Genomic DNA, 57,671 nt, shown 5'->3' on the forward strand with positions numbered 1-57,671 from the left:
TCCCGCCCGTCCAAAAAGGACGGGCGGGACGCCCATCCCACTTTCAAGAGTGGAAGTTATTTAATTCTCATTCCTAAACATCCTACCTTTAAAGTTGTTTTATTTTCCGTCTTGGCTAATAGGTTGCTTCGGCCAAGTAAACCGAAAAGTTGCTCCCTCACCTTCGGCAGATTCTAGGGAAATAGTGCCCCCTTGACCTTCGACAATTTTTTTCACCAGCGACAAACCAATCCCAGTATTTTCAACTTTATCACGAGCTTCCAAGGTCTGAAAAATCACAAAAACTTTATCGTGATATTGAGGATCAATTCCCGGCCCGTCATCCTCTACAGAAAACTCGTAAAAATCATCTAACTCTTTAACCGATATGTTTACGTGACCCGATTCAGCTCGGTTGTGCTTAATTGCGTTGCTAATTAAATTAGAAAAAACCTGCTGCAACAGCAATCTTTCTGCCACAAAAGTTGGCATTTCCGGTTCAACTTTCACCTCAAATCCAGACGGCGGCGCCAACGAATCAATAATTTCGGCTAATAAATTCTCAACTTTTACCATTTCCGAAGGCACTTGAATCCGTCCGACGCGGGAATATTGCAGCAGTCCCTCAATCAAACCTTCCATGCGGTAAACTCTGCCCCGCAGCAGGTTCATTTGGTGCAGAGTATCCTCTGTCATCGACTCGCTGAGGTCTTCTTCTATCCAACTGCTGAGATTGGCGATCGCCCTGAGTGGCGCTTTCAAATCGTGAGAAACTACATAAGCAAACTGGTCTAATTCTTGATTCCGCTTTCTTAAAACATTCGTCGTTTGAGCCAGATTTTGGGCTGTTAACCTCAATTCTTGAGCGCGCAACCGCAGCGATTCCTGCGCTTGTTTGCGATCCCTAATATCTTCAACCACACTCATCAAAAATTGAGTGCCATTTTCTTCTCGCAGCAGCGAAACCGTCAAGTTTGCCCACACCAACTCTCCGTCTTTGCGGATGTAGCGCTTTTCCAGAGAGAAATTTTCAATTTCTCCTGCTAACAATTGGCGCACAAGTTCCAGTTCACTTGCCAAATCTCCAGGCCAAGTAATCTCCTGAAATCTTTTCTCAACCAATTCTTGCCTGCTGTAGCCCAAAATATCGCAAAGTTTTTGATTGACTAACAGAAATTTGCCTTCCACACTCGCTTGCACCATGCCGACTGCCGCCTGCTCAAAAGTAGCGCGAAACCGCTGGGCGCTTTGGGCTAAAGCAATTTCTGAGCGTTTGCGATCGCTAATATCGTTGCTGATTTCCAAAATAGCAACCGGTTGATCTTGATCGTCGTACTGCAAAGTCCATCGGCTTGCCACCGTTATTTTTGTCCCGTCTTTCTTAGTTCGCACCAGTTCTCCTTGCCAAGAACCCTTCTCGAAAAATACTTTTTGAATTACCTCAAAAGGTTGAGCCCATTCTGTTTGTAAAAGCTTGTGAATATTTTTTCCTACTGCTTGCGACTTCCGCCATCCGTAGAGCCACTTCGCCCCCAAATTCCAATAAGAAATCGTCCCATTCAAGTCTAGTACCGCGATCGTATCGTTGGCCAAATCCAGCATTTGCGCTTGCTTTCGCAGAGTTTCCTCGGCTTGTTTCCGTCCTCTGGCATCGCGGCAAATCGCAATAAACAAGTGTTGATTTGCCAGACGCATTTCGCTGATAGCTAACTCCATCGGAAACTTAGTTCCGTCGTGGTGAATTCCAACTGTTTCTTGTTGGTAAGTCTTCAGCGTAGTATCTGGATGTAACACAAAATATTCTACCGAATAATCCCCCACGCTTTGGTACGGCTGGGGTTGAGCGATCAGTCGCCGCAGGTTAGAGCCAATTATTCGATCGGCTTTCTCGCCAAAAATCTTTTCTGCTGCCCTATTAAAAGACTCAATATTTCCCCGTGCGTCCAAAGTGATAATCCCGTCAGCCGCATTGTCTACCACAGCTTGAATGCGACTTTTACTTTCTTCCAAGCCTGCTTCCCGCTTCCTTAATTCCTTCTCTAAACCATCAAATAAATACCAGGAAGCCCCGGCGCCAAAACAGCCGCAAAGCAAACCAGCAACTTGCACAAAATTAGTGAAATCTATCAAACCCCGTCTTTGCTGATCTAGAGCTTTCTGGTAGGCTTCGCCGGCATTAGCAAACACATTAATTTTTGCACGCAGGTTATCCCTCCTCGCTTTGCCTTGAGTGAACACCTCAATTATTTCCGGCGACTGCACGCTTGTTGCCGAACTGTCGAGCTTATTCAAAGTGTTTTGCAAGAAATTTATATGCTGTTCGGTACTTTTTTTTATATCTTCAAATCGCTGAGCTTGCAGTTTGTTTTCTTGAACCATAACCTTGAGTTTAGCCAGCAGCGGCGGCAAACTCTTCTTGGCTTCTAAGTAGGATGAGAGAAATGCGGGGCGCTTCGTCAACCCGTAACCTCGAATGCCCGTTTCCGCATCCACCACGAGGGTTAACAAGCGGTTAGTTTCCTGAAGTATTGCCCTATTAGTATCTCCTCGCTCTCTTATCTGTATGGTAATCTCTCGGAGGGCTGCAATTGCTAGCAGCGAAGCAAACAGAAAAATAATGGGGATAGCAACGATGATTGTTCCCCGTTGGCGAATTGGTCGGTCTGTCCATACAAAGTGGAGGCAGCGATCGAGCAAATACTTCACGAATATTGAAGGAGAAAGTTTGCTGCCAGTATATCGCTTTTTGGCAGTTTAGGCTATGGATAAGTTTGTTTTGTTTAGTTGGACTATGGCCGGGGACTAACCGTGGAAACTAGATTAGACCCCTGCTATAGCTACCTGCTGACACTAACAGCAGATTTTTTGGCACGGTGTTTAAACGGAGGCAGGGAGAAAGAAAGGACTTTTTTCGACACCGAGACAGCAGGCGAAGCAGAAAGGATCGTTTCTGCTTTACCTTCGTTTTCGCCTTCGGCTTCTGCTTTTAAACTAGAGTCTGTTTCGCCAGTGTTTGGAACACTTGTAACTACAGTAGTCCACCTGCCTGTAGCCGGATCGCGATAACAAGTAAAAGGGTTTATTTTTAGCGGTTGACTGCAAGGTTTAATCATGTAGATGCACTCCTTTGATTCTGAGAAATTGTGCATTGCTTTCAGCAGCAATGCTATCTCGCCCGTAGAAGCAGTATGAAGGCAAAAAGCAGAATTGTGTTTCTGCGTCCAGAGACTTTTGAAACTTCCTGATTTCCTGTTAAATTTTGCCTTCTACTGCTTCGCGACCATAGCATTACTTTTACCAAATTGCCTTTCTGGAAGCAACCCCCCACCGCCTTAATTAGGTTGAGGTGGGACTTGTGAATGCAGCGAGGCCCCCGATCGTGCCTGCAGGACAATCTTGGAATAATATAGGTATTCTAGGCTGAAAAAAAATGCTACTGTGTGATCGACAACAGAGGTCGATCGCGATCGGTGTCACAATTAAAAAGGGAATGGGTAATTGGTAATGGGTAATTGGTAATTGGAAAATTGGTAATGGGGAAATTATTCCATCTTTTTCCATCTTTTGCCATCCGTTAAATCCGGTACACAATTCCGGGAAAAATTCCCACCCGTTAAATCCCTTAAATCCCCTACATTGCTAGTTGCCCAACTTGTTTCTAACTAATATCAACTTTTGCATTTAAATGAACCGTAAAAGTAGAGCCAACATCCAACTCACTCTCAACAGTAATATCGCCGCCCATCATCTGGCAAAACAAGCGACTAATGGCCAATCCTAAACCGGTGCCGCCGTACTTGCGAGTAGTCGAAGCGTCCCCTTGAATAAAAGGTTGAAACAAACCCTGCTGCTGTTCTGCCGACATTCCAATCCCCGTATCAGATACCTGCAAATACACCCAATCGCTGTCACCTGCTGGTTCGCGAGTCGCGCTCAACAGCACCGTTCCACCTTCGGTAAACTTCAGGGCATTCGAGAGCAAATTGAACAGAATTTGCCGGACTTTAGTCAAATCTGCATACATCACTCCCAAATTTTCAGAGCAAGAAACTTGCAATTGATTGTGATTTTTTTCGACCAAAGGGTGCAAAGTTGCAACGACTTCTTCTATTAAATTACAGAGGTCAAATTTTTCTAAATAAAGCTCCATCCGACCGGCTTCTATCTTAGAAAGGTCGAGAATATCGTTAATTAAAGTCAGCAAGTGTTTGCCGGCGTTATAAATTTTTTGGGTATCGGGAATGATTTCTTCGAGTCCCGATTCCCGTGCTTCTTCTTGTAGCATTTCGCTGTAACCGATAATCGCGTTGAGCGGTGTCCGCAGCTCGTGGCTCATATTGGCTAAAAAAGTGCTTTTAGCTCTCGAAGCTGCTTCAGCTTTGTGTAAGGCTTCTTGCAAGGCTATTTCGGCTCTTTTGCGCTCGGCAATTTCGATGCGGAGCAGTTTATTGGCGGTGGTGAGTTGAGCGGTGCGCTGATCGACGGTCATTTCTAGCTGTGCTTTGGCTTTGGAAAGGGCTTCCTGAGCCCGCTGGCGCTCAAATCCTTCGATCGCCAGTGCTACCAAATTTGCCAAAGAATCAGCGAAGGTGCGCTCCTCCAGAGCCCACTGGCGGGGCGCGCCGATATGTTCGAGAGAGAGAATGCCCACGATCTGGCCACCGAGCCTAATTGCTACATTTAATATGGATGAATTCGGCTTGCTGGCATTTGGCAGCACACCGGAATGTTCGGCGAGGGAAGATGAGTGGGACAAATTTGTTTGTAGAGAGTTTTGAGTCTTTGTCGTAGGTTCTAAACCATTGTCCGATCGCAAATTTTCGCGCGGTGCGTCGCCTTCAACATCTAAAATTGATAAATTTAAATCGCTTGCCGATATGCACTCCCGGCTCAAATGATTCTCCTGGGTGCGATCGTACACGTCGAGACAAACTAATTTGAGGTTGGGGATTTTAAACTTAGAATGATTAACTCCCTCGTGTTGCTCTGGGGCAGCGGTATCTGTCTCGATTGCCTCTGTTTGGTTGTGGGCGAGTAATCTCTCAGTAAAATTTAGCTGGGGATCGCTGGGGTAGCGATTTCCAAATCTTCCATGGTTGTAAAGCCAGACGCTGACTTTTTCGACATCCAAAGTCCGGGCGGCAGCCTCGGTAATTTCGCGAATTCCCACATTCAGTGCACCGCTGTTGAGAGTCCTCTGCCTACCTAGCTGCAACAAAGCCAAACTCTGGCGGCGGAGGCGCTTTTCGCTCTCTTGGAGGGTTTGTTCTGCTTCCTTGCGCTGGGTGAGGTCGTACAAGGCGCACAATGCCGTCGGCTGCCCGTTAAACACCAGCGACTGAACCGAGATCATGGCCCAGAAAGCGGTGCCGTCTGATTTTTTGCAGTGGAGTTCGTAGTTTTGCAGGTATCCCTCTTTAGCAAGTGCCTCAAGTACCTTTGGGCGATCGGCGGGGTTGAAGTAAAAGTCTGGAGTGCTGCAGCCGATCAATTTTTCTAGAGGTATGCTCAGGAGAGAAGCCAATTGAGCGTTCGCATACATAATTAAGCCGTCACAGAGGCGAGAAACTAATATCGGCACGGGAGTTGCCGAGGCGATCGCCCGAAACTGCTCTTCGCTTGAACGCAGCGCCAACTGAGCTTTGCTCAGCAAGTGAGCTTCCATCGTATCTGAATGTTCGGTGGTTGTCTCCAGCAAAAGTTCTAGGTCAACCTTTTCGCGCTTCAAGTTTTCAAGTTCCGCACTCAGCCGCTGAACGTCGAAAAGTAGCTGTTCTGTCGATGGTTCTTCCTGCATAGCAATTGAAAATTGGTAAATTTTAGTCGGTTCTGAAGTTTTTTATGGTTTTGTGCTAGTTTAACTATGACTTATTCCGATTAACTTCAGCCACCCTGATCCTGGTTCGCGGACTTAGCCGGAGATTTATCTTTACCTTTTTCGTTATTATTCCAATTCTAAGTGCAAGGAAGGCATCAGCCGCTGCAAGTTTTTCAGGGATTTCATCTGCCAGGGGATCTGTTTAGAACCTTTGATGGCGATTTGAATATTTTTTTGCTGGCGCACTTTGATCACAAATTTTGAGACAATATTAATTCCAGAACTATTTAAAAATTCTAGCTTTCGCAAGTCTAGAGTCACCGTGTTTGGGCAGGAGTCAGCCACTTCGTTGAGCAGATCGACGATCGGTGCGTATTCTTCCACCTGGCTGAGTCGGAACGATCCGCTACAGATGACTGTTTGCGTAGTGCGATCGTACTGGATCGTGTAATCTTTGGTCTGAATCTCCATACTTTTGTCAGTTGCCGATTTTGAGTGGTAAAGGCGCTTTGGCTGCGTGAGTGAGGATTGAGCTTCAGGCTAGCACGATCAAAATTCAGCCGTTTGCCGAATGCCGAATGCCTTTGCGTGTGTAACTTTTATTACATATACTGCCAACTGTACCATTGCCACAGGGCAGTTATGAGTTATTTTAGGATTTATCAGTTGTGTCAGTTGTGATACCAGTTGGCAAAAAGAGTGCAACTGTTGACTAGCTCTCAACCCTGGTAGTCATCAGTCATTGCCAATCTAACATCTCAAATCTCAAATCTCAAATTGTATGAGTTGTGGGGGTTAAGGAGACCAACTTTTGCTGAAGTTCCGAGCTATCAATTCGATTTATTTTCTCAAATTGGTATTGACAAAATCGCCAAAGTGTGAGAAATATTGCACATCTGACACTGAAGTGAAGGGGAGAATATTTAATGGCAATTTCAGGAATTACAGAAAAGCTTTTGGCCGCTAAAAAAGCTAAGGGAATTAGTTTTGCAGATTTGGAAAAACTTTTGGGGCGCGACGAAGTTTGGATTGCCGCGGTTATTTACCGTCAAGCTACCGCATCAGCAGATGAAGCCGAGAAAATTGTCTCGGCTTTGGGACTAGATAGCGAGACGGCTGCGGTTCTCTGTGAACCTCCGTTAAAAGGTTCTTTGGAGGCCTCGGTTCCGGTTGACCCGCTGATTTATCGTTTCTATGAAATTATGCAGGTTTACGGGATGCCACTCAAAGCAGTGATTCACGAAAAATTTGGTGACGGGATTATGAGCGCGATCGACTTTACTTTGGATGTCGAGAAAGAAGCAGACCCAAAAGGCGATCGAGTGAAAATAATTATGTCGGGAAAATTTTTGGAATACAAAAAATGGTAAGCCCGTGCGGCTTTATTTTCAAGTGAAAATGAAAAATTAAAATTGGCTCCCATGACTCATGACTAATCACTAAAGCCTCAAAAGTGTTAACTTAGAAACAGAGATCGCGAAGCTTGACTGCGCCAAAAAACCGAGACAAGCCCCCGACTTAAGTCGTGCAGAGCCCCAAATTTTAGACCCTAGTTCAGCTCCAAAATTCATCTGTGGAGTAAATCTCAAATCTAAAATCTAAAATCTAAAATCGACTGACTGGCTTGGGTGTCCGATCGGGAAACCCTTCTAGGGCACAGCTAAGGTAACTCCCGCGGCAACTTCCCCAGTCGAAACAAGCAACCGCAACCGTAAAGTAAGAGGCAAATATGTCAAAATATGACTCCCATCTCAGATGCTCCTTTTGCGGCAAGTCGCAAGAGTACGTCCGCAAGTTAATAGCTGGGCCCGGCGTCTACATTTGCGATGAATGCGTGGAACTGTGCAATGAAATTTTAGAGGAGGAGTTCTTTGACTCCAGTAAAACAATTGGCCAACAGATTCCCCAATCAGAGGTGCGAGAGTCTCAGGGACAAGGAACCAGGCGCCCAGGTCGATCGAATAAATCGAAAATTGTTTTAGCTCAAATTCCGAAACCAACAGAGATTAAGCAGCATTTAGACAACCACGTCATCGGCCAGCACTCAGCAAAAAAAGTCCTTTCTGTAGCAGTTTATAACCACTACAAGCGCTTGAGCGTTGACCAAGTAAAAGATAGCGACAAGTCTTCCCCTGACAGCGATGTAGAATTGCAAAAATCCAACATCCTGCTAGTCGGGCCCACAGGTTGCGGTAAAACTTTGTTAGCACAAAGTTTAGCGCAAATGCTCGAAGTCCCGTTTGCGGTAGCGGATGCGACGACACTGACAGAAGCTGGATATGTCGGCGACGATGTAGAAAATATCTTGCTGCGGCTGTTGCAAATGTCCGATTTTGATGTGGAAGCGGCGCAGCGGGGCATTATTTATATTGATGAAATTGACAAGATTGCTCGCAAAAGCGAAAACACTTCGATCACCAGGGATGTATCGGGTGAAGGAGTGCAGCAAGCGCTGCTAAAAATGTTGGAAGGAACAGTGGTTAACGTGCCCCCGCAAGGCGGCCGCAAACATCCTTACCAAGATTTTATTCAAGTTGACACTAGCAAAATTCTATTTATTTGTGGCGGTGCTTTTGTCGGTTTGGAAAAAATAGTTGAACAGCGTTTGGGTAAAAAATCCTTGGGCTTTATTCAGCCAACAGAAACCGACAGCAACTCAACTTTGCCGGCGAAAGACAAGCGGGCCGCTGATATTTTGCAGCAGGTACAGCCGGACGATTTAGTCAAGTTTGGTTTGATTCCTGAGTTTGTGGGGCGGATTCCGGTGGTGACGGTGATTTCGCCGCTGGATGAGGCGGCTTTGATGCAGATATTGACCGAGCCCCGGAATGCGCTGGTGAAGCAGTATCAAAAGCTGTTGAAGATGGACAGCGTGGAGTTGGAATTCCAGCCGGAAGCGCTACGGGCGATCGCCCAGGAGGCCTATCGTCGCAAAACTGGCGCCAGAGCTCTCCGCAGCATTTTAGAGGAGTTAATGCTGGATGTGATGTACGAGTTGCCTTCTCGCAAGGATGTGGCTAATTGTATGATTACTCCTGAAATGGTCGAGAAGCGATCGACTGCTGAATTGCTGTGGCATCCCGCATGGCGGCAGCACGAAACTGCATAATTGGTAATCTGTAGGGTGCTTGTGGCGCACCCTACAAATTTGCTACCTTTAATTCCCTTGGCGAACCCGCCTCTACAAGCCGAACACTACAAACTTTTTTCAAGGTCGATCGAGCGAATGCAATCTTAAGGTAAGACCTTAAGGAGTAAACTTATAACTGTAAAAATAACTGTCGAAAAAATGCCAAGAAATGCAGCTAAAGCAAGTAAACAACCCAGAGTTAAAATACCAAGTTTCCTAGACGGAATTCCCGGAGTGTCAATGGCAATTCAGTGCGGTTTGGTAGCCAGCCTAATGTTGTGTTGGTACGATTTCAAATACAACACGACAGTATTCTTAATTCCGCGATCGGCAGTAGCAGAAAAAGAAATTTTACTCATCAATCAAAGGCAGCAAGCTTACTATGCAGAAAATAATCAATTTAGTTCTTCCCTAAAAGGATTAGGTCTAGAAAGTGAAAAAGAAACCTACGATCATTATTATAAATACAGAACTCGGTTATCAATGGGTCCGGTTCAAACTTTACACAATCAAAGCAAAGCAGCACCATTTGAAATGACACTCGCATTCGCCCAACCTCGCGATCGTAGCATCAAGAGGTGGTATATGGGTGCAGTAGTTGCTTTCAAAGAAAATGGTAGCAATCTACTAACAACTATGGCAGCAGTTTGTGAGAGCGATGCCCGTCCTCAAACAATCAGGAGTCTGCCAACTTTTGACGGCAAAGAAATTCACTGCCCCTCCGGGACAAATATGTTAAGGTAAGACCTTGAAACTATTTTGCGCCACTCTTCGATTGTTTAAGTAAAATTCAAAGTACCAATTGCCAGGTTGGTCATCTTTTTGAAAATTGTACCAGCACCAAGTATTTAATCTACCTCCTGTCGTTTTTAAATTCGATGCACCCCGCTGTACTAAATTTCCTTGAGGGTTAAACACCTCACAATCTCCTCTATATTCTCCCTCTGGCAAGTTCGCAGCACTTACGGTCAAATAGACTTTCTTTTGTTGTTTCAAAGACCAGACATCTGTAGTTTTTGTAGCTTCTAGCTCGTCAGTCAACCTCGCTTGAGTTAAAGCTTTTAAATTTTGTTTGTTAGTTATTGGTGGGGAGTCAACTACTGCTTGAGGTTGGGGATAAGTTAGTAACAACGGACTAAAAATAGCAGCGACGACGGGGCTAAGCATAGCAGCAATTGGAGCAATTACTGTTAACAACCCAGTTACTGTTGATAATCCGACTAATATCAGCGCAAGTTTTGAGTTGTGGCGCTGCTGGACTACTTCGAGGGGAATCAAAGCATTGAGGGCCGCATCTGCCGAAGAATAGCGGTGTTTGAAATTAGGTTCCACCATTTTTTGCAGCCAGTCAAGAAATTCTGGAGTTAGCAGCTGCAAGCGATTTTTTAAATTAATCTGCCTTTTAAAATTAATCCGTCCCGTCTCGTCCATCAAGCTGCCAATTTCGAGAGAACTTATCCTAATTAGCAAGCAAATTAGCGTCGCGCCGAGACTGTATAAATCCGATGCCACAGTTAGCTGCCGATTGAACATTTGTTCTGGCGGCATAAAGCCCAAAGTACCTTTAACAACGCTGCTGGCGGCCACTTCTCCCCCGCCGAGTCTAGCAAATCCAAAATCGACAAGGCTGACATTCAGGCGATCGTCCACCAAGATATTCTCCGGTTTTAAATCTCGGTGAATTACTGGCGGAACGCGGTTTTGCAAGTATTTAAGAATTTCTAAAACAGAGATAGCAATTTGCTTGATTTGCTGTGGCGTTAGCTTGCGGAGAGTTGCGAGGGAATTGGCATTTTTGTATTCCTGTACCATGCAGAAACCCGATGCTGTTTGGAAGGAATCTAAATACCGAGGAATGCTGGGGTGATCCAGTTCTCGCAAAATCTGAATTTCTTTTTCGTAAGCTTGATACTCCGACCACTTAGCGCCTGTTTTGGCAAATTGAAATTGTTTGATAGCTACGGCACGTTGGGTATTAATTTCGGTAGCGAGATAGGTAACTCTACCGCCGGCGCGATTGTGTCCGAGTTCGCGAGTTATTTGATAGCCGTAGTTAGAAAAGTCAGGAAAAGCATTCATAGTTAAACAGTTGACAGTTGACAGTTGACAGTTGACAGTTGACCAATTACCAAGCTGCGATGTACCTCATATTACAGGCTACATTGTTTACGGTTTAATTAAATTGGCTTCAGATTTGCGATAGTTGGAAATAATTCTTTTTGGGTTAAAAACGAGCGTGTCAACTAACGCAATTGCAATCACGACTAGAGGGAGCAGTGTCACTCCTCCTGTGGCTATTATTTCGATTGGTTCAACCCATTCCAACTGATTACCCAATTTTAAAAACAATCGAAAAGTTGCTCCCAAGAGCGTACAAAATGCGACAGTAAGAAAAGATATTTTAGTAGCATCTGCTTTGAATTTTTTTCTACTTGCTTGCTCGCCAACTAGATTGTTAACGCTGGTATCTATCATTATTGCACTTAAATATCTTGCTAACACCACCATTAATACGATTCCCCCACATGAAGAAATTATAGCAAAAGTTATATTAATTATTAGATTAATTATTATAGGTAGTTTTTTAATACCCGCGCTTAAAAAAAGCATCGGGGTAAAAATAATGATAACTACACTTAAACCGAGAATCACTTTCAATATTTGCTTAAAAACTTGCCTAAAATCTAACCATTTAACATTAATATCTTTGAGTTTGTTTGGATTTACGGTCAGGAATGTAATGGTATTTTCAGCGGAATTAAATCCCAACAATACGGCCAATGGTATCCACCACGAAAAAGTATGGAGCAAAACGTTGTTGGAGTTGATGAGGTTAGTTAATAACTCCGAAATCATAAAACCTGCTAAGGTAAAACAGCACATAAAAGCCAGCCTGCGCGCAGACAAAGAAGTATTTTTTTTCGGTACGTGCAAGGCAGATGTGGTGACTTGCAATTCTATTGTATGAGTTTCCGGCTCGGAATTGGCGTGTAAGATGATTTGGCGGTTGTAAGTTTGACTTGCCAGCAATTTTTGAGTATCAACTCGAATTTGGCATTCAATATTATTGCTTTCAAAAGACTGCGGTACAAAGGAAATCCAAGAATGGTCGTAAGGCGTGTGTGGCGGGTCATTCGGATGTGGCGCGACTTCCCATCTGCCGCCAAGCATTGTATCGGGAATTGGGTTGCTAATGGCGATATTTTGCGCTAAAATTTCTCCATATTCTGTAGCGGTAAGTTCCAGCAGATTGAGAGCGAGCCTAACTTTTGGCAATTGTTTAACATCCAAAGATTCTAGGGCAGCTAAAGCATCAGCCGCTGACTGATATCTATCTTGAATTCTCGGCGCTACCATTTTCTCCAACCAATTCATCCAAGTTTGCTGCAACGGCGGTACTAAATGCCGAAAATGAATGCCATAATTAGCATCAATCAAATTGCCAACATCTGCAGATTTTGTACCAGTTAACAAACAAATGAGGGTGATTCCCAAACCGTAAAGATCCGAGGCTTTAGTTAATTCTCTGTTGAACATTTGCTCCGGCGGCATGAATCCCATCGTACCTTTGACAACGCTGCTGGCTGCAATATAGCCGCCTCCAATTCGTGCAAAGCCGAAGTCTACTAAGTAAACATTTAATTGGTTGTCAATTAATAAGTTTTCTGGTTTGATATCGCGGTGAATTACAGGCAGTTTATGAGATTGCAGGTAAGCTAAAATTTCTAAAGTGGCGATCGCAATTTTTTTGAGATCAGGCAGCGAAAAAGTGCGATCGCCCGCCGATTGGGCCTTGATATATTCCTGAACAATGCAAAAACCGCTATCTGTTTGAAAATCGTCAAGATAGCGTGGAATTCCGGGGTGATCGAGCTTTTTCAGCACTTGGGTTTCCTGTTGGCTAGCGGAGTATTTCGCCCAGCTAGACCCTTGCGCGAATTGAAATTGCTTAATAACAACTGATTTATTGGTGTTAGTTTCTGTAGCTAGATACGTGACGCGGCCGCCCAGACTGTTGTATCCGAGTTCGCGAGTGATTTGATAGCCATGTGTGGAGAAGTCGGGAAAAGTTGTCATAGGTAGTTCTTCTGGTTTAATTTATCTGGGAATATATTAAAAATTGCTATTACCAAGATAACTTTTTTCAAAAAAGGCGTCAACTGTGATAAGATTTGATTTCGCGATCGGTTCTAGCGGGGAGCAGCCGTTAGAGGAAACGGGGAAAGTTCGGTGCAAGTCCGGCGCTGTCCCGCAACTGTAATGAAACCCTTGGGGTTTCTCAAGTCAGAATGCCCGCCGATATATAACTCACTTTTGAACGCATCTGCGAGGTACGGATGATGGATGGAATTAACACGGCTGTACGCACAAAGCACAGTCTATTTGTTTGCACTGCTTGCGCTAGTGTTTGGAAAAACGGCAAGCGCGAAGGTAAAAGCGGCGGTCAACAATTTATGGAAAATTTGTCGCAACTCGCTAAAGATTGGGAGTTTTCTGATAAGTTTGAGATTCAAGAGGTTGAGTGCATGAGTGCTTGCAGTCACTCTTGTGCGGTGTCTTTTGCTGCTGTTGGAAAGTACACTTATCTGTTTGGTGATTTACCAGCCAATGAGTCGGAAAGCGTCGAGGCTGTACTCGAATGCGCGGGTCAATACTATGCTAAACCGGACGGTTTGTTGCCTTGGTCTGAGCGTCCTCAAGCTCTGAAAAAAGGTGTTTTAGCAAAGATTCCTCCGCTGGTAAATTAGAGTTTTTCTCCTTACCATGCTCGGCCCATTGGTGACAACTTAACGTCAAACCGATCGTCTCTCTTGTTTTTATCGAAATCTAGATCCCCCCTAACCCCCCTTAATAAGGGGGGGACAAGAAATATTCTCTTTCGTCCCCCTTCTTAAGGGGGATTTAGGGGGATCTAAACTTCGCCTAAAAGCGACTTTTATTGTAGGTTTCAGTATTAAGTTGTCACCTACGATCACGGCCTGGTAACGCATACGCAGAGGCTCGGCCTCGTATTAAAAGCGCTCCTTTATTCCAGCGAGGCCGAGCCTCTAGATTAGCATTCCCAGGCAGCGCCTGGAAGATATCCCATCACCAAATAAGCACAAAATTATCAATGCACAAAATTCCTGTTACTGTCATCACTGGTTTTCTCGGTAGCGGCAAAACTACCCTAATTCGCCACTTATTGCAAAATAATCAAGGTCGCCGCATTGCTGTTCTGGTTAACGAATTTGGCGAAATCGGAATTGATGGAGAACTGCTGCGCGATTGCCAAGTTTGCGACGAAGAAGAAAATGTCAGCAGCAATATTGTAGAACTAACAAATGGTTGTCTTTGCTGCACTGTTCAAGAGGAATTCTTGCCGACTATGCAGGAATTGTTGAAGCGCAGAGAGCAAATTGATTGTATCTTAATTGAGACTTCGGGCCTCGCACTTCCTAAACCTTTGATTCAAGCTTTTCGCTGGCCGGAAATTCGCACGGGTGCTACTGTGGATGGTGTTGTTGCTGTTGTCGATTGCGAAGCTATTGCTAGCGGTTCTTTTGTCGGTGATATCGATGCTTTGATGGCACAGCGGCAGGCTGATGATAGTTTAGATCACGAAACTCCGATCGAGGAATTGTTTGAAGACCAGTTAGCCTGTGCCGATATGGTACTTTTAACGAAGGTCGATCGCGTAGATGTGGAAACTCACAAGAAAGTCCAAAGCTGGTTGCAGCAAGAGTTACGTCCGAGTGTGAAAATTGTGCCTTGCAAAGGTGGCGAAATTAACCCCGATGTGTTAATGGGATTTAATGCGGCGGTTGAGGATGATTTGGAGTCTCGCCCAAGTCACCACGACACTGAGGAGGAACACGAGCACGATGATGATATTAACTCGACTTTCTTTATTGCCGATCGCGAATTTGAACCTGAAGCTTTGGTGAAAAAACTGCAATCCTTGATGCAGCAGGAGGAAATCTATCGGATTAAAGGGTTTGTGGCGGTTCCCAAGAAACCGATGAGGATGGTGTTGCAAGGTGTCGGTTCGCGGATAGAATATTTTTACGATCGCCCTTGGCAACCTTCCGAGATCCGTCAAACCAAATTAGTGCTGATTGGTCGAGAGTTAGAGCGCGATCGAATTGCAGCTATGATTAACAATTAATTGTCATCAGTCATTAGCCACACACGCTGACCTCAGAAACCGGGTTTCTTCCTATATTTCTCGTTCTTCCAAAACTCGTAGAAACCCGGTTTCTAGCCCTATGGGTAAGCCCTGAACCAAAGACTGCGTATTCCTGTAGTTAAAAACTCTTAACATTTTTTAATAAACTTGCTACTGCCAGCAAGTTTGGTGTAGAATAACGATAATGGTTATCATTGTACACTAATCGAGGTCAAGTATGGTGAGTGCTGGGGCGATCGAATCAGTTCCTGTTACCGTTCTCACAGGCTATCTGGGTGCAGGCAAAACTACGCTACTGAACCGAATTTTAACAGAGGAACACGGCAAAAAAGTTGCAGTCATCGTCAATGAGTTCGGCGAAGTAGGCATCGACAACCAACTGATAATTGATGCCGACGAAGAAATTTTCGAGATGAACAACGGCTGCATTTGCTGTACAGTCCGAGGCGATTTAATTCGGATTATCGGCAACTTAATGAAGCGGCGAGACAAATTTGACCACATAGTCATCGAAACCACAGGTTTAGCCGACCCCGCACCAGTAATTCAAACCTTTTTTGTAGACGAAGATATGCGGGACACATTACTGCTAGATGCAGTTGTCACCGTAGTCGATGCCAAGCACATCTGGCAGCACTGGGAGTCAGACGAAGCTCAAGAACAAATTGCATTCGCCGATGTAGTTTTGCTCAACAAAACTGATTTAGTGACTGACGAAGAATTGGCAGAATTAGAAAAGCGAATTCGCGCCATGAATGCAATGGCAAAAATTCACCGTACTCACAACGCTGAATTACAAATGGATGCTTTGTTGGGTGTCAAAGCATTTGATTTAAACCGCGCATTAGAAATCGAACCCGACTTTTTGGGCGAACATACTCACGAACACGACGAAACAGTTACCTCGGTAGCAATAGTCGAATCTGGTGCTATTGATGGCAACAAATTTAGCGATTGGATTGAGGAATTGTTGCGAACTCAAGGCACAAATATCTTTCGGACAAAAGGCATTTTGAATATGGCTGGAGAAAACAACAGATTTGTGTTTCAAGGAGTGCATATGTTGTTCGATGGCAGACCGGATCGACCTTGGAAAGATACAGAAATTCCGAAAAATGAGCTTGTATTTATCGGTCGGAATTTAAACGAAAATCAATTGCGAGAGGATTTTCGTAAATGTCTGGTTTAACTGACATATTGAAGCATTTTCAATAAGCCTTTTAGGAACAGGCAAGATGCCTGTTCCACAAGAAGAGAATTCATCTTTTGTGGAAGGGAACAGGCAAGATGCCTGTTCCACAAGAAGAGAATTCATCTCTTGTGGAAGGGAACAGGCAAGATGCCTGTTCCACAAGATGAAAATTCATCTTTTGTGGAAGGGAACAGGCAAGATGCCTGTTCCACAAAAAGACAATTCATCTTTTGTGGAACGGGCATCTTGCCCGTTCTTAAGAATAGTACAATATGTCAGATTCAATAAATATGGGTAACAAAAAGACAAATAAAAGTGAACTAACCCTGCAATTTCACGCTAAAAAAATGCTGTCTGACTACGTAACTGCTGTTACTTGGTCGCCGGATGGCAAAACTTTAGCAGTCTGTTCCGCTGCGGGCGAAGTGATGTTAGGGACTGTAGGGGCAATGAATGAATTGTCCTTGCAACCGCTACAAACTGCTACGGGTAAATCAGCCGATTGCTTGTCTTTTTCACGCGACAGTCAATTCCTAGCTGCTGGCGGACAAGATGGAAAAGTGCGAATTTGGCGCGTTAATTCTGGGGAATTAATTGCTAATTTGGACAACCAGCGCGTCTGGGTGGACAAGTTAGTTTGGAGTCCGAACTGCAATCAGTTAGCTTTCAGTATGGGCCGCTGCGTTCAAGTTTGGAATGCTGATGATGATGTTGTTGAAGTAACGCTGAATTTCGACTCATCATCTATCCTCGATTTAGCATGGCATCCTGTTGTTAAATATCTGGCAGTTAGCGGCTATCAAGGTGTCAAAGTTTGGGACGGCGAAGACTGGGACGAAGACCCGCACGTCTTGTCAGTACCGTCTGCAACAGGTGCAATTTCTTGGGATACGTCAGGGAAATATTTAGCTTGCGGTAATATTGACAACACCCTAATTGTTAATGAATGGGGCAGTTCTCAACCGTGGATAATGCAGGGTTTTCCGGGGAAAGTTCGGCAGTTAGCTTGGTCGGATAAAACTAATTCTTTGGGTGCACCTTTGTTAGCTGCTTCGAGTTCTCAAGGCATTTCTGTCTGGGAAAGAGACGCTGATGAAAGAGTCGGTTGGGAAGGTTGGGCGTTAGAAGTGCATGAAAAAGTTGTAAATGCGATCGCCTTTCAACCTACCACATTTTTATTAGCTTCTGCAGCCGCAGATGGTCAAGTTTGTTTGTGGTATGAAGCAGAACAATTGCTGCAAATTCTCAAAGGTGCAGAGGGCGGTTTTTCCTGTCTCGCATGGCATCCCGAAGGCCAGTTTCTCGTGGCTGGCGGCTGTGGAGGCGAATTGCTGGTTTGGTCAAAGTCTATGCGTGGCAAAGGCTTCGGGGGGCGCTAAGTTCGCATAGGCACCGGTTTGACCAAAACATAAACAATTGAAAACTTTAGGACTTACCCACGGGTATCCAGAAACCGGGTTTTTCGAGCGTCTACTTCGTTGCATACCGCATCGAGTAAAAAACCCGGTTTCTAAGCGTCGAAGTGCGTCCTGGAGTGTTATCCTCTCTTTCTTGTCAAAATCCCTTGACTGGGACTGAACAGCAAAGCTACTAAAAATAACCCAAAAACAACTAATACAATTGCGGCACCAGAAGGCATATTCCAATAATAGCTGAGATACATACCAGTCACGCTAGCTATAATCCCAATAATAGCTCCTAATCCCATCATTAAATGTAGCTCTTTTACCAACAAATACGCCGTCATTCCCGGCCCGATTAACAGCGAAATTACTAACAGCGCTCCCACGGTTTGCAAACTCGCAACAATCGTCAGCGTAATCGCCGAAATCATCCCGAAATAAATCCAGTTTACAGGCAAACCGCACGCTTGCGCCCCCAGAGGGTCAAAAGTATAGAATAGCAGTTCTTTGTAAAATATTTTAACCGTCGCCAAAATAATCAAAGTTATCACAAAAGTCTGCTGCACGTCAGCAGGTGCAACTGACAATATATTCCCAAACAAAAACCCATCAAGGTCTAATTTGGTTGTCCGCAACAGGCTAATTAAGGTGACGCTAATTGCTAAAAATGTCGATAAAATTAATGCCATGACTGCATCAATTTTTAGGCGCGATTGGGATTGAATCCACGCCATAATCACGGCGCTGATAATTCCCGATATAAACGCGCCGATCGAAATATTGAAACCTAACGAAAAAGCCACAGGCAATCCTGCTAATACTGAATGGGCAATCATGTCAACCATCATTCCCATTTGCTGTACAATTAGGTATGAACCGACAACGGCGCAGAGAATTCCTAGCAAAATGCCGACGGCGATCGCATTTCGCATGAACTCGAATTGTAGCGGCTCAATTAGTAGGTTTAACATTGAATTAGGTTAATAATAGGTTTTTTTTAACTACAATCAATTGCACAGGCGGGACGCTCGTGCCACAATCAATTGCACAGGCGGGACGCTTGTGCCACAATCAATTGCACAGGCGGGACGCTTGTGCCACAATCTACTTCACAGGCGGGACGCTTGTGCCACAATCAATTGCACAGGCGGGACGCTTGTGCCACAATCAATTGCACAGGCGGGACGCCTGTGCCACAATCTACTTCACAGGCGGGACGCCTGTGCCACAATCAATTTTAAAGATAAATCTTTTTTGGCTTACGCTGACACTAAACTTAAATCGTATCCATAGGCTTTTTGAATATTGGCTGCGGTGAGCACTTCCTGGCAGGAACCGCTCGCAATTAACTGCTTGTTGAGCAATAATAAATTGTCGTACTGTTTTAACGTTTCGCCTAAATCGTGGCTGATTACTAGCAATGTTTTATTTTCTGCTTTTAGTTCGGCAAAAATATCGAAAATAATTTCTTCGGTTGCTTTGTCGATCGCGTTAAAAGGTTCGTCGAAGAAGAATAAATCGGCTTGTTGGGCGATCGACCTTGCTAAGAAAATCCGCTGCTGCTGTCCGCCGGAAAGTTCGCCAATTTGCCGATCGCGCAAATCCCACATTCCCACCCTCCGTAAAGCAGCTTTCACCAATTCTTGCGACTGCTTCGAGGGGCTGCGAAACCAGCCAGTCTTAACGGTTCGCGCCATCATCACCGCATTCCACACCGTAATCGGATAATCCCAGTCAATTTGCGATCGCTGGGGCACATAAGCCACCCGCGATAACTGCTGCTTCAACAACCGCCCCTGATATTTCACCAAACCGCGACAAGCCGGGATCAATCCCAGCATCGCTTTCACCATCGTGCTTTTCCCCGCGCCGTTGGGGCCGAACACACCCGTTAATTGTCCGGGATCTAACTGGAAATTCACGCTGTTGAGGGCTGCAATTCCGCGATAATTGACAGCCAAGTCTTGCACTTCTAGCATAATTAGAGATTTTGAGAACGATTCTTGTTCGTAACTACTACAATAGGATAACTCGAAAAAGCAATAATGATTATCGTTCCAAAGGTGAAAATGTTAAAGAACTTGCCTGGAAAAACCCGCAGATTGTGCGGTGCCACTGTTTTGGCAATTGGCTGCGGGCTGGTTGGCTGCAGTGGAGGACAGAACGCAACCAATCCGGTGTCAGAGAGTCCCGCCGCAACTCAAACTCCAGCCAGTCCCGCCGCCAACTTGCCAAAAGTCGTGGCCACGACTGGCGTTATCTGCGACATAACTAAAGAAATCGCTCAAAGTTCGATCGACACCACCTGTCTAATCAAGCCGGGAGACGACCCCCACGCCTATCAAACTAAGCCGGAAGACCGCAAAGCGATTGAAACCGCAAATCTGATTTTATACGGCGGCTACAACCACGAACCCAGCATCATTAAGTTAATTGAATCTAGCAGTAATTCCGCACCCAAAATCGCCGTACACGAACTCGCAGTTCCCAAACCGCTGATAGGCGAACACGAGCACGAACACGGCGAAGAGAAAGCGGAAAATGAAGCCCATGCAGAAGGCGAAAAAGTCCCTGATCCTCACGTTTGGCATAACCCTCAAAATGGCATCCGTATGGTAGAAACAATTCGCGACCAATTGATCAAAGTTTCTCCCACCAATGCTCAACTTTATACAAAAAATGCAGCCACCTTAACAGATGAGTTGCAAAAAGTAGATACTTGGATCAAAGCTCAAATTGCGACTATTCCAGCCCAAAAACGCAAGTTAGTAACAACTCACGATGCTCTGAGTTACTATGCCGATGCTTACGGTTTGGAGATGGCTGGAGCTTTACAGGGTGTGACGACTGAGGAACAGCCCACCGCCGCAAGAATTGCCGAATTATCCTCAGAAATTAAGAGTACAGGAGTGCCGACCATTTTTGCCGAAACCACAACTAATCCGAAGTTGATGGAGACTGTGGCGAGGGAGGCAAATGTCAAAATTTGGGACAAGGAACTTTACAGCGACGAGTTGGGCGGCCCCGGCACCGGTGCTGATACTTATCAGGGAATGCTGAAAACTAATACTTGCACGATTATTTCTGGCCTCGGTGGCAATTGTACTTCCTTTGCAGGAGAAACTGCACCAAATCCCAAACCATAGACTTTCTAAAGTTCGCCTAGCAAGCACCTTACCTTTGCTGGATACGCAGCAAAACGCAGCGTTTGCAATCGCAGGGGTTTTCGATTGCAAACGCTGCGTTGGCTGCGATGACTTTAAGGTGAATTTTGCTCCTCGGTAGTGGGGGGGTTTTGGCCAATTCCCAATTGCTTCTTAGAGGATTTTAAGTCTTTCCAAAGCATCTTAATATCTTTATAGGCTTTCTCAGCACTAATTTTCCCCCCTGTTTCCAGCGAGCAAATATAAGTTATTTTTTGAGCAAACTCCTGCAAATTGGCATTAAACGCCAAGTTTTCTGGCGTGAAATCACCGTAGTAGCGATTGCGAGGATGTAAAAAATCTTCCCGCTCTTTCATTGCCCCCTCCTAATTTAACTTTTGGTATTCAACTTTTGGTTCGGTCTCTGCTGTTAATAGCACTATTTGTACTCTGTATCGCGGCGCCAACTTGCTTCTATTGTATTGCGTAAGTAGCAATTGTGCTTTTTCGCTCTGTATTTAGTCTATTAATGCAGTCTTAACCTTAAGTTAGCTTTATTTTAACTTTTCTTTAACCTAAAAGCAAAAAAATTGGGAAATGCGCGGTTCGCATCTCCCTTTAGAGATATTTGGCAGTGGGTGATTAACCTTTTCTGAAGCCGAATATTTATTTGTTGCACTCGCAGCCTGTGTGGCCGCAGCCTTGGCCGTTGGGGTGTCCGTTAGCGCAAGCACTGGAACAGTATGTTTTGCCGTCTTTTTCAATGGCTTCGCTGGGGCTGACAACGCACGAACATGAAGGGCAGGCACATTTTGTTTGGGTGGCGGTAGTCATTTGAGCTTCTCCTGGTGGGGTTGTTTGTCTATACTTATATATGAACACATATTCAGATATAAGTCAAGGGAATGTAAAAGTTTTGTTACAAAAGGTTTGCCGATCGCACTAAAATGAAAATGAGAACTAAAACCAGCCTGGAAAAGATGTCACCAAACTCTGCTGTTAACGGAGCGATAAGTCAGCCTCTTGCACAAAACGATACACCAATGTGCGATCGACCGCACCTAGTTGACAGTGTACGGGCCGGGGACATCCAAACACAAGTGCTCAACACCGCAAAAGCTCAGCGGATGGCTGAGTTTTTCAGTCTTTTGGGAGATGCGAATCGCCTGCGGCTACTGTCGGTTTTGGCAAAACAAGAACTGTGCGTGTGTGACTTAGCTGCGGCGTTGAGTATGAGTGAGTCAGCAGTATCGCACCAGTTGCGGGCATTGCGGGCGATGCGGTTGGTAAGTTACCGCAAGGTTGGGAGACAAGTTTTTTATAGTTTACTCGATCGCCACGTTTTTGAACTTTACCAAGCAGTCGCCGAACACTTAGACGAAGCAGATTAAGCTTTTGGGCATTGGGCATTGGGCATTGGGCATTGATAATGGATTTAAAACTCTGTAGGGGCGGTTTTTACGAATAATCTCGACCTAAGACCAATAATCTTGTAAACCCGCCCCCACCCAACTAGATATTAATCTTGGACGGTGTGGCCCGTAGCAACAACCGCCTGTGTAATTGACTCTTCAGAAGCTTGAGCCTCAACCGTAACAGTCTTAGCTGCGACATCCACATTGACAGTAGCTTCGGAGTCAACAGTTTTGATGGCTTTGGTAATTGTATCACCGCAGCCAGAGCAGACGATCGAGGGAACGTTAAGTAGTATTGCCATAATTAAGCAAATTTTCGTAGATGACAGTATTATTTTTTATTTTAATCTAAATTCGTGAAACACGCGCTTTCCCCGATTCCGGCAGGGGTTTAAACCCCTGCCTCAAAGCTCAATTCGGTTAAAACTGATATGTTGCACCATTCTCAATTAACCTTTTATGAACAGGCTTTCCGGCCTGTTCCACAAAAGATAAATTTTATTGTGGAACAGGCCGGAAAGCCTGTTGCTGACAATGGTGCAAGATATCAGTGAAAACCGACTGTAGAGTTTGACGTTAAAAGTTATAGATTATTTCCTACCAATATCACTTCCAACTTAATACCTCTGAAGGCACATTAATCTCCGGTATGCACCGGCCAACGGCGGCGGCTACAGGCCGTAAACTCGCAACTAAATCTACCATATCTGGTAAAGAAAGAGCTTGCCGCGCGTCAGAAACCGATTTTTCTGGTTGCGGGTGACATTCAATAATTAATCCGTCTGCACCGCAAGCAACCGCTGCTTTGGCGAGTGGTGCGACTAATTCTCGCTTGCCGACGGCGTGAGAAGGGTCTACAATTACTGGCAAATGAGTTAACTGTTTCAGTGCTACGACTGCACCTAAATCTAATACATTCCGGGTGTAATTGTCGAAGCTGCGGATGCCTCTTTCGCAGAGAACTACATGAGGATTTCCGTGACTGACAATGTATTCGGCGGCCATCACAAATTCTTCGATTGTGGCTGACAAGCCGCGTTTTAGCAAAACTGGTTTTCCGGCTTGACCGATCGCCTTTAGTAACTCGAAGTTTTGCATATTCCGACTGCCTAATTGCAGCATATCAGCATAGGTGACAACTGGCTCAATTTGGGCGATCGACATTACCTCTGTCACCACGGGCAAACCGTAACGCCGGCTGACATCGGCTAAAATTTCCAGTCCCTCAATTCCCATCCCTTGGAAAGAATAGGGAGAAGTGCGGGGTTTGTAGACTCCGCCTCGCAAAGCTGGCACGGATGCGGCGGATAGTTGGCGGGCAACTGTTTCCATTTGTGCGGAACTTTCTACGGTACAGGGGCCACCGATGATTAATAATTCTGTGCCGCCGACTGAGACTGTTTCTGAAAGTTTGACAATTGTTTGGTGTTCGGGATGAGATTTGGTTACGAGTTTGGCTTCTAACATGAGGATATTTTCCAGGGAAATTAAGTGGGTGGTTGACAACAAAAAACCCGGAACTTTTAGGAGTTCCGGGTTGGTGCGAAAAGACAGCGCGACAATTTACCCAGAACTCTTGTTGGGCCAAAAATAAAAGCTGTAGTACCAGTTACTGAATAATGTCATTGCTGTTTTCGCTTGTACTCGATTGGTTGTTGGGAAAACAAGTAGAAAAAACAAAACCGCAGGTGTTAATCTGCGGTTCGCCCGGATGTTCACAGTGAATTGCAAATTCACTCCGGGCGAACTTGGCTGTACCAAAAATAAAAATAGCTGTTGGCTGTGAACTTGGCTGTGAACATAGGTTGAAGTGCTGCGATTTGTGGATCAAACACAATACTATTCGACAAGCTAGCACAGGGAGACTGGGATGTCAAGATATTTTTAGCAAAAGATTTGTAGATGCCGCGGCGGTTGGAAACCGCGGCGACAAAGACGAAACCTGCGGAGGTGGACTTTGTTTGTGTAGTAGCGGTTTCTAACCGCTGAGAATTAATGTCGAAAATTAACTACTTATGGTTGAATGAAAATACCGATCGCATTATGAACTCTAGCAGCAGTTGACGGAGGTCGATCGAGCAAACTACCTCCCAAATACAAACTCGTCGAACTTCCCCCATCCAAATTTAAAGCATCCACAGCACCCATTTGCTGCAAAATCTGCGCCAGTTCTGCGAAATTTGGCCCCGCCCCGCCCGCGCGATTGTGCACCGCTACAATCAGCAAATTCCCCGCAGCATTTCGCCCGATCGCACTTCTAATTGCTGTCTGTCTAACAAACGCATCGCTAAACCCTTCCGCCTTAGCATCCAGCACAACTTGACTGTTTTGTACCAATACTGGCCCGCCGCCGAGAATGTACGGAAAACGGTTGAAATCAGCAGGAAAAGTGTTAGTTTCTAAACGCAATAAAGTGCCGATAGAGAGTTCAGATGCAGGGAACAAATCGGCACGCAAAGCCAAAATATAACCGTTAGCTGGAATGGGAAAAGTTGTTGTTCCCGCCGCACCTCCGGGGGATTGGCTGACAACCCTATCGCCAGCAACTGTCACAACTATTTCATTGCCAGACAACGGAGTATAAGTTGTTCCCCAATCAGAATTGTAGCGACCGATTCCCGGTTGTACGTAGGCACTATTTAGATGAGAAACAGGCAAAAGTTGATTTGCCGGAGTTATCACAGTTTCTTGCAAAGTCAAACGATCGATCGCAAATTCTCCCCGATCGTTCCACGCGATCGCCCCCCGGTTCAATATCGGCCCGGAAAGCCATTTATTGTCGCGCCGAATTGCGCCTAAAGCTAAGCGATTAATTCGATTGAAAAACCCTGCATTAATCGCCGCAGCAGCACCCGACACTTCTGCTGTTTGCAATAAAGGTGCAGTGCCTTGATCTGTCGGCGGATTGCTAAGAATTGGTCGAATTTTCACACCCGCTTGACGCGGATTAACTTCTAACCAAACTACCGGAAAACGATCGGTTCCTAAATTTTGATACTGCTGTCGCCACAGCACACCGTGAGCCCAAACAATGTTTTTTTCGAGTAACGAATCAGGCCGAATGTCGATAACTAATCGATTGGGATTTCCCAGGCTGAAAACTTGCGGCCGCCAACCTAAAGGAATCTTCACTTTGACTTTGGTTTGAGCGCCGTCAGGTTCGACTTTTAGTGATAGCAATTGTTGGCTGGTTTGAAAAGTTTCCTGAAGTAACGCCGGATCGACTTTGGCATCGATCGCGATCGACCATTCTTGACCGGCGATCGGCGCTGCGGGCGTTATTGGCAGCGGGAGAGCGGGTTTGGTAGGGTCGTCTGGTGTTTCGAGGTTTGGCGCTGTGCGGAGGCTTGGCAGTGGGATAGCGGGCTTTGTGGGGTCGTCCGGGGGGTTGGGTGTTGGTGTCGGCGACGGGATTGGTTTATTGACAAAGTTGACTTGCCAGGGGGCGGGGCGATCGATATCTACTACAATGCGATCGCCCGATTCTATTTCTGCTTGCCGAATTCCGGTAACACTTGCAGTTTGAGACGTAATTTTGAGAATATTCCCATCAGCAGATATCTCCCAGCCCGCAAGTCTAGCAAAATCCGTAACATCTAAGTAACGATACGGGCCTGTTGCCCGCGCTGCTAAGCTTTGAACCCCCGTTAAAGATACCGAAAACCACTGCACAGGTTGTTTGGTACTGTCGGCGCTGCTAAGCAAATCCACTCCCGCACCTTGCATCAATCCAACATCAGCAATCCAAGTTCGGAAATCCGCAGAAGTGCTGTTTGCCGGCTGCTGAGTCCAAGCTAGGGGCAGAATGCGGCCGTTTAGAGACACTTGGCGGCCTTGTTTGATTCTGGAATCTGGCGGTAGGGATTGAGTCAAAAACTTATATTCCGACAGGGAATGAATTCCCTGTCTCATAGCTGAAGTCCTCTCAAGAGGACTATCGGTCAATATTTCAGTCGGTTTTAACTGAGATGTTGCACCATTCTCCAGAACAGGCAAGATGCCTGTTCCACAATAAAATTCATCTCTTGTGGAACAGGCATCTTGCCTGTTCATAAAAAGCTTATTGACAATGGTGCAAGATGTGACTTTCAACCGACTTTCGCTATCAGCCAGGGAATTCATTCCCTGGCGGGAGCTCGAAGCATCAATCAGCCCACCCATCTCCCCCGGTTGTGCTCTTCCGGGTTGATTCCAGAGCAAAGACGGGACGATCGCCAGTACGGGTAAAATCGAAACTGACAATATTAGACGCCCATAGAAAAAATTACGTTTCACAGCTTACCACTCACAATTTCACTTCTAAACGCATGGGGATTTAGAAACCCGGAAAATCCGTATGTTTCTTTTTACTAAACGGGGCTAATTACCCTCAAGCCCTACTACAAACTGCTCACCCCGGAATAGAAATCACAAACTCCGAACCCTGCCCAAGAGAAGAATTCACGAGTAACGTACCTCCATGTTTTTCCACAACAATTTGGTATGCTATAGACAATCCTAATCCGGTTCCTTGACCCACAGCCTTGGTTGTAAATAAGTGGTTAAAGATGTTTTCCTTGACTTCGGCTGACATCCCCACTCCATTATCCTTAATGTGAATCAAAACCTGATTGTTGTCTTCGCTCAGAGCAGTTTGAACCGTGATTTGATTAGGTAGGGCTTTAATTTCAGTAAAACTCCGCCCCTTATTTGACTCCTCCAGAGCGTCAATAGCATTAGCCAGCACATTCATAAATACCTGGTTCAACTGTCCGGGAAAGCATTTCACTAGGGGCAAGTTACCATACTCTTTCACAACTTCAATGGCAGGGCGGAACTCGCTCGCTTTTAAACGGTGCTTGAGAATTAGCAGAGTGCTTTCAAGTCCATCATGAATATTGCAAAAAACTGGTCGATCGCTATCTGCCCTGGAAAACGTTCTCAGACTCGTACTGATATTGCGGATGCGCTCGACTCCCTCCTGCATTGAACCAATCAATTTTGGCAAATCTTCTCGCAAATACTCCAAGTCCATATCTTCAATTTCTGCTTCAATTTCTCCTCCCGGATTAGGAAATTTTTCTTGATACAAATCAATCAAATTGAATAAATCCCCCACGTATTCTTGAGCAGGTTGCAAGTTGCCGGCGATAAAGCCTACGGGATTGTTAATTTCGTGGGCTACCCCTGCGACTAAATTTCCCAAAGCAGACATCTTTTCACCCTGTACCAACTGCAACTGCATCTGTTTGAGATCCTGGATAGACTGCTCTAGTTTTTGGGCATAATCCTGAGATTGTTGATAAAGTTGTTGAGATTGCTGATACAAGCGGGCGTTTTCCAGCGAGATGGCAGCTTGGGAGCAGAGGATGTTGAGGAGGGCGACGCGATCGCCAGTGAATGCCCCTGTCGTCAGATTATTTTCCAAATACAGGATTGCCATCATTTTGCCTTGATGGATAATCGGAGTACATAGGATGCTCTTAGGTTGGTGCTGCTTGATATAGGGGTCAGAACTAAATATTAATTCAGTCTTGACATCATCGAAAACTAGGGTTTTATTGCTACGTTTAACGTAATTAATCACAGTCTGCGGAATTGATTGGCTCTCCTCAATCCCAATAGTTTCTTGCAGAAGACAGCCTTGGCGATCGCTACAGTGGACGGCGATTTTCCAATTCTCCTCTTCTTTCAAAATTAATACTCCTGTTTGAGCCCCTGCATTCTGAATCGCCACTTCCATCAGGGTAGTGAGCAATTGTTCCAGCTTAATTTCGCTAGACAAAGCTTGATAACCTTTGATAACCGTTGGTAAATCTATTACTGTGGTACTCGTACTTCCAGTAATTGTTTGGTTTTTGCTAGAAGATGAGGTGTCATGGGAGGTAGTCACCGCCTCGAACAAACGAACTTGATTATGTTGCAAAATAGGAGCAAGCAATTGAGAATAGCGTTGTTCTATGTCGTCAATCTTCGCTTTAGCTCCCCAACGAGAGTAGGCATAGTAGGCATCAATTAGATAAAGTTGAGCAATTTTTTCTTTACCCCATTGTAAATAAAACTTTGCAGCCAGCTCATTTGCCAAAGCTTCTTCATTGAGGTATTTGTTTTCTTTAGCCAGAGCGATCGCGCGATCGTAAAAATCCATCGCCTCAACTTGCTGTCCTAAAACGCGATATCGCTCTGCCTCGACCAAATAGAACTTATGCAAGTGATTCATAGGGGCATACTCCGCCCATCGCTTGCTTTTTGCCTGATTTACTGCTACTTTTTCTAGGAGTGCAGCTTGTTTTTCCGCATCAGCCTCTGCATACACCGCTAAGTACGTTAGAGACCCATAGAAATAAATCAGCGAATACTGAAGCCCTGCGGTTAGAGCATCCGAATATTGCTCTGCTAGCACGGCATTTTCCAGCGCTTGTTGATAGTTTTCAAACAAATAACCGAGAATCAACTTGTTGAGATAAACGCTGCAAATCGCATACTGCACGTTATTAGCTTGATGCTGCGGTATCATGATGTCTTCATCATAAGCTTCCCCAACCAAACGGCAGGGGTTATCGGTTTTGCCTCGCAAGTTCAAAACAGCCTGCCGAAAAATTTTCACGAAACTGAGTGCGTTTCCCTGACGAATCTGATGAATAGCGCGATCGAAGGTTTCTGTCTCCCGCTCCATTTCCGCCAAGTCTCGGCCCATAGAGAAAGAAAGCGCCGTATAATTGTAAAGTCCATAGGCAGCATATTCTAATTCTCCTGCTTCTAGGGCAATTTGATGGGCTTCTAATAAAAATGGCAAAGAATCTTGAGGATAGCGTTTCCAATGCCGGACATAGCCATAAACAAGGTTGTAGGTTTTGGTTTTTAACTCTTTGCTTTTCAGATTATCTAGCAGACCTAAAGCTACCTCACCAGATTGATAGCCGATATCAATATCCCCTCCTGTTCCTGCATGAATTAAACCATACCAAGCATAACTAAAAGCAGATGTAGGTGCATTTCCATAAGTGAGAGATAGTTCTATTGGCTTGCAAACAATCAGCGGGAATAATTTAGATGCCGACTGATAAGAAGCCGACACAACCGTGCCTAAAATTCGCAGCGCTGCCAGATAATAGGAGTCGGTCATCTCTGGAAGATTAATCAATTCTTCCAACGTGTGGCGGGCGAACTTGCGTTTTGTTTCATCCTGGGTTTGCTGAACCTTTTCCGGGCTGGGATTATCGGGAAATTCCACGCCCAGTTGTTTGAGAACAATCAGCGCAGTCTGTTCTGCTAAGGGTAAATTATTCTGAGCGATGTAACTTTGAATTCGCACTGTATAAACTTTCACAGTATCCAGAGAAGTTCGGGCTTGCTGCAACACGATTTGCACCCATCGATCCATTTGTTCAAATTCACCGCTCAGAAATGCCGCTTCAACTGCTTCCTCGTATAGATTTAAGGTGAGTTGGTACTGGCTGTCCCAACAATCCGTTGCTAATAATTCAATTCCGTTACTCAAGCACTCAAAGGCTGCAGCATACGCTGTTGCGGCTTTTGCTTTTCGTCCAGCTACTAGATTTAACTGGGCATATTCTTGCCGTTCCACCCGATCGCTAACCAGCTTAATCGCCATATTCAAGTGGTTGACCATTTCAAAAATTCTTTCTTCTCGCTCGACTTCCGATGTTTCCTTAAACAGCAGTTGCCCTATCTTTAAATGGGTCGAGCGTTTTTGGTCTTCGGGAATGAGAGAATAGGCAGCCTGTTGTACGCGGTCATGCAAAAACTTGTATTTCGCTAATTGTTCATTGCTAGTTAATAAATCAGCGGTGTCTTCCCGCCCCGCTGGTTCACCTAAGTCTTTACTACATTGTTGATAAAATTTATAAACATCGCTAACTGGTAAAATCAACCCTTCTTGCAATGCTTTCCACAAAGCGGTTGCTGTTTCTGTTTGCGAATTTTCATCAACAATTGCTAACGTCGCCAAATCGAACTGATTGCCAATACAAGCAGCTAACTTTAAAACTTCCTGTGTCCTGATTGGCAACTTTCGCAACTGAACTGCCATGAATTCTACTACATCATCCGTTAGTGCCAATGTTCGCACTCTAGCGATATCGCACTGCCAATACCGAGCTTCAAAATTAAATTCAATTATCCCATCTTCCTGCAAAGATTTGAGGAATTGTGTGCTAAAAAAGGGATTGCCTTGGGTTTTCTGATAAACGAGTTCTGTCAAAGGCAGAGCCAATGCTCTAGAACAAACTAAGGTATCGGCAATCAGAAAATTCAACTCCGAGCGATCGAGCGGCGCGAGGGTAATGGTGTTGACTGTGGCTCCGGTTTGTTGAATGTCGGATAATGTCAACACCAAAGGGTGTACGGGACTGACTTCGTTATCTCGATACGCTCCAATTAACAAAAGATAGCGCCGTGAGCGATCGCTCGTCAAAAGTTGAATCAACTTTAATGACGCTGAGTCGGCCCATTGCAAGTCATCTAAGAAGATGACGAGGGGATGTTCTTTGGTTGTGAAGAGTTGAATGAAGTTCTCTAATAACCGATTGAAGCGATTTTGGGCAGCACTGCCCGAAAGTTCTGGTGCGGGTGGTTGCTCTCCGATAATCCGTTCTAGTTCGGGAATTACCTCAACTATTACCTGAGCATTCTCGCCCAACGCTGTCAGAATTTGAGTCTTCCACTGTTCAACTTTCGCATCTGTTTCGCTCAGCAATTGCTTCATTAAATCGCGAAAAGCTTGTACAAAAGCTGAGAATGGTTGGCTGCGTCCAAATTGGTCGAATTTGCCTTTGATGAAGTAGCCTCTCGCTGCGACAATCGGTTTGTGAACTTCGTTGACGACGGCGGTTTTGCCAATGCCTGAGAAGCCAGCCACCAGCATCATTTCCGCGCTTCCTGCACTGACGCGATCGAAGGCTGCTAGTAGGGAGAATACTTCGTTCTCTCTACCATATAATTTTTCGGGAATGATGAAGCGATCGCACAAATCTCGCTGCCCTAGCTTAAAAGAGGCGATTTCTCCAGTTTCTTGCCACTGGTACAAACAAGTTTCCAAATCAAACTTGAGTCCGATCGCACTTTGATACCTATCTTCAGCATTCTTCGCCATCAGTTTGCTAACAATTTCAGACAGCACCACTGGAACGCTTTTGTTAAGGTTATGGAGTGGGATAGGCTGCTTGGCAAGGTGACAGTGTACTAACTCTATCGGATCTTCGCTTTGGAAAGGCAACTGTCTCGTCAGCAGTTCGTAGAATGTAACTCCCAGAGAGTAGAAATCCGTGCGGTAGTCAATGCCTCGGTTCATTCGCCCAGTTTGTTCGGGAGATATGTAAGGTAAAGTGCCTTCCAGGAGATTGGGATTTTGAATTTCTTGGGTTTGGCGCGGCAACAGCGAAGCGATGCTGAAGTCAATCAGCTTAACTTGTTTGCTGGCAGGGTTAATTAAAATATTGGCAGGTTTGAGGTCTTTATGGATGACGTGGTGGCGATAAAGTCCATCCAGCGAGTTGGCAATTTGAATGGCAATGGGAAGAAACTCGTTAATAGGCAACCCTTCCAGAGGTTCCTTGCTGGCGAACACTAGACTAGCGAGGTAGCTATTTAAGGAAATTCCGCCAAAGTCTTCCATCACCAGAGCATAGTGGTTATGGTATGTCTCCAGGCTGTATGCCTTGACAGTGCCGGGGATCTCTAAGTTTTTAGTAATGACAAACTGATTGCGGAAGTGAACGAGTTCGTGGAAGCGGGGAAAGTCATTTCGCAGCAGTTTGATTACTACGGGCTGCCGATCGCAAGAGCGACGACCACGATAAACTAGAGTTCGATTGCCTGCGTATATTTGCTCGTTAATCTGATATCCTCGCAAAATATTTGTTATGCTAGCCATACCTACCTATTCCTACTGCTTCTGTCAAGCCTGAAGCTTTTTAGAGTTACTATCTACTATTTTCGCTCTATCGGCCGTGCTATTGATTAACTATATTTAGTGTAATCTACTTTGTAGCTCAAATTATGAAAATACCATTTAAAAAACAAGACTTAATATTTGAGGCAAGAAATGTTGATAAGGGCTTTGATACTAAGTAGAAAATGAAGGAGGCTAACGCTGATTGAATGACAGCAGTTAATTATTGAAGAGGAAGTTAAGACGCTAATTAATAGGATGAAAAATATATAGCCTTTCTCAGTAACATGAGGTGCACGCTTGATAAGCGAGCATAGGCCTCCGTGGGCATAGAGCCTAGGGCATACCTCACCAAGATTGAGAACTGTTGTAGTGAAAAAAAATCCTGGCATAGCTAAGTCAATTAACGAGGTGTTTTGGTATTAGTTCCGTGTCGAAATTGAATACTTGGAAAAAGTATTTAATTTCGACACGGTTGCGGTTAGAAATCCGGCATCAGCAAATCGCCTCAACGAATCAAGAATCAAGCGCGTCTTTAGACATGAGAGTGTCAAAAAAGTTTGTGGGTAAAAAAATACAAAATAGGCTTAGGGAAAACGGTCAACCTTTTTCGGCTAGGCATCTTAGCCTGGGTTCTGGACATCGCTGACAAGACTTGCGCCCAAACTCTGAGTGTAATGGGTGAAATTTTATCAATTTTTTGATAAACTTGATGTTCGCGGCTTGAGAGTTGACTTCACAATAAGACAGGTTTCACCAGTTGTGAACCGCGCTGCTACATTGCACCTACCGACTGAGCGGGCAGGTGGCTTTTGTGTCTGCAGGCGCTGACTTAAGCAACTCCACAGCGCAGCAGGCAAAATAACGCTAAAGTTACTATCTACCTGTGTTCGCTGCAAGGCTACCCTTGCGGACTCAGGAAAAAAACACCCAAAAAACTCGTGAAGCGCAGCTATCCCGTAGGGAATCGCCTGCAATGTATCTAGATTGCAGGGCGGCGATTTCCCAAAGAATCACTGCTTTTTAACAGCAGCGTATTCTAGGAGACATCTCCGAAGCGATGCGAGCGAGATAATTTAAAATCTCCAAACAGGGTTTCAGTCCTAAGTACAGGCAGCATCGACGTAAATTTTTATCAAATCAGCTTCCAATGTGCTGTTTTAAAGTTTACTAGGCTCCCACCGCTCGGCAGCCTTCTCTCTCCGAGCTATAAAAACACATCCACCACACAATCACGGAAATAACATTCAATCAACATGGGTAACACGATCGATCCAAACAGAAACGTGCATCAAACTGAGCGAGGAACTCCATTCGCCGGCCAAAGCTGGTTAGTGGAAGAAAGAGATGCCTGCGGTGTGGGGTTTATTGCCAACCAAAGCGGCGAAGCTACGCACTCGATTATTGAAAAAGCGCTGCCAGCTTTAACTTGTCTGGAACATCGCGGCGGTTGCAGCGCCGACTCAGATTCCGGCGACGGTGCGGGTTTGATGACCGCGATTCCTTGGGAATTGCTGGATACTTGGTTCGCCGAACAGGGAATTGTGCCTCCCCCACGAGAAAACTGTGGCGTGGGAATGCTGTTTCTGTCTCAAGATAAATTTCAAGCGACTATAGCGCGGCAGGTGGTTGAGCAAGTTCTGACCGATCGCGGACTGAAACTTTTGGGATGGCGCAAAGTTCCCATTGTACCATCGGTTTTGGGCGAGCAAGCGCTAGAAAATCAACCTCAAATCGAACAAGTAATTGTCAGTTCACCGCACTTAGCCGGAGACGAACTCGACAAACATCTATTTTTGGCGCGCCGCACCATCGGACACGCGCTGTCAAATCGCCCCAACTTCACCCGCCGAGACTTTTATACTTGCTCTTTCTCCTGTCGCACGATCGTCTATAAAGGCATGGTGCGATCGGCCGTACTGGCAGAATTTTACCCAGATCTGAAAAATCCCGCTTATAAAAGCTCCTTTGCCGTCTATCACCGACGCTTCAGCACCAACACCATGCCCCGCTGGCACTTAGCCCAGCCCATGCGCTTGCTGGGACACAACGGGGAAATTAACACGCTGTTGGGCAATATTACCTGGATGAAGGCGCGGCAAGCGAATTTAGCTCACCCGAATTGGACTCAAGCTGATATCGACACGTTCAACCCAATTGTCAATCCCGAAAGCAGCGATTCGGCCAACTTGGACAACGTGATGGAATTGTTGGTGCACTCCGGCCGCACGCCCCTAGAATCCCTGACAATTCTGGTACCCGAAGCCTACAAAAATCAGCCGGATTTGGCTCCCTATCCAGAAATTGTCGATTTTTACGAGTATTACAGCGGCATTCAAGAACCTTGGGACGGCCCCGCACTGCTCGTGTTCAGCGACGGCAAACAAGTAGGTGCTACGCTCGATCGCAACGGTTTGCGGCCGGCCCGCTACTGCATTACTAAAGACGGTTTGGTAATTGTCGCTTCCGAAGCCGGAGTTGTCGATATTCCCGAAGCAGATATTGTCGAAAAAGGCCGTTTGGGGCCCGGACAAATGATTGCAGTTGACCTGCAAACCAAGGAAATTCTCAAAAATTGGCAACTCAAGCAGCGCATTGCTAAGCGGCACCCCTACGGCGAATGGCTGCAACAAAACCGCGAAATCTTGCAACCGCAGCCTTTTGCGGAAACAGCAACCCTCGACTCGCAAACGCTGTTAGCAACCCAAACTGCTTTTGGCTACACAGCAGAAGATTTGGACATGGTGATTGTCGAGATGGCGAGCTCTGGGAAGGAACCGACTTTCTGCATGGGCGACGACGCTCCCTTAGCTGTATTGTCAGAAAAGCCTCAGTTGCTGTACAACTATTTCAAACAGCGGTTCGCTCAAGTGACAAATCCGCCGATCGACCCCCTGCGCGAGGGGATGGTGATGTCGCTGACGATGAATATGGGTCTGCGGGGCAATTTGCTGCAAGCAGTGCCGGAAAATGCCAAGCTGCTAAAAATTGATTCCCCCGTACTCAACGACGCTGAACTGTCTTTCTTGAAAGAGCAAAAGTCTTTCACAGCAACCGAATTGTCAACGCTTTACAAAATTGCGGCCGGGCCAGGAGGTCTCAAAAGCGCAGTCGAGGAACTTTGTCAAGAGGCGGCTGCTTCGGTGCGCGAGGGTGCGAGGATTCTGATTTTGAGCGATCGACCATCGAAGGAAGAAGGCGAATCTTCTGTGGGATTGAGTGCAGAATGCACTTATATTCCGCCCTTCCTGGCAGTTGGTGCGGTTCACCACCACTTAATTAGCGTCGGCCTGCGGATGCAAACTTCCCTAGTTGTAGATACCGCCCAATGTTGGAGCACTCACCACTTTGCTTGTTTGATCGGTTACGGTGCGATCGCTATTTGTCCTTACCTAGCCTTGGAAAGCGTGCGCGCCTGGTGGTCTGACAGCAAGACTCAAAATTTGATGCAGCACGGCAAAGTTCCCAATATTACCGTGACACAGGCTCAAGCTAGATACCGCACAGCGGTGGAAAATGGGCTGCTGAAGATTCTGTCGAAAATGGGGATTTCGCTGCTGGCTAGCTATCAGGGGGCGCAAATCTTTGAGGCGATCGGCATTGGTGGTGATTTGCTAGATTTGGGTTTCAAAGGCACTGTTTCCCGCATCGGCGGTTTGAGTGTGGCGGAACTGGCTAACGAGGTAATGTCTTTCCACAGTCAGGCTTTCCCAGAATTGCACCTCAAAAAGCTGGAAAATTACGGCTTTGTGCAGTACCGCCGGGGCGGTGAATATCACATGAACAGCCCGGAAATGGCGAAGGCTTTGCACAAGGCTGTGACTACTTTTAAGGCTCAGACTAACAGTAATGGCAACGGGGCCCAAGCAAAAATGGAACCAATTGGTTCCAAAAATTCGGAAACGGCTTACGATCACTACGAGGTTTACAAGCAACAGCTCGAAAATCGCCCGGTAACGGCTTTACGGGATTTGCTGGATTTCCAGAGCGATCGTCCTTCCATTGCGATCGAAGAAGTAGAATCTGTAGCAGATATTGTCAAGCGGTTCGCCACCGGCGGAATGTCTCTGGGCGCTTTGTCCCCGGAAGCCCACGAAACCCTAGCGATTGCGATGAACCGCATCGGCGGCAAATCCAACTCCGGCGAGGGCGGCGAAGACCCGGTGCGCTACAAAGTGCTAAACGATGTGAGCGCGGCCGGTTTCTCACAAACGCTACCTCACTTAAAGGGTTTGCAAAACGGCGATACAGCTTCTTCATCCATCAAACAGGTAGCTTCGGGACGCTTCGGGGTGACTCCTGAGTACCTGATGAACGCCCAACAAATCGAAATTAAAATCGCACAAGGTGCGAAACCGGGTGAAGGCGGTCAATTGCCGGGGCCGAAAGTGAGCGAGTACATTGCTTATTTGCGCCGATCGAAACCGGGTGTCACGCTGATTTCGCCTCCTCCTCACCACGATATTTATTCGATCGAGGATTTGGCACAGTTGATTTTTGACTTGCACCAAATCAATCAGAAAGCGGGAGTTTCGGTGAAGTTGGTTTCGGAAGTCGGTATCGGGACTGTAGCCGCTGGTGTCGCCAAGGCAAATGCTGATGTGATTCAAATTTCCGGCCACGATGGCGGCACCGGTGCTTCGCCACTGAGTTCGATTAAGCACGCAGGTTCTCCGTGGGAACTCGGTTTGACCGAAGTTCACCGGGTGCTGATGGAAAATAAATTGCGCGATCGAGTTTTACTGCGCGTTGACGGTGGCTTTAAAAGCGGCTGGGACGTGATTGTAGGCGCTTTGATGGGCGGCGAAGAGTACGGGTTTGGCACCGTGGCAATGATTGCCGAAGGCTGTATTATGGCTCGCGTTTGCCACATGAATAGTTGTCCGGTGGGGGTGACAACTCAACAAGAACACTTGCGGAAACGGTTCCCCGGTACACCGGAACACGTTGTTAATTTCTTCTATTTCGTAGCACAAGAAGTGCGGAGTTTGCTGGCGAAATTGGGTTATAAGTCGATCGCAGATATCATCGGCCGCGCGGATTTGTTGAAAATGCGCGAGGGCGTGCAACTAACTAAAACCCAAGCAATTAATTTGGATTGTTTGACTAAGTTACCGGATACTAAGAGCGATCGATCTTTCTTGATCCACGGCGACGTACACACCAACGGGCCTGTGTTAGATGACGATTTGCTGGCGGATGCTGAGATTCAAAGTGCGATCGCCAATCACGGCACTGTTAGCAAGAATGTAAAATTGGTGAATACCGATCGCACTGTAGGCGCACGTTTGGCAGGTGCGATCGCACAGCAACACGGTAACACGGGCTTTAGCGGTCACATCACCCTCAACTTCACTGGTAGCGCGGGCCAAAGCTTCGGCGCGTTCAATTTGCCGGGGATGACGCTGGTACTGTCAGGCCAAGCTAACGACTACGTTGGTAAAGGGATGCACGGTGGCGAAATCGCGATCGCACCTCCGGCTGGTGCGACTTATGATGCTTCCGAAAATGCGATCGTCGGTAACACTTGTTTGTACGGTGCGACGGGGGGAACTCTGTTGGCTGCGGGTAAAGCTGGCGAACGGTTTGCGGTGCGTAACTCGATGGCGAAAGCAGTCATTGAAGGTGCGGGCGATCACTGCTGCGAGTACATGACTGGTGGCGCGATCGTCGTGTTAGGAAAAGTCGGCCGGAATGTCGGCGCTGGAATGACTGGCGGTTTGGCTTATTTCCTCGATGAAGATGGGACTTTCCCGGCTCACGTCAACGGGGAGATTGTGAAGATGCAGCGGGTTTGTACGGCCGCTGGGGAGGCGCAGTTGAAGGAGTTGATTGAGGCTCAGTGCGATCGAACAGGTAGCAAGAAAGCTGAAAAGATTTTAGCAAATTGGTCGGAATATTTGCCTAAGTTCTGGCAAGTTGTGCCGCCGAGTGAAGCGAATTCGCCGGAGGCTTCGGAACAAAAGATTGCTGTGGAAGTGTAATTTTCCAATTGGTTAAATAGATGAGGGGCGACGCGAGTTGCCCCTTTTTTGCATCTACCGGACTTATACCATTTCTCTAAAATCGTGCAACACTCTTCGACCCCCCCTAGCCCCCCCTTGCTAAGGGGGGGAACAAGAATACTGTTGCATTTTTTTTAAAAATTGGTATTAGCAACGGGGGTAAAAAAAGCCAAGCAACAACGAAAAAACCCTCTTGCTCCCCCCCTTACCAAGGGGGGGCTGGGGGGGGTTAAAAAGCCAAGCAACAACGAAAAAACCCCTCTTGCTCCCCCCCTTACCAAGGGGGGGGCTGGGGGGGGTTAAAAAGCCAAGCAACAACGAAAAAACCCCTCTTACTCCCCCCCTTAGCAAGGGGGGGCTGGGGGGGGTAAGAAAAGCCAAGCAAGCAACGAAAAAACCCAAATAAAAAAATGACAAAACTTTACAACAAAACCTCAGAAAAACTCAAGCGACAGCGGCTCCGCAGAGAAATGACAAAAGCTGAAAAACGTCTCTGGGACAGAATCAAAAACAGACAGCTTGAGAATTGTAAATTTCGCAGACAGTACAGCGTAGCAGAATTTGTGATAGATTTCTACTCGCCGGAAATCAAGCTAGCACTAGAAGTTGACGGTGATAGTCATTTTCAAGAAGGTGCTGTAGAATATGATGCGGAAAGGCAAGAATTTATTGAATCAGCAAGAATTAATTTTTTGAGGTTTACAAATGATGATGTTTATCATAATTTGGATGGGGTGCTAGATGTGATTGTAGATGGGATTAAATCGCTGAGAGCATTAGGTGTTTTACCCCCCCCAGCCCCCCCTTGCTAAGGGGGGGAGCAAGAGCGGATAACAGGGGATTAAACCGCTGAGAGTATTAGGTGTTTTACCCCCCCCAGCCCCCCCTTGCTAAGGGGGGGAGCAAGAGCGGATAACAGGGGATTACATCGCTGAGAGCATCTTTAAATTCTGCACAAATTGCAGAATTTGCCGCGCAAAAATTGTGATCCCAACATTGCTAAAGACGATAAACACTGCTCTAAATATTATATCAAATCTGTCTGGCGATCGGCATTCGCGGCGGCGCTGTTTTCCACATCAAATCTATTTCTTCTGGTGTCAATCCGTAAGCTTGATTAACTAAATCGGATAAACGGTGTTCGAGTCTCAACGCCTCAGCTTTGCGAGATTGAATGGCCGGTGCATATTCATTATAAGTTTCGCGGACTGCTTTTAGTCCAGCAACGCCGAGAGGATCGGAGGATTTAGTTTTCGGCATTCGCTTTCTGATTTCTGCTACAAACTCTGCAAAGGAAAGGGCAGAAAAATCTTCGAGTTTTTGTCCGACTTTATCAATTAAATAAGTGATTTCCAGCCAGTGCAAGACATCTCGGTGAGTTTCTTGATTAGTTTTGGCGATTTCAATTAAACGGCTGACAATTAATTCGACTTCGGCACGAATTGAGTCAGTTGGTGGTGCGATGGGTAAAGTTTCTACCTGTTCTCTAAACATTCGCAGTGTGTCATTAATTCCTTTTTGCAAAGTGTGGTGACAAATCCACCAAGTTATTGGCGAACACAGCCACCCAAGCATATAAAAATTTCCTGTTGGCCATAGATAGCAAGTATTCACTGGGTATACCTCTTGATCGAGGATGCAAAACCAAGAATAAGTAGCCAAATCTTGAGTGATAATTTTTGGTTCTTGAAAAACGTTATAGTAAGCACAGCTACGCAGTTCCCACCAGTAACGCCCTTGGTCGGAACGCTTAGACAGTTTTTCTTGCATCGGCTTCATATACTTATATACCGATGGAAAAGTTTGTGCAAATACTTCCTCTGCTTTATCGTTTGCTTTACTCCACGGCCATACACTATCGCTGCTAGATTTCAGCAAAATAATCCAAAGATTTGCCCACTCTGGACTCCATCGTTTAATATCTTGACCTCGTAAATAAGGCTTGATAATTTCAGCGGATTTAGGGTCGGCTTGAACGAGACTATTTTTAGTAGCTTCATCAATTAAAAAAGCTTCGTTAAATCCTGTTTTTATGCCATATAAAGGCTTAACGCCTGCAAAATCTTTTAGCGGAACTCCCACTTGTTTTATTTTCTGCATCAACTCATCAACAGCAAGAGGTTCCAGACTCCAAGCAGTTGCAGTGAAACGATCTCGCGAAATTTGATAGCCGTGTTGTTGAACGTATTGTGTAAGGTTGATATTAGCAAGATACTCGCGCGGAACCGGACAAACAATCACAGGCGAATTAGGTTCAGATTTACCTTGCTCAATCTCGATTTCAGTTTCAGAGATACATAGAGAAGCGTTAGGTTTTCTGACTGCGACAATACAGGGAAAAGTATCAGCATCCTCAAAAATTGGTGCGTGTCCGAAATCAATAATTTGCTCTAGTAAACCTTGACTGGCAAAGAACTTGCGTAGAGGTTCGCCGTATCCAGACCTCAGCCATTTATTTGTGACAATATACGAAAGCACTCCCCCCGGTTTTAGAATGTTTAACCCGAGTTCATAAAAATAAGTATAAAGGTCTGCTACGCCGTTATATGATTCATAATTGGCTTGCAAGTATGGTTTAATGGGAGATAGCAACTCCTGTCGCACGTAAGGCGGATTGCCAAGGACAACATCAAAACCGCCCTCAGCAAAAATCAGGGGAAATTCAGCTTTCCAATCAAACGCTGTATCTGCTACTTTACTGTCAGCGACGATCGAGTTTCCAGCTTTAATGTTATCATCCAAATAAGTCAGCGTTTTACCCGGTTCCGCTGTTTTCAACCACAGCGAAAGCTTGGTAATTTCCGCCGATTCCGGCAGCAAATCTACGCCGTACAGGTTGTTACTTAAAATGCTTCGGTCAAATTCCAGCGAGTTGCCGTTTTTTGGCTTATACCCCAAAGCATTCAATTCGCGATCGACTCTTTCGTACTGCTGCATCAAATAATCAAAAGCCGCAATCAAAAAAGCACCCGAACCGCACGCCGGATCGATGACGCGCGTTTTTTGCAGCACCTCGTCTCGATACGCTTTCCAAAACTTAATTGCAGTTTTCTTTGGTGGCTGCACCGACACTTCAGCAACTTCGCCAATTAGGAATAAATCGCGCAATTCTTGCTCTCGCCGCTGCAAATAGCCACCGAGAGAAACCTCGACAATATACTGAGTAATAAAAGCTGGCGTGTAAAACACACCTTGAGTTTTTCGCTTGCCTTTTTTCTGATTGTATTCCTGTCCGGTAGTTTCAGCATTTAATTCTTCCAAATCTGTAACAGACTGCTCGAAAATATGCCCCAAAATATCGACGGAAACTTCGGTATCAAAATCAAATCTGGTCAGCTTATTAAGCAGACTGCATAAGGGATTTGGCACAGTCAATTGTGCGTCTAAAACCGGATCGAATTTAAATAAACCGCCGTTGTATCCCGGTACAGGAGGGTCATCATTTCCCACATCAACCCAGCGAAATACAGATTGATAATTTTCCCAAATTAATCTAGGATTGTATTGGTCTTGGTGGTCGTGAGCGTTGCTGAGTGTTTTTGGCGGCAGCAACCCTTTATCTTCACAAAAAGCAATGAATAAAACGCGGTCTAAAGTCTTTTGAGCTTTTTCGATGAGTACGCGATCGCGGTTGGGGATATCCTGCGGCCCAGAAAAGCGAAAATGTTTGACGAGAGCGAGTCGAATTGCTTTGTACTCTTGATATAATTTATTGGTAATTTCCTCTTGAGCTTCGTCAGAGTCTTTTAACAGTCTGTCAATAACAGAACCTGTTTGAGCTTGGTTGGGAGGCAAAAAATTGCGGCGACACAGCAGAAAGTAAAACCGCTTAAAAGCTGCAATATCCGCCAAGTCAGTTAGAAAAAATTGTTCGTAATAAGCGGGAGTTTTATTGGTATGATAAAGTCGCAACTCTCGATAATTCGAGACAATAATCCAGCGACAATCGGGTGTATAATTAGCGTAGCGCCAACCTTGGTCAACTGCTGATTCCGATCGCCCGGATGCCGGACGGTCTAAATCATTTTTCGCTCCCTTGAGTTCGATCGGAGCAATCACTTTACCTTGCAGGGACACGGCTGTGCCTTTAGGATTGCCAGCAGCAGTAAAAAAGCCGATCGCCCCGTCAGCAGAACCGCCACCATCAGATATCGTTTGTTCGGCGTTAATTTCCCAAGCTTTCCCCGCACCTTGAATTACCGAGCAATATCCCAAAATATCCTGAAAAATATCATTAATAAAACTGCCGTGCAGCGAAACTTCTTTAACTTCGTCTAACGTACCCGTTTTAAGTGCAGCAATCCAGGTTCCCAATTTTTGGTGGCGCACTTCCATATCTTGCGGAAAGCTAAAAGCACGCAAAGCAGTGTTGAGTGTTTTGCTGTGAAAAAGGGCGCGAGTAGAGCGATTTGTCATCTTTTCAAGCAGGTTAATCAAGTTAATTTTACAGCATCCAAGTGCAACAGAGGCTCAGACCTTCTGCTATCAAATCAGTTATACTCAAAGGCCGAGCCTCTTCGTTGGCGTAGCCCCCGTAGGGGCGGGCTTCGCTAACGCACCCTACCCCCTCAAAAAAGTCCGCGAATCGCCCGCTTCGATCGCACAACCGCCCCCTAAAGCTGAGCTAGCTCTCATTAACTTTGCATATTGTAATTATCACCAAAAGCTATAATTTTTTCTCACTCGCTTTCCGCTGCTCCCTCCGGGTTTTACAGCAAAAGTTAAATACAGGTGAGCTTATCTGCACTTAACCAAAAGTTTTGTTACAATAGGTGAGCTGTTACAAATCGTAACTTATGCTGGTTCCTATTTTAATAATTGACGTTGCCCTCGTTGCCTGGTCTTTGCACTTGATGCAAGAGGCGATCGCGCAACGGGAATTTTCACTAATGCTAGCCGGCACTCTAGTTGCGGTATCAGCCGCCGCCCTGCTAGTCGTCTACTTCCTCATGGGGTCTTGTTTGAGCCATTTAACCGAAATATCCCAACACACTTACTAAATGATAGTAGGCGATTGACCGTTGTCCAGAAGCGAGGAGAGTTTTGTGAAAAAAAAGCCGAAAGCCTTGCCAGCCGAAGGCTCAAAACTAATTTCCCCAAAAAGCTTGACAAATATTGGTCAGTTAAGGCATGATTGAGAGCGCGAAAAGAAAGGGGAATTAGCTCAGTTGGTAGAGCACTACAATGGCATTGTAGGGGTCAGCGGTTCGAGCCCGCTATTCTCCATAAACATTAGAGTAGGGAAACGGCACTGCTGTGTCCTAATTTGTACCAAAACCTTACCAGCGCGTGCTTAAATGCGATCGCGACTTGTACCTAAACAGTATTGGCGTGTCCTTAAATTCGATCGCGACTTGTACCGAAACAGCATAGCCGTGTCCTTAAATTCGATCGGGCCGCACACCGCGAAAACCAATTTTCCCGTAAAATCAAAACAGTCTACCCGCAACCAAAGCGCTACCTGTGGCAAAGTCAACTGAACCCAACAATCCAGAGAGTCCGAGCCAACTTGCCCGATCGCCTCTGTACGACCTATCATTAGAACTCAAAGCCCGAATGGTGCCCTTTTCCGGGTGGGAGATGGCAGTACAGTACGCAGGCATCAGCAGCGAACACCAAGCAGTGCGCCAGCAAGCAGGAATGTTCGACATTTCCCACATGGGAAAATTCTGTTTGACAGGGAAACAAGTAATAGAAAAATTTCAACCCTTAGTACCCTCAGACTTGAGCCGCCTGCAACCCGGTCAAGCTCAATATACAGTCTTGCTAAATGCCAAAGGCTGCATCTTAGACGACATTATTTTCTACTGCCAAGAACCAGACCCTATCACTAACGAAGAACGTGCAGTAATCATTGTCAACGCCGCCACTCGGATCGCAGACAAAACATGGATCACCACTCACTTAGAATTGAGCGAACTCTGTTTTACAGACATTTCAGAAGATAAAGTTTTAATTGCCATTCAAGGGCCAGAAGCTGTTAACTATCTCCAGCCTTTTGTAGAAGACAACCTCGCACCAATTAAGGCATTTGGTCACTTAGAAACAAATCTGTTGGGACAGCCTAGTTTTATCGCCCGAACAGGTTACACCGGCGAAGATGGGTTTGAAATCATGGTGGATGCCGAAGTAGGAAAAGAACTGTGGCAAAAATTGTTAGCTGCTGGCGTTGTACCGTGCGGTTTGGGTGCGAGAGATACCTTGCGTTTAGAAGCAGCAATGGCTCTTTACGGTCAAGATATCGACGACAATATCACGCCTTTAGAGGCTGGATTGGGTTGGGTTGTTCACCTCGACACCAAAGGCGATTTTATTGGTCGCGAGGTTTTGGAACAGCAGAAAGCGAGTGGAGTATCAAAGCGGTTGGTAGGGCTAGAAATGCAGGGGCGGCACATTGCGCGCCACGGCTATCCGGTAATATTTGAAGGCGAAACAGTAGGAGAAGTTACTAGCGGTACATTATCGCCTACATTGAATCGGGCAGTAGCCCTCGCATTTGTTCCCGCAAAATTAGCGAAAATCGGTCAGCAATTAGAAATCGAGATTCGCGGGAAAAACTATCCGGCTAGTGTGGTGAAAAAACCATTTTATAAATCGCAAAACCGCCCTAGTTAGATTAAGTAGGTAAGCCTTAATTCAGGACTTACCTCCTGGGTCCAGAAACCGGGTTTTTTTACGAAAATAGTTCGTTGTAGACCGCAGATTCGGTAAAAAACCCGGTTTCTTTAGTAGGAGTGCGTCCAGGACTGATTGAGTTCTTGTGGAACGGGCTTCTAGCCCGTTGCTCATATTGGTCAAGAAGATTCATCTACTAGCTTAGCAAATTTTCGCAAAGTTGCAGCATAGCGATCGCCCGCCACATCCATCAAATCATTATGACCTGCCCCATCAACCCAAAAATTTAATTTCGGCTCGTTGGCCACTGCAAACAACTGTTCTCCATGCCAAAAATGCACCACCTCATCAGCCTTACCATGAATCACCAAAACAGGCGATCGAACTTTGCCAATTTTATCAATATTCACAAACTTGTCAAAGGGTAAAATCGGAATCCGCGTCAACACCCGAAAAGCCGAAACAAAGGAACTTTCCACCACCAAACCGCCGACTTTTTGTCGCGAAGCCAAATCAATTGCCGGCCCACCGCCCACAGAACGGCCATAAAGAATAATTTGGTTTGCAGGTATTCCCAACTGTTGGGTTAAATAATTGTAAGCAGCATCAATATCACGATAAGTATTATACTCAGAAGGATTTCCCTGACTCGTGCCGTAACCTTGATAATCATAGGCAAACACAGCAAACCCGCTATCTCGAATCTCTCTGAGTAGCCACAAAATGCCGCCCAAGTCTTCGGCATTCCCGTGACTGTAAAGTATGGTATATTTAGCTTGCGGGTTAGGAAAATGAACAGCAGAAATTTTCACGCCATTAGCTGAGCTAACTTTGATAAATTCCCTGGTATCACTCTGGCTAGATGGCGGAGGTTGAAAAATTAGTCGTTCTGAAAAAAAGAAACCGTATAAACACAGAAATGCGTAAATAAAAATTATAGATCGCATCAGTCGTTTGACAGAAAATTCTCCAAAAAGCAAGCGTTTAATATTTTTTTTGTTCCCGTTAGCCATCACTAAATGCCCATAGTTCACTAAGATTTACTTGATACTTGGTTTATTGCGAGAAAAGACATGGCACTAAAATACCCCGATGACTTGAAATACTTAGACACCCACGAATACATCCGACTCGAAGGCGAAATTGCCACCATCGGCATTAGTGCCTTTGCAGTTGACCAACTCGGCGATATCGTGTTTCTAGATTTACCAGAAGTCGGTGCTGGGTTGGAAAAGGGCGAAGCTTTCGGTACAGTCGAGTCAGTGAAAGCGGTTGAAGACTTGAAAGCACCAGTTACCGGTATCGTCGTAGAACGCAATGATGACATTATAGAGGCTCCCGAAAATTTGGCGGAAGACCCCTATGGCGCTGGGTGGCTGCTGAAAGTGCGCGTAGACAACACCAGCGAAGCAGACGACGCTTTCTCGGCCCCGGAGTATCGCAAAATGGTCGAAGGGGAATAGGGCATAGGGCATGGGGCATAGGGCATAGGGCTCGTTGATAATTCCACAATCCGCCAGGGGTTGAAACCCCTGGCTAATAGCACAAGTCGTCTAAAGACGACTGATACCAAATCCGGCTTAAATACCCCCTTTATCTCGCTTGTCCGCTAAGGCAGACTTCGTTTGACTATCGACAGCGGTTTCAACCATCGACCTTAATCTACAGTCGTCTTCAGACGACTTTAGCTATGAGACAGGGGTTTCAACCCCTGTCGGACTGTCGGACTGTCGGACTGTCGGACTGTCGGACTGTCGGACTGTCGGACTGTCGGACTGTCGGACTGTCGGACTATCGGACTATCGGACTCTCGGACTTGGATAGACGCAGAAAATCTTCCTGGTTTTCTTAGCAAAATGTTACAAACAAAGAAGCAAAAGTCTATTCAGGAGAATCCGCCTTGGTACTCTACAGCCCTCAACTTGAACCCAACCAGCAGCAAAACCTTTCCCCCATCAATGGTTTTGCGGGCCGGCACATTGGCCCGACACCCAGCGAAATCCAGCAAATGCTCAATGTTTTGGGCATTTCCAGCCTCGATGAGTTGATTGACAAAACGGTTCCAGCGGCGATTCGCATTTCTCAACCCTTACAACTTCCCGCAGCGCAAAGCGAGTACAGCGCTTTGGCAGAATTGAAAGAAATTGCTGCAAAAAATCAGGTATTTCGATCGTACATCGGCACTGGATATCACGACTGCATAACTCCCCCCGTCATTCAGCGGAATATCCTAGAAAATCCCGGCTGGTATACAGCTTACACTCCCTACCAAGCCGAAATTGCTCAAGGGCGATTGGAAGCTTTGCTGAACTTCCAAACCATGATAATTGACCTCACGGGTTTGGAAATTGCCAACGCTTCTTTGCTGGATGAAGGGACTGCGGCGGCGGAAGCGATGGCGGTGAGTTACGGCGCCAGCAAAAAGGGGGCAAAAGCGTTTTTTGTTTCCCAAGATTGCCACCCTCAAACTGTGGAAGTGGTGCAAACTCGCGCTAAGCCGTTGGGAATTGAGGTAATTGTCGGCGACCATCACAGCTTTGAGTTCGATCGTACAATCTTCGGCGCTCTCGTGCAATACCCCGCCACAGACGGCGCAATATACGACTATACCGATTTTATTCGATCGGCACACGAAGTCGGCGCATTAGTCACAGTAGCCGCCGACATTTTGAGCCTTTGCTTACTCACACCCCCCGGCGAATTCGGCGCGGATATAGCCGTAGGAAGCACTCAGCGCTTCGGAGTACCGATGGGATTCGGAGGGCCCCACGCAGCCTATTTCGCCACGCGAGAAGAGTTTAAACGGCAAGTTCCGGGGCGAATCGTCGGCGTTTCTAAAGATGCCAACGGCAAATCTGCTTTACGTTTAGCCTTGCAAACTCGCGAACAACACATCCGCCGCGAAAAAGCAACCAGCAATATTTGTACTGCTCAAGTTTTGCTGGCAGTGATGGCGAGTATGTATGCTGTTTATCACGGCCCGTCTGGACTGAAAGACATTGCTGAGAAAGTACGGACTTTAACTGCGCTTTTGGCATCCGGTTTAAGAAGTTTCGGATACAAAATTGGTTCTCAACCTTTCTTCGATACTTTGCGGGTAGAATTGGGAGACAAACCGCTGTCAGAACTTCTAGAAGCTGTTAAAGTTCGCAAAATTAATCTCCGAGTTTTCGATGATTCGACAGTGGGAATCACTTTAGATGAAACTGTCAGCGTTGAAGATGTGCAAGAGTTGTGGGAAATTTTTGCACAGAATAAAGATTATATCAGGGCAGACGGGCAGAATGCTCTCAACATTCCGCTGGATGCAGACGCATTGAATTCCTATTTGACCTTACCAGATTTTTGCGATCGCACCAGCAGCTATCTCGCCCACCCAGTTTTCAACAGCTACCATTCAGAAACTGAACTTTTGCGGTATTTGCACCGTTTAGAAGCCAAGGATTTATCGCTAAATACATCGATGATTCCCTTGGGTTCTTGCACAATGAAATTGAATGCAACAGCAGAGATGATGCCGGTGACTTGGGCGGAATTTGGCAAGATACATCCCTTTGCACCCCGCGATCAAACTCGCGGCTATCAAATGATGTTCGTGCAACTAGAACAGTGGCTGGCAGAAATCACCGGTTTTGCGGGAATTTCTTTGCAGCCAAACGCTGGTTCTCAGGGCGAATACGCGGGCTTGTTAGTTATTCGCCAATACCACGAACACCGAGGCGAATCTCACCGAAATATCTGTTTAATTCCCCAGTCAGCCCATGGTACAAATCCGGCTAGCGCCGTGATGGCGGGGATGAAAGTAGTAGCTGTCGAGTGCGATTCCCAGGGTAATATTGATGTTGCAGATTTACATAAAAAAGCCGAAAAGCACAAAAATGAACTGGCGGCTTTGATGGTGACCTATCCATCAACGCACGGCGTTTTTGAGGAAGAAATTAAAGAGATTTGCGAGATAGTTCACAACTGCGGCGGACAAGTTTATATGGACGGCGCGAATATGAATGCTCAAGTTGGTTTGTGCCGCCCCGGTGATTTTGGTGCTGATGTTTGCCACTTGAATTTGCACAAAACTTTCTGTATTCCTCACGGTGGCGGCGGGCCGGGAATGGGGCCGATTGGGGTAATGTCTCATTTAGTAGAATTTTTGCCCAGTCATTCTATTCTTAACAGTCAACAGTCAACAGTTAACAGTCAACAAATATCAGTTGGTGCTGTTTCCGCCGCGCCTTGGGGAAGTGCTAGCATTTTGCCTATTTCTTGGATGTACATTCGGATGATGGGAGGAGTGGGTTTAACTGAGGCGACAAAAGTAGCAATTCTTAATGCTAATTACATGGCAAAACGGTTAGAATCTTATTATCCGGTTTTGTACAAAGGGAAAGCTGGTTTAGTGGCGCACGAGTGCATTCTGGATTTGCGATCGCTCAAAAAATCTGCGACTATTGAAGTCGAAGATATCGCTAAACGGTTGATGGATTACGGCTATCACGCGCCGACGGTTTCTTGGCCGGTCGCTGGTACGGTAATGGTGGAACCGACGGAAAGCGAATCCAAGCAGGAATTAGACCGTTTTTGCGATGCAATGATTGCAATTCGAGCGGAAATTGCGGAGATTGAAAAAGGTAATGTTGACCCGCAAAATAATGTGTTAAAAAATGCGCCGCACACCGCAGAATCTCTGATGGTTGATGAGTGGAATCGTCCTTATACTCGATCGCAAGCGGCTTATCCAACCTCTTGGACTCGCGAACATAAGTTTTGGCCGGCGGTGGGTAGAATAGATAATGCGTTTGGCGATCGTAATTTTGTCTGTTCTTGTTTACCAATGGAGGCTTACACTTAAGATTGTAATCCATGTAAATCTCGTTTTACTTCGAGGCCCGATCCCCCTAAATCCCCCTTAAGAAGGGGGACTTTGAGAACGCTTCCGGTTCCCCCCTTCTTAAGGGGGGCTAGGGGGATCTCCAGGTTTGATAGATGCCGAAATCCACCCCACGAAAGACCTCAAGAAACCGGGTTTTTGCGACAATACCTAACTAAAACCCAAAAACTCGGAAAAAACCCGGTTTCTCAACTTCAAACCCTAAACAAAATTCCCCCACATAAGCTATAATCACAACCATCATCTCCTCCCCCTCAAACACCCACGATGAAACGCTGGCAAGACGGACAACAACTGGACGACGGCAAATATATCATTGAAGAATACCTTGGCGGCGGTGGATTCGGTGAAACCTACCGCGCTCAAAATCGCCATGAAGGTAAGTCCGTTGCCATCAAAACTCTGAATCTTTTCCAACAATTCCAGCCAGATTTTGCTAAAACACAAAATAAATTCCTCAAGGAAGCAATGTCTTTAGCCAAGTGTCGTCATCCCCATATTGTCGAAGTTTATGATATATTTCGCGAGGGTGATTTCAATTGCATAGTAATGGAATTAATCGATGGGATTGACTTGGCTACCCATCTCAAAGAAAACGGCCGTTTGTCGGAACAAAAAGCTTTGTCAATGATTCAGCAATTAGGCGATGCACTGACTTGCGTGCACAAGCAAAACCTGACTCACCGCGATGTTAAACCCGAAAATATCATGCTTAGAGAGCGCGGTATGGAAGCTGTTTTGATTGATTTTGGTTTAGCACGACAGGTGCATTCATCGGAAAAGTTAATGACTAATAGTGTTACAGGAACTGCCCATTACGCACCCATTGAACTTGCGGAAAAACGCCCTCAACTTGGCGCTTATACTGATGTTTATTCTTTGGCGGCGACGCTGTACAATATGCTAACGGATCAGAAACCGATTGAATCCCGTGGTAGAAAGGTAATAGACCCTTTGATTGCGCCAAAACTATATAATGCTCAGATTAGCGACAGGGTGAATGCGGCGATTATGAAAGGAATGGAGTTGGAACCGCAAAATCGCCCGCAGTCGGTGCAGGAATGGTTGGATTTGCTGATACCAAAACCAGTGGCTGCTGAGACTACACGGGTAATTTCAGCCGTGGGGATGGATTATATAAATTTGCGTAATTTATTGGCGGCTAAAAAGTGGAAAGAAGCGGATGAGGAAACTCTGAGAGTGATGTTGAAAGTGGCGGGTAGGGAGAAAGAAGGATGGCTGAATGAAGAAAGTATTGAAAAATTCCCCTGCGAGGACTTGCGTACCATTGACCAACTTTGGGTAAAATATTCTAATGGTCACTTCGGCTTTTCGATGCAGAAGCGCATTTATCAAAGTCTGGGGGGAACTAGGGAATATAATAGTGAAATTTGGCAGAAGTTTGGCGACAAGGTAGGCTGGAGAAGAAATAACCAATGGCTGTACTACAACGACCTCACTTTTTCAGAGAAAACGGCGGTGGAAGCTCACCTCCCCGTGGGGTTTGTGGCGGTTGGGTTAGGAGAGGAGGGTGGTAGGGTGGTGAATAATGAGATGTGGAAAGTTGTGTGGTTGGGGATGGGTTATCTCTTCTCTCACGTAGAGACTTGTAGACTGTAACATCTAAGCGTTACAGGATTTCATAAAGATTTATAACAAAGTCCAAAACCACGAAACCTTACCCTGTCTACGTTTCCGACGGGGTTGTCGGGACATAACGAGCAAATAATCAAAGTAAAATCAATCTCAGAAACCGGGTTTCTGCGATAATTTATTTATCATCACCCAGATTCAGGAAGAAACCCGGTTTCTACCTCCCCACCAACAGCCTCCAAACTCCATAACGCAAGAAACAAAATTTGTAGTTTGCATTAACAACCAAGACTAAGCAACCAACAATAAAACTCAAATAACTCTTACTCCCCCCCTTACCAAGGGGGGGCTGGGGGGGGTTAAAATATCAAACAACCAACTAAAAAACTCAAATAACTCTTACTCCCCCCCTTACCAAGGGGGGGCTGGGGGGGGTTAAATCCTATACAACAATGACAAAACTCTACAACAAAAGCTCAGAAAAATTCAAACGACAGCAGCTTCGCAGAGAAATGACAGAAGCTGAAAAGCAGCTATGGAAACGTATCAGAAACAGACAGCTTGAAAATTGTAAATTTCGCAGACAATACAGTGTAGCAGCATTTGCGCTAGATTTTTATTCACCAGAAATCAAGTTAGCACTAGAAGTTGATGGTGACAGCCATTTTGTGGATGGCGCTGTAGAATATGATGCAGAAAGGCAAGAGTTTATTGAAGCGGCAAGGATTAATTTTTTGAGGTTTACTAATGATGATGTTTATCATAATTTGGATGGGGTTTTAGAGGTGATTGTGGAGGGGATTAAATCGTTGAGAACATCGGGTGTTTTACCCCCCCCAGCCCCCCCTTGGTAAGGGGGGGAGCAAGAGTTAGCCCCTTGTTGAGGGTGGGGAGCAAGAGTTAGCTCTTTGTTAAGGGTGGGGAGTAATGGTTAGAAATGTACATGAGATTTAATCGTTTATTGCATTAACTCTTTTACCCCCCCAGCCCCCCTTGCTAAGGGGGGGAGCAAGAGTTAGCCCTTTGTTGAGGGTGGGGAGCAAGAGTTAGAAATGTAGATTAGATTTAATCGTTTATTGCATCTACTCTTTTACCCCCCCCAGCCCCCCCTTGGTAAGGGGGGGAGTAAGAGTTTGGAGGGTACATGAGATTAGTTCGTTGAGAATATCTGGTATTTAACCCCCCCCAGCCCCCCCTTGCTAAGGGGGGGAGCAAGAGTTAGCATTTTACTAAGGGTGGGTGCAAAAGTGTCTATAATCCAAAATTCATAATTTACAATTTATATGACTTCAAAAGTTACCCTCACTATCACCGCAGGTAATCTCAAAGGCAAAGAATTCACCTTTGATACCCGCACTACTTGTATTATCGGCCGCGCTAAAGATTGCTATCCCAATATTCCCGACGACGAAAAACACCGCACCATCTCCCGCTATCACTGCTTGCTGGATATCAATCCTCCCGATATCCGGGTGCGCGATTTCGGTAGCAAAAATGGCACTTTTGTTAATGGCGAAAAAATCGGTCAGCGAGAACCACATCAAACTCCCGAAGACGCGGCTCAAATTCAATTCCCAGAATACGACTTGCAGGGGGGAGATGAATTTACACTCAGCGATACTTCTTTTCGAGTTGCTGTTGCTCTTGACCCGGAAATTGCGAAAAATCTCAAACAACAATCACCCCCAATTATTCCCTCAAATCAAGAGAATTTGTGGGAGATGCTGAAAGCTTTTCTGTTCAAAGCTGTCGGTGGTAAAAATAATATCGGAGTTCTCGGTGATTATGTTTTACTAAAAGAGTTGGGTAAGGGTGGTTTTAGTTTGGTTTATTTGGCGCGACATAAACAAACAAATGAAGAAGTCGCCCTGAAAGTGATGTTACCAAAAGTTGCTGCGAATCAGCGGGCTGTGAATTGGTTTTTGCGGGAAGTTGATAATACTAAATGTTTGAAACATCCTCATGTGGCAGGATTTAAAGAGTCTGGTTATGCTGATGATACTTTCTTTTTCACGATGGAATTCTGTGAGGGTGGTAGTGTTGTTGATTTGATGGCAAAACGCGCTGTCAGCACTTTGCCGATCGCTGAATCTGTAGCTATTATTGTGCAAGTTTTAGATGGTTTGACTTATACACATAATGCGGAAATTCCGAATGTAAGATTGGCTGATGGTAGTTTTGCCAAGGGACGGGGTTTGATTCACCGGGATTTGAAGCCGGGGAATATTTTTCTGGCGAATGTGGGTGGGAAACAAGTTGCTAAGATTGGGGATTATGGGTTAGCAAAAGCTTTCGATCAAGCGGGTTTAAGCGGCCAAACGATGACTGGTAATGCTGTCGGTACGCCGTATTTTATGCCGCGACAGCAAGTGCTTGATTATAAGTATGCGAAACCGGAGGTTGATGTGTGGGCGGCGGCGGCTTGTTTGTACGTGATGATTACGGGATATTCGCCTCGCAATTTTGTGGGATTAGACCCGTTTCGTGCTGTTTTGGATAATGATGCAGTTCCTATTCGCGATCGCACTTCGTCCATCCCTCAACCGCTAGCCACCGTGATCGATCGCGCTTTAGTTGACAATCCTGAAATTTATTATAAAAGTGCAGCAGATTTTAAAGAAGCCTTATTAAACACTATATCATAAATTAATGAATCCACGATTTTTATTGCAGTCTCTCGAAAATAAACCTCGTTGGCTTGTCCTATTTTTATTGGGTTTAATCACGACTTTGGCAATCGCCACAACAACAGCTTACATCACAAATGGCATCGCCCAAACAGCCAATCCCACCTTATGTGTAGACGTTAAAGCCGATCGACATCCGATAAGTCCCGATATCTACGGTATGAACGATGATGGACTAGAAGCCGCCCTCGCCAAATAGTTGCCAATTCCGGTGGAACGCTGGGGGGCTCATCACACCAGCCGCTACAACTGGTTATCGGACGAAAGTGTGTGTAGGATTGGTTTCAGTATAAAAGGGGTTTTAAACTATTAAGCATCGAGCATCCAAGCAATACACTTTTGCATTTGCTCGCTCATGGTTTGTCGATCGGCATTATACCTGCGGCCGTGTCCCGGCAACACCCATTCAAACGAGTAATTAGCCAAATTCTGCATAGATTTGATTTGTTCGGGCCAAGAATACCAACAGACATCGTGAAAGCCAACTAGCTGCTGCAAACTTTCCGACCAAGCAAGATGATCGCCGGTGAACAAAAACTTGTTATTGTAAAGCAAAACTGTGTGACCTTTCGTGTGACCTGGCACCGATATAATCCACAAATCATCTGCTAGTTGATACGGTTCTGTGGGCGACAATTGCATTTCTACACGGCAAGTATCAGCGTTAATTTCGTCATAATGAATGATGCGATCGCACCCAAAATGGTCGTGGTATTGTTGATGATCTGCCACATCATCGCGGTGAGTCAAGTACATATAGCGAATGCCGCCCATTGCTTCGATATTTTTAACTAGCGGCGGCACAAAACGGGGAGAATCAACTAAAATATTGCCTTCGGGACGGACAATTAAATAGCTGGCTGCGGCGTAGGATGTCTCTGAGTGGTAGCCGCAGTGATAGACATTTTCTGCTACGAGTGCGGGTAACAGTTGCTGGGCTTCTTTGATCCTTTTGGGTTTTTCTACAGTGCCGATCGAACTTGTGGGACAAGACAAAAGAGCCGCGAGCGATCGCATTTCTTCAGTCTCGTTTGTTGGCTGCTGGTAAACCGCCGACTGTTCTCCCGCTTGACCAAATACTTCCGGTGCCATCCACCGACAAGTATCGCAGTCAATGCAGCTACTGTCTACATAAAAATTACCGCTGATATTTTCAGTACGCCGCAGATTGATGTGAGCCATTTTTCTACCTTTTAATAACCAATAGAAATAATTGTAAATTATACCAAATTTGGCTTAAATCTCCTTTTATTTCTTAGTCCGCGTAGGCGGACTTTGTTTGTGTAGTAGCGGTTTCAACCGCCGAGTATCAAAGAGGTTTTGAAATGTTAGAACCCAGAATTCTTAAAGAAGTCTGGGCTCTGGGCATTCTATTTTTTTAGGTGTTACTACCGCTGCTGATCCGCTGGAAAAGCACCCGCTTTCACCGCCACAGTAACAGGTTGTCCGCCGCGGCTTAATTCAAGCTGCAGATCGCTGCCCACTGTACTTTTCTCGACAATTTGCTGTACGCTGCCAGCATCGCTGACTTCTGCACCATTGATTCTCTTGATCACATCGGCAACGCGAACTCCAGCTTGTGCCGCCGGAGAATTTCTCGCAACTCCCAAAACTAACACGCCTTTATCTTCAGTCAGCCTCAATTTGGTGTTGGGATTTTGATTAAATTCTCTCTTGATTGCGGGAGTAATGCTCAACATCCGAACGCCGAGATAAGGATGTTCGGCTTTTCCTACTGTTACTAATTGGTCGGCAATTTGTTGTGCTCGATCGATCGGAATAGCAAAACCCAATCCTTGAGCGCCTTGAATAATCGCCGTATTCATGCCGATAACTTGACCGCGCTGGTTCAGCAGCGGGCCGCCAGAATTGCCGGGATTGATCGCAGCGTCGGTTTGAATAAAGCTGACGCGCTTGTCGGGAACACCGACATCGGCGCTAGAACGGCCTGTAGCGCTAATAATTCCCACAGTCACAGTATTGTCCAAACCGAGGGGATTGCCGATCGCGATCGCCCATTCTCCCGGCTGTAACTCTTCAGATTTGCCCAAATTCACCACAGGCAAATTGTTAGCTTCAATTTTAACAACAGCCACATCAGTTACTGTATCTACGCCTAAAACTTTGCCGACAAATTCGCGGCCATCCTTCAGTTTTACCGTCACCGTATCCGCGCGGTCAACGACGTGAGCGTTAGTCAAAATGCGGCCATCAGAACCAAAAATAAAACCCGAACCGGAGCCCCTTTCTACCCGATTTCCCGGCGCAATCGGAGATTCTGAACCAAAGAAGCGGCGGAATTGCTCAGGTATCTCATCTGGAACTTGGTTCGTCACCGTGCGAGAGGAATTGATCCGCACCACTGCCGGGCCAACTTCCTGCACAACTTTAGTGACAAAATTAGAGTCTTGAGAGGGGAGTATATTGGCAGGCAATGCTGAGATTGGCGCTGCAGTTGAAGGTTCAGCTTGAATGGCGTTAGAACTTCCAGGAACTCCAGAAGTTAGGGCGTTGCACCCAACAGTTGCGGTGGAGCCGAGCAAAATTAGGGATAAAAAAGCCAGTTTTTTCGGCAAAGAAGAACGGCGAGAACGCACAGTTGTAGCAGGCATATTTTTAGTTGACATAGTATTGATTTGGTGGGAGTTAGAGGGAGAGTTATAATTAGGATTTTGCATTTTTAGCACCTACTGTAATTAAATTACAACTAAAGGTTCTTTAATTTTAATTCAAGCATTTATGAGTTCTGCTTGACTGGTGGGGTTTACCCTACAAGCTGGGGTAGAAACCGGACAGTCGCCGGCAAATTGTTTGTGGATTCGAGCTTTTGAGTGCGATCGAACTGGGTCGGCACTGGCGAATTGCTGTGTGAGTGCGATAATACAAACTACGGTAGCCAGCTCGCATATTCCGCATTTCTCGCGAACTTTTCACCAAAAAACTGGGTCTGAAGCCCCGTCCTTATAGGACGGCTTTACATTGAATTAAATCCCCTTTCGGGGTCGGAGAGGGAATTTAATGCAACCTCTCCGATTTTTGGGGAATGGTTGCCCCAAACTCCCATTTCTGGGGTAAAGTTAGCTTCGACAAGGTTATAAAGGCTTGCGCCGGCTAGCAGCACTGTCGAGCGTGACCTTAAGACTGTTTAACCACTAGCGACAGAGCAAGGGACTAGCTTCGCATCAAGCGGGTGTCGTGACCTAAATAACGTAGCTATTTAAAGCTTAGTCTGGTCAGAATGGCCTGTTAGATTTCTCTTTCAAGCCTCACGCCTTTAGGCTGAGGTTTCTGACAGGATTGATATCCGAAGTCAACAACAATCGTGCACTCAAAAAAACCAGGTTTCTACGCAAAATATTCGTTGTGAGCGATCGAGGTTAACGTAGAAACGGAGTTTTTGACCCCGCCTGCATCCATGAAGGATAGCAGTTAAAGCACCGGAAAGCCTCACCCTAAAGCAGGAAGTAAAAAACCTGTAAAGCCTCAAGCTAAAGTACCAACTAAACCTTAAGTCAAAATAGCCTGCAAAAACTCTCTTCAAATCTAAAATTTGAACCTATGGAGGAATTTTATTGCTCCATCGGTTCAATGGAACTAACCGAATCGATTTCCCTCGACTTGTTCCTCGAACTTTCCAAAACATCAACAGTATTCTTAATAAAACCAGCCATCGGCACAGCAACTAACAAACCTGCTATTCCTGCCACCTTAACCCCCACCAGCAGCGACACTAAAATCCACACAG

39 protein-coding genes, 1 tRNA gene and 1 riboswitch (1 of these 41 running past the window's edge) are annotated in these 57,671 nt (G+C 45.8%); of the genes, 20 read left to right on the top strand and 20 right to left on the bottom strand.

The features are described from left to right. Positions 1-99: 99 nt before the first annotated feature. The 4 genes from QT987_RS15430 to QT987_RS15445 form a co-directional block, all read right to left on the bottom strand. Positions 100-2,685 (bottom strand): PAS domain S-box protein, encoded by a 2,586-nt coding sequence (locus QT987_RS15430; RefSeq protein WP_333241489.1) that lies wholly within the window; start codon positions 2,683-2,685, stop codon positions 100-102. A gap of 131 nt (positions 2,686-2,816) precedes the next feature. Continuing rightward, a complete protein-coding gene (locus tag QT987_RS15435; protein WP_333081403.1) occupies positions 2,817-3,092 on the bottom strand; it encodes a hypothetical protein in 276 nt (91 codons plus the stop codon). Between the two features lie 545 nt (positions 3,093-3,637). After that, on the bottom strand, positions 3,638-5,776 hold the full coding sequence (locus QT987_RS15440; protein ID WP_333055977.1) for an ATP-binding protein: 2,139 nt from the start codon (positions 5,774-5,776) through the stop codon (positions 3,638-3,640). Between the two features lie 147 nt (positions 5,777-5,923). Beyond that, positions 5,924-6,268 carry a slr1659 superfamily regulator gene (locus tag QT987_RS15445; protein WP_333241491.1) on the bottom strand — a complete coding sequence of 115 codons (345 nt, stop codon included), beginning with the start codon at positions 6,266-6,268 and terminating at the stop codon, positions 5,924-5,926. Positions 6,269-6,723: 455 nt separating this feature from the next. Here QT987_RS15445 and cynS point away from each other — a divergent pair, with 455 nt between their 5' ends. The 3 genes from cynS (at position 6,724) to QT987_RS15460 (ending at position 9,671) form a co-directional block, all read left to right on the top strand. Next, the gene (gene cynS / locus QT987_RS15450; protein WP_333241493.1) at positions 6,724-7,167 is read left to right on the top strand and encodes a cyanase; all 444 of its coding nucleotides are present in this window, start codon (positions 6,724-6,726) and stop codon (positions 7,165-7,167) included. A 359-nt stretch (positions 7,168-7,526) separates the two neighbouring features. Continuing rightward, on the top strand, positions 7,527-8,906 hold the full coding sequence (gene clpX / locus QT987_RS15455; RefSeq protein WP_333241495.1) for an ATP-dependent protease ATP-binding subunit ClpX: 1,380 nt from the start codon (positions 7,527-7,529) through the stop codon (positions 8,904-8,906). 180 nt (positions 8,907-9,086) lie between these two features. Next, on the top strand, positions 9,087-9,671 hold the full coding sequence (locus QT987_RS15460) for a type IV pilin-like G/H family protein (protein WP_333241497.1): 585 nt from the start codon (positions 9,087-9,089) through the stop codon (positions 9,669-9,671). Here the strand turns inward: QT987_RS15460 and QT987_RS15465 are convergent. Together QT987_RS15465 and QT987_RS15470 are read right to left on the bottom strand one after the other, a co-directional pair. Continuing rightward, positions 9,663-11,006: a serine/threonine-protein kinase gene (locus QT987_RS15465; RefSeq protein WP_333241499.1), complete on the bottom strand. Its 1,344-nt coding sequence runs from the start codon at positions 11,004-11,006 to the stop codon at positions 9,663-9,665. The genes QT987_RS15460 and QT987_RS15465 overlap by 9 nt on opposite strands. An 87-nt stretch (positions 11,007-11,093) precedes the next feature. Further along, entirely contained in the window at positions 11,094-13,004 is a 1,911-nt protein-coding gene (locus tag QT987_RS15470) for a serine/threonine-protein kinase (RefSeq protein WP_333241501.1), read from the bottom strand. A gap of 91 nt (positions 13,005-13,095) precedes the next feature. Continuing rightward, positions 13,096-13,242: riboswitch (cobalamin riboswitch) on the top strand. A gap of 22 nt (positions 13,243-13,264) precedes the next feature. Between QT987_RS15470 and QT987_RS15475 the strand changes: the two genes are divergently transcribed. The 4 genes from QT987_RS15475 (at position 13,265) to QT987_RS15490 (ending at position 17,667) form a co-directional block, all read left to right on the top strand. Beyond that, positions 13,265-13,675, top strand: coding sequence for a DUF1636 domain-containing protein (locus QT987_RS15475; RefSeq protein ID WP_333241503.1), 411 nt, complete (start codon positions 13,265-13,267; stop codon positions 13,673-13,675). 365 nt (positions 13,676-14,040) lie between these two features. Then, entirely contained in the window at positions 14,041-15,075 is a 1,035-nt protein-coding gene (gene cobW, locus QT987_RS15480; RefSeq protein WP_333241505.1) for a cobalamin biosynthesis protein CobW, read from the top strand. A gap of 238 nt (positions 15,076-15,313) precedes the next feature. Then, positions 15,314-16,285, top strand: coding sequence for a GTP-binding protein (locus QT987_RS15485; RefSeq protein WP_333241507.1), 972 nt, complete (start codon positions 15,314-15,316; stop codon positions 16,283-16,285). A gap of 275 nt (positions 16,286-16,560) precedes the next feature. Next, positions 16,561-17,667 carry a WD40 repeat domain-containing protein gene (locus tag QT987_RS15490; RefSeq protein ID WP_333241509.1) on the top strand — a complete coding sequence of 369 codons (1,107 nt, stop codon included), beginning with the start codon at positions 16,561-16,563 and terminating at the stop codon, positions 17,665-17,667. 158 nt (positions 17,668-17,825) lie between these two features. Here QT987_RS15490 and QT987_RS15495 read toward each other — a convergent pair whose 3' ends face one another. Continuing rightward, entirely contained in the window at positions 17,826-18,662 is an 837-nt protein-coding gene (locus tag QT987_RS15495) for a metal ABC transporter permease (RefSeq protein ID WP_333241511.1), read from the bottom strand. A 288-nt stretch (positions 18,663-18,950) separates the two neighbouring features. Beyond that, on the bottom strand, positions 18,951-19,670 hold the full coding sequence (locus QT987_RS15500; protein WP_333241512.1) for a metal ABC transporter ATP-binding protein: 720 nt from the start codon (positions 19,668-19,670) through the stop codon (positions 18,951-18,953). A gap of 66 nt (positions 19,671-19,736) precedes the next feature. Here QT987_RS15500 and QT987_RS15505 point away from each other — a divergent pair, with 66 nt between their 5' ends. Further along, positions 19,737-20,837 (top strand): metal ABC transporter solute-binding protein, Zn/Mn family, encoded by a 1,101-nt coding sequence (locus tag QT987_RS15505; RefSeq protein ID WP_333241514.1) that lies wholly within the window; start codon positions 19,737-19,739, stop codon positions 20,835-20,837. A gap of 113 nt (positions 20,838-20,950) precedes the next feature. Here QT987_RS15505 and QT987_RS15510 read toward each other — a convergent pair whose 3' ends face one another. Together QT987_RS15510 and QT987_RS15515 are read right to left on the bottom strand one after the other, a co-directional pair. Further along, the gene (locus QT987_RS15510) at positions 20,951-21,211 is read right to left on the bottom strand and encodes a DUF7219 family protein (protein WP_333241516.1); all 261 of its coding nucleotides are present in this window, start codon (positions 21,209-21,211) and stop codon (positions 20,951-20,953) included. 289 nt (positions 21,212-21,500) lie between these two features. Next, positions 21,501-21,668 (bottom strand): metallothionein, encoded by a 168-nt coding sequence (locus QT987_RS15515; RefSeq protein ID WP_333241518.1) that lies wholly within the window; start codon positions 21,666-21,668, stop codon positions 21,501-21,503. Positions 21,669-21,814: 146 nt separating this feature from the next. On the opposite strand from QT987_RS15515, the gene QT987_RS15520 reads away from it, so the two are divergent. Then, the gene (locus tag QT987_RS15520; protein WP_333241573.1) at positions 21,815-22,225 is read left to right on the top strand and encodes a metalloregulator ArsR/SmtB family transcription factor; all 411 of its coding nucleotides are present in this window, start codon (positions 21,815-21,817) and stop codon (positions 22,223-22,225) included. Between the two features lie 128 nt (positions 22,226-22,353). Here QT987_RS15520 and QT987_RS15525 read toward each other — a convergent pair whose 3' ends face one another. From QT987_RS15525 to QT987_RS15540, 4 genes are all read right to left on the bottom strand, one after another. Then, positions 22,354-22,551: a heavy-metal-associated domain-containing protein gene (locus tag QT987_RS15525; RefSeq protein ID WP_333107044.1), complete on the bottom strand. Its 198-nt coding sequence runs from the start codon at positions 22,549-22,551 to the stop codon at positions 22,354-22,356. Positions 22,552-22,855: 304 nt separating this feature from the next. Then, entirely contained in the window at positions 22,856-23,716 is an 861-nt protein-coding gene (gene aroF / locus QT987_RS15530) for a 3-deoxy-7-phosphoheptulonate synthase (RefSeq protein WP_333241520.1), read from the bottom strand. Between the two features lie 546 nt (positions 23,717-24,262). Next, positions 24,263-26,524: a phosphodiester glycosidase family protein gene (locus tag QT987_RS15535; protein ID WP_333302633.1), complete on the bottom strand. Its 2,262-nt coding sequence runs from the start codon at positions 26,522-26,524 to the stop codon at positions 24,263-24,265. Between the two features lie 115 nt (positions 26,525-26,639). Next, complete coding sequence (locus QT987_RS15540) at positions 26,640-32,123, bottom strand: AAA family ATPase (RefSeq protein WP_333241524.1); 5,484 nt, start codon at positions 32,121-32,123, stop codon at positions 26,640-26,642. A 1,274-nt stretch (positions 32,124-33,397) separates the two neighbouring features. Here QT987_RS15540 and QT987_RS15545 point away from each other — a divergent pair. Together QT987_RS15545 and QT987_RS15550 are read left to right on the top strand one after the other, a co-directional pair. Next, positions 33,398-38,125 (top strand): glutamate synthase-related protein, encoded by a 4,728-nt coding sequence (locus QT987_RS15545; protein ID WP_333241526.1) that lies wholly within the window; start codon positions 33,398-33,400, stop codon positions 38,123-38,125. Positions 38,126-38,556: 431 nt separating this feature from the next. After that, positions 38,557-38,958 (top strand): endonuclease domain-containing protein, encoded by a 402-nt coding sequence (locus QT987_RS15550; RefSeq protein WP_333241528.1) that lies wholly within the window; start codon positions 38,557-38,559, stop codon positions 38,956-38,958. Between the two features lie 220 nt (positions 38,959-39,178). Here the strand turns inward: QT987_RS15550 and QT987_RS15555 are convergent, their stop codons facing one another. Continuing rightward, positions 39,179-42,562 carry an Eco57I restriction-modification methylase domain-containing protein gene (locus QT987_RS15555; protein WP_333241530.1) on the bottom strand — a complete coding sequence of 1,128 codons (3,384 nt, stop codon included), beginning with the start codon at positions 42,560-42,562 and terminating at the stop codon, positions 39,179-39,181. A 380-nt stretch (positions 42,563-42,942) separates the two neighbouring features. On the opposite strand from QT987_RS15555, the gene QT987_RS15560 reads away from it, so the two are divergent. Both QT987_RS15560 and QT987_RS15565 read left to right on the top strand, forming a co-directional pair. Further along, positions 42,943-43,146 (top strand): hypothetical protein, encoded by a 204-nt coding sequence (locus QT987_RS15560; protein WP_333085722.1) that lies wholly within the window; start codon positions 42,943-42,945, stop codon positions 43,144-43,146. Between the two features lie 153 nt (positions 43,147-43,299). Next, positions 43,300-43,372 (top strand) — tRNA-Ala (locus QT987_RS15565). 67 nt (positions 43,373-43,439) lie between these two features. Here the strand turns inward: QT987_RS15565 and QT987_RS15570 are convergent. Next, positions 43,440-43,685 (bottom strand): hypothetical protein, encoded by a 246-nt coding sequence (locus QT987_RS15570; RefSeq protein ID WP_333241575.1) that lies wholly within the window; start codon positions 43,683-43,685, stop codon positions 43,440-43,442. Between QT987_RS15570 and gcvT the strand changes: the two genes are divergently transcribed. Next, a complete protein-coding gene (gcvT, locus tag QT987_RS15575) occupies positions 43,610-44,761 on the top strand; it encodes a glycine cleavage system aminomethyltransferase GcvT (protein ID WP_333241532.1) in 1,152 nt (383 codons plus the stop codon). The two genes, QT987_RS15570 and gcvT, sit on opposite strands and share 76 nt — an antisense overlap. Before the next feature lie 179 nt (positions 44,762-44,940). Here the strand turns inward: gcvT and QT987_RS15580 are convergent, their stop codons facing one another. Further along, the gene (locus QT987_RS15580) at positions 44,941-45,774 is read right to left on the bottom strand and encodes an alpha/beta hydrolase (RefSeq protein WP_333241534.1); all 834 of its coding nucleotides are present in this window, start codon (positions 45,772-45,774) and stop codon (positions 44,941-44,943) included. Positions 45,775-45,834: 60 nt separating this feature from the next. Here QT987_RS15580 and gcvH point away from each other — a divergent pair, with 60 nt between their 5' ends. The 6 genes from gcvH (at position 45,835) to QT987_RS15610 (ending at position 54,125) form a co-directional block, all read left to right on the top strand. Then, positions 45,835-46,224, top strand: a complete 390-nt coding sequence (gcvH, locus tag QT987_RS15585) for a glycine cleavage system protein GcvH (RefSeq protein ID WP_333241536.1) — start codon at positions 45,835-45,837, stop codon at positions 46,222-46,224. A 437-nt stretch (positions 46,225-46,661) separates the two neighbouring features. After that, positions 46,662-49,607, top strand: a complete 2,946-nt coding sequence (gene gcvP / locus QT987_RS15590; protein ID WP_333241538.1) for an aminomethyl-transferring glycine dehydrogenase — start codon at positions 46,662-46,664, stop codon at positions 49,605-49,607. Positions 49,608-49,913: 306 nt separating this feature from the next. Beyond that, a complete protein-coding gene (locus QT987_RS15595; protein WP_333241540.1) occupies positions 49,914-51,266 on the top strand; it encodes a serine/threonine-protein kinase in 1,353 nt (450 codons plus the stop codon). Between the two features lie 425 nt (positions 51,267-51,691). Further along, entirely contained in the window at positions 51,692-52,093 is a 402-nt protein-coding gene (locus QT987_RS15600) for an endonuclease domain-containing protein (protein WP_333241542.1), read from the top strand. 429 nt (positions 52,094-52,522) lie between these two features. Then, the gene (locus QT987_RS15605; protein ID WP_333241544.1) at positions 52,523-53,884 is read left to right on the top strand and encodes a protein kinase domain-containing protein; all 1,362 of its coding nucleotides are present in this window, start codon (positions 52,523-52,525) and stop codon (positions 53,882-53,884) included. A 4-nt stretch (positions 53,885-53,888) separates the two neighbouring features. After that, positions 53,889-54,125 (top strand): hypothetical protein, encoded by a 237-nt coding sequence (locus QT987_RS15610; RefSeq protein ID WP_333241546.1) that lies wholly within the window; start codon positions 53,889-53,891, stop codon positions 54,123-54,125. 110 nt (positions 54,126-54,235) lie between these two features. Here the strand turns inward: QT987_RS15610 and QT987_RS15615 are convergent, their stop codons facing one another. The 3 genes from QT987_RS15615 to QT987_RS15625 form a co-directional block, all read right to left on the bottom strand. Next, entirely contained in the window at positions 54,236-55,108 is an 873-nt protein-coding gene (locus QT987_RS15615; protein ID WP_333241548.1) for an MBL fold metallo-hydrolase, read from the bottom strand. Between the two features lie 206 nt (positions 55,109-55,314). Then, positions 55,315-56,553, bottom strand: coding sequence for an HhoA/HhoB/HtrA family serine endopeptidase (locus tag QT987_RS15620; protein ID WP_445300352.1), 1,239 nt, complete (start codon positions 56,551-56,553; stop codon positions 55,315-55,317). Positions 56,554-57,495: 942 nt separating this feature from the next. After that, positions 57,496-57,671, bottom strand: partial view of an AI-2E family transporter gene (locus tag QT987_RS15625; protein ID WP_333241552.1) — the end only. The gene runs 907 nt beyond the window's last position; only the last 176 of its 1,083 coding nucleotides appear in the window; the start codon falls outside the window, past its right edge — the gene reads right to left on this strand; it ends in the stop codon at positions 57,496-57,498.

Origin of the sequence: Microcoleus sp. SVA1B4 (assembly GCF_036700545.1) — a bacterium.
Taxonomy (GTDB): domain Bacteria; phylum Cyanobacteriota; class Cyanobacteriia; order Cyanobacteriales; family Microcoleaceae; genus Microcoleus.

Coding starts and splice junctions, on each gene's coding strand:
- QT987_RS15435 (WP_333081403.1), bottom strand. CDS start 3,092: ATGATTAAACCTTGCAGTCAACCGCTAAAAATAAACCCTTTTACTTGT.
- QT987_RS15440 (WP_333055977.1), bottom strand. CDS start 5,776: ATGCAGGAAGAACCATCGACAGAACAGCTACTTTTCGACGTTCAGCGG.
- QT987_RS15445 (WP_333241491.1), bottom strand. CDS start 6,268: ATGGAGATTCAGACCAAAGATTACACGATCCAGTACGATCGCACTACG.
- cynS (WP_333241493.1), top strand. CDS start 6,724: ATGGCAATTTCAGGAATTACAGAAAAGCTTTTGGCCGCTAAAAAAGCT.
- clpX (WP_333241495.1), top strand. CDS start 7,527: ATGTCAAAATATGACTCCCATCTCAGATGCTCCTTTTGCGGCAAGTCG.
- QT987_RS15460 (WP_333241497.1), top strand. CDS start 9,087: ATGCCAAGAAATGCAGCTAAAGCAAGTAAACAACCCAGAGTTAAAATA.
- QT987_RS15465 (WP_333241499.1), bottom strand. CDS start 11,006: ATGAATGCTTTTCCTGACTTTTCTAACTACGGCTATCAAATAACTCGC.
- QT987_RS15470 (WP_333241501.1), bottom strand. CDS start 13,004: ATGACAACTTTTCCCGACTTCTCCACACATGGCTATCAAATCACTCGC.
- QT987_RS15475 (WP_333241503.1), top strand. CDS start 13,265: ATGATGGATGGAATTAACACGGCTGTACGCACAAAGCACAGTCTATTT.
- cobW (WP_333241505.1), top strand. CDS start 14,041: ATGCACAAAATTCCTGTTACTGTCATCACTGGTTTTCTCGGTAGCGGC.
- QT987_RS15485 (WP_333241507.1), top strand. CDS start 15,314: ATGGTGAGTGCTGGGGCGATCGAATCAGTTCCTGTTACCGTTCTCACA.
- QT987_RS15490 (WP_333241509.1), top strand. CDS start 16,561: ATGTCAGATTCAATAAATATGGGTAACAAAAAGACAAATAAAAGTGAA.
- QT987_RS15495 (WP_333241511.1), bottom strand. CDS start 18,662: ATGTTAAACCTACTAATTGAGCCGCTACAATTCGAGTTCATGCGAAAT.
- QT987_RS15500 (WP_333241512.1), bottom strand. CDS start 19,670: ATGCTAGAAGTGCAAGACTTGGCTGTCAATTATCGCGGAATTGCAGCC.
- QT987_RS15505 (WP_333241514.1), top strand. CDS start 19,737: ATGATTATCGTTCCAAAGGTGAAAATGTTAAAGAACTTGCCTGGAAAA.
- QT987_RS15510 (WP_333241516.1), bottom strand. CDS start 21,211: ATGAAAGAGCGGGAAGATTTTTTACATCCTCGCAATCGCTACTACGGT.
- QT987_RS15515 (WP_333241518.1), bottom strand. CDS start 21,668: ATGACTACCGCCACCCAAACAAAATGTGCCTGCCCTTCATGTTCGTGC.
- QT987_RS15520 (WP_333241573.1), top strand. CDS start 21,815: ATGTCACCAAACTCTGCTGTTAACGGAGCGATAAGTCAGCCTCTTGCA.
- QT987_RS15525 (WP_333107044.1), bottom strand. CDS start 22,551: ATGGCAATACTACTTAACGTTCCCTCGATCGTCTGCTCTGGCTGCGGT.
- aroF (WP_333241520.1), bottom strand. CDS start 23,716: ATGTTAGAAGCCAAACTCGTAACCAAATCTCATCCCGAACACCAAACA.
- QT987_RS15540 (WP_333241524.1), bottom strand. CDS start 32,123: ATGGCTAGCATAACAAATATTTTGCGAGGATATCAGATTAACGAGCAA.
- QT987_RS15545 (WP_333241526.1), top strand. CDS start 33,398: ATGGGTAACACGATCGATCCAAACAGAAACGTGCATCAAACTGAGCGA.
- QT987_RS15550 (WP_333241528.1), top strand. CDS start 38,557: ATGACAAAACTTTACAACAAAACCTCAGAAAAACTCAAGCGACAGCGG.
- QT987_RS15555 (WP_333241530.1), bottom strand. CDS start 42,562: ATGACAAATCGCTCTACTCGCGCCCTTTTTCACAGCAAAACACTCAAC.
- QT987_RS15560 (WP_333085722.1), top strand. CDS start 42,943: ATGCTGGTTCCTATTTTAATAATTGACGTTGCCCTCGTTGCCTGGTCT.
- QT987_RS15570 (WP_333241575.1), bottom strand. CDS start 43,685: ATGATAGGTCGTACAGAGGCGATCGGGCAAGTTGGCTCGGACTCTCTG.
- QT987_RS15580 (WP_333241534.1), bottom strand. CDS start 45,774: ATGGCTAACGGGAACAAAAAAAATATTAAACGCTTGCTTTTTGGAGAA.
- gcvH (WP_333241536.1), top strand. CDS start 45,835: ATGGCACTAAAATACCCCGATGACTTGAAATACTTAGACACCCACGAA.
- QT987_RS15595 (WP_333241540.1), top strand. CDS start 49,914: ATGAAACGCTGGCAAGACGGACAACAACTGGACGACGGCAAATATATC.
- QT987_RS15600 (WP_333241542.1), top strand. CDS start 51,692: ATGACAAAACTCTACAACAAAAGCTCAGAAAAATTCAAACGACAGCAG.
- QT987_RS15605 (WP_333241544.1), top strand. CDS start 52,523: ATGACTTCAAAAGTTACCCTCACTATCACCGCAGGTAATCTCAAAGGC.
- QT987_RS15610 (WP_333241546.1), top strand. CDS start 53,889: ATGAATCCACGATTTTTATTGCAGTCTCTCGAAAATAAACCTCGTTGG.
- QT987_RS15615 (WP_333241548.1), bottom strand. CDS start 55,108: ATGGCTCACATCAATCTGCGGCGTACTGAAAATATCAGCGGTAATTTT.
- QT987_RS15620 (WP_445300352.1), bottom strand. CDS start 56,553: ATGTCAACTAAAAATATGCCTGCTACAACTGTGCGTTCTCGCCGTTCT.